Raw genomic sequence first — 56,395 nt, 5'->3', positions numbered from 1 at the left:
GACGGCAAGATGATTTACGGCAATGAAAACAGCAAGCTCGTCATCCATGTCAACGGGAGACGGGAAGCGCTGTCGTATGAACAGACGATGCTCAGCGACTTGGAAAAGTACGAGCGGAAGCAAGATATCGTCCCGGCGATTAAAGCCATTGAGACGTTGTACCGAAAAGGGCATTTGCAGCCGGGCGACCGCGTCACGAAAGTGGAGCTTGGCTATTACGGGCTTGTTCAATTTACTGCATCCCAAGTGTTGACTCCAACTTGGCATATTGTTGTCAATCGGAAGGAAGACTATTTCGTCAATGCGTTTGAAGGGCAAGTGATCAATGATCAAGGAAATGTGCTGGAGTGAAAGAACATGACGATGCGATTTAGTGTGCTGGCCAGCGGCAGCACCGGCAATGCCTTTTACATTGAGACAGACCGCCAGCGCCTGCTTGTTGACGCCGGTTTGAGCGGCAAGCAGCTTGAGGAGTTGTTTGCTGAGATCGGCCGCCATCCAAAGCAGCTTGATGCGCTGCTTGTCACCCATGAACATAGCGACCATATTAAAGGGCTCGGGGTGCTTGCCCGCAAGTATCGGCTGCCGGTGTATGCCAATGAAAAAACGTGGCGGGCGATGGAACAAACGGTCGGCGACATTCCGCCCGAGCAAAAATTTGTCTTTCCGCTCGGCGCGGTAAGGACGTTCGGCGATGTTGACGTCGAATCGTTCGGCGTCTCTCACGACGCCGCCGAGCCGATGTTTTACGTTTTCCACTATGAAGGGAAAAAGCTTGCGTTGCTCACCGATACCGGCTATGTGAGCGAGCGGATCAAAAAGACGATTGAAAACGCGGATGTGTTCGTGTTTGAAAGCAATCATGACGTCGGCATGCTGCGGATGGGGAGATATCCATGGAGCGTCAAGCGCCGCATTTTAAGCGATGTCGGCCATATTTCGAATGAGGAAGCGGGTTTGGCGCTTGCTGACGTGATCGGCGACCGGACAAAGCAAATTTATTTGGCCCATTTGAGCCAAGATAACAATATGAAAGAGCTGGCGCGCATGACCGTGACGCAAGTGTTGGAACAGAAAGGCTTAGCGGTCGGCGCCCGCTTTCGTTTGTATGATACCGATCCGCGTCGGGCGACGGCACTAGCGTATGTATAAAGCCCGTTTTGCCGAAACTGAGGGAGATACATTTGTTGGATTTTTTCTCCTGTTCATGATTTTAATGAGGGATGGAGACGAATGTGGAAAGGAGGGTGAGCATGGGATACTACGACGACCATTATGAGCCGTACGAACAAACGAGGAGGAAGCGGCGCAGCGGATCGTTTGTTTCCGCGCTTGTCGGCGCCGTGTTAGGAGGGCTGCTCGTCCTCATGTCCATTCCGGCGCTTTCCCGTTGGGATATCCTCCCGTATGATGTTGTGCCGAATCAAAGAGCAGAGGAAGAGCCAAAAACAGAGGAAAATGGAACTCCACCGATTCGGCAGAGTGTTTCCGTAGATGTGACGACGGCGGTGACAAAGGCGATCGACCAAGTGTCGGATGCGGTTGTCGGCGTTGTCAACATTCAAGAAGCCAGCTTCTGGTCGCAAGGAGGCGAGGCTGGCGTCGGATCGGGCGTCATTTACAAGAAAGCGGGAGGCCGGGCGTTTATCGTCACGAACCATCATGTTGTTGAAAACGCCAGTCAGCTCGAAGTGAGCCTCAAAGATGGGACGAGAGTGCCGGCGAAGCTGCTCGGCAGTGATGTGCTTATGGATTTAGCCGTCTTGGAAATTGACGCGAAGCATGTGAAAAAAGTCGCCCAGTTCGGCAACTCCGATACGGTGAAGCCAGGCGAGCCAGTCATTGCCATCGGCAACCCGCTCGGTTTGCAGTTTGCCGGCTCGGTGACACAAGGCATTATTTCCGGAACGAACCGGACGGTCGAAGTCGATTTGGACCAAGACGGCGCTCCAGACTGGAACGCAGAAGTATTGCAGACAGATGCGGCGATCAACCCGGGCAACAGCGGCGGCGCTCTTGTCAATATCAAAGGGCAAGTCATCGGCATCAACTCGATGAAAATCGCCCAAGAGGCGGTTGAAGGCATCGGGTTCGCGATCCCGATCAACACGGCCATTCCGATCATTTCGGACTTGGAAAAATACGGACAAGTGCGCCGTCCGTACATGGGCGTTGAACTTCGCTCGCTGAGCGACATCCCATCGTACCATTTGCAGGCGACGCTCCATTTGCCGCCGAACGTAACGGAAGGAGCGGCGGTCATTCAAGTCGTGCCGATGTCGCCGGCCGCACAGGCGGGCTTAAAACAGTTTGATGTCATCGTGGCGCTTGACGGCGAAAAAATCCGCAACGTGCTTGATTTGCGCAAATATTTGTATACGAAAAAATCGATCGGCGACCGGATGGAAGTCACGTTTTATCGTGATGGGAAAAAACGCACGGTCACGATGAAGCTGGCGCGTGAGTCGTATTAAACGAATGGAGGGAGCGAAAACGCTCCTTCTTTTTTCCACAAGGAGAGGGGCGAGAATGATGATATTCACATGTGAAGAACATGTCGACATCGCTATTGATCAATATGTAGATGAAACGGAACAGGCGCCGGATCTCCTGCCTGTGGACAACAGCGAAAAACAGTGCTATTTTTGCTCGAAACAAGCTGTATATGTCGTAGGAGGATAACAGTTTTTTCACAACATGTGGATATGTGTTGTGTATATGTGGATAAATCTTGTTGATAAGCTGTTTATAAGGCAGGGGTTGTTTGTGCATATTTCCATTGTCGCTGTGGGTAAATTGAAGGAAAAATATTTAATCGCTGGAATTAATGAATATACAAAGCGTCTGTCCGCATACGCCAAAATCGACATCATCGAAGTCGCTGATGAAAAAACGTCGGAGCGGGCGAGCGAACTTGAGGAGGAACAAATCAAAGAGCGCGAGGGAGGACGGCTGCTGGCGAAAATTCCGCATGACGCTCACGTCATCGCGCTCGCGATTGAAGGGAAGATGCAATCGTCCGAGCAATTCGCCGCCCGTCTCGATGAGCTCGCCACCTACGGCAAAAGCAAAGTGGTGTTCGTCATCGGCGGCTCGCTTGGCTTAAGCAAACAAGTGATGGCGCGCGCCGATGAGACGCTGTCGTTTTCGAAAATGACGTTTCCACACCAGCTGATGCGCCTCATTTTGCTCGAGCAAATTTACCGCGCATTTCGCATTAACCGCGGGGAACCGTATCATAAGTAAATGGGGTTTTTCCATTTCTTAGTTTCATGATGGGATGAAGACGTTCTATCGCAGATTTATCCATTACGGTTGAATATGGGGGATAAAGTATGAGACATTTGATTCAAATAGCCGTTGCCGCCAATGCAGCACAACGGCTATCCTTCATCAATCACCGTTTGTGTAATGATGAAGCGGTCTCATTATTTTATGGAAATCTTTTTCAATTAAGGAATTTTTAGGTTATTCACTCAAGGGGCGCCGCATTGGTTTGACAGATCGCGAATCTTGATTAAGGTGTTATGCCAAATGACGTTTAGGGAAATATAGCAGGAAAAGAGGGTTGCGCTAAGGAAAAGTCAGGGGAGAGCCGCCTAATTTATGCAACTCCCCCGCATTGGGCTGATACTTTATTTTTGCCGCTTTCTTTCGAACGGAGCAATAAATGGTCGGCATAAATGTACGCTTTTTCAATTGACATCGTTCCTTCTGCTTGACAAAAGTAAAGACCGAACGACGACGTATAGGCAATGGGACGTTTTGCCGCCATATAATCGACCAACACAGTGCTATGGCGCACTGCTTCTCGAATCTCCTCGACAAGCCGGACGCTCTCTTCAAATGTGCGATTACGCAAAAACATCGTAAATTCTTCACCGCCGCTGCGGAACAAAAAATCGCCCTCTTTGAGAAACTGTTTCAAGGTTGAGGCGAAATGGCGGATCACCTCGTCGCCGACGGCATGGTTATACGTGTCGTTGATCGTTTTAAAATTGTCGATATCGGCGACGACGACGCCAATCCATTCACCGGATCCGTTTAGCTTGGCGATCGTTTGATCCATGTAGGCGCGGTTATGGATGCCGGTCAAAAAGTCGGTGTAGGCCATTTTTTCGAAGTGGTCGCGTTCTAGTTTATGCTGGATGCTTTGCGATTTGGAAAAGAACGAGCGGCTGACGAAGTAATTCAGCAAAAATAAGCTCAAAAGCATATCCCACCGCTGTTCTTGCAAAAAGAGAAATAACAGACCGTTTGTCAGCGCCGTTTTTCCCATGTCCATCCAGCTTCTCGTCTTAATAAAATCCAACGCCTCGCGCTGTGTCTGAATGTCGCCGGTTATATAAAAAATGATGATCAGGCAACAGTCAGTCAAAAAGGAAACGACGATGACGAGCAGGAATAAAAGCAGCCAGAAGCCAATGAACGGAATAGACTGAAACAGCGGACCAAGGAGATTGTATAAGGCAAACGCGAGCGAATTGAACGTCACAAACGAGCCGATGTTGCACAATGTGTGCAGCCATTCATCGGGTTCCGCTGTTTTCAAATATTTTTTTGCTATATGTTCAGTCAAGCGAAACAACGCTTCAAAGATAAACAGCCCGAACGGGCCGGCAAATAAGGCGAACGATAAACTATAGTTAATGCCGTAATCAACGGGAATATTGTTTTTCGTTTTGTCTATGACGCGCAAGTGTGAATACAAGCTGGAAAACAGCCAATAAAACAGCAAAGCGATGACATAGGTGCGATCGAAGGAAGGCGGTTCTGACACAAAAACAACAACAATGGATGCGGAAAAAACAGCAAAAATCATCGGTCGTGCTCGGAGTAACATCACAGCTCTCTCTCCTATAAATCTGACCTCTGACAACTTCGGCGTTGATGAAGTGATTCCAAAAAAAAGAAAAGGAAGGCTGCTCACATGCCAGTGGCTTTCAGCAAAAATACGGATTATAGCCGGCGATGGCGAACGGTGAATTTGGAAACCGTCTTTTTTATAGAATCAAGATGTTCCCAATTGGAACAAACGAACATATGGTTACATCTATTATAGTACTATATACACAATTGTGAAAATAGACGAAATGGCATTGTTTTTCGCCTTTTTTCCACAAAATTTGACACATATTGAGTGAAAGTTGGTTCCAATCGATGCCGGTTCTTTCGTGAACTATACAGCTGGATCGTGCTTATTTCGCTGAATGAAAAGGGAAGCAGATAAAGCATAGGTGGTTCTTCCAGTACAGCTAGCGCGATTGCGGCGTTGTCGGCGACGGAAAGGCCGGAAATATCATATCGCCGAATCCGAATACGATTGCGGCGGCTGAGGTGTTTGGCGCTTCTCTTTTCCCGCTTATGACGGCTACGAGCAGCCATGGCTTGTTCGTGGCGTAAGTATGTTGGCGATTTGTTTGCGCTCAAAGGAAGCAGCGCTTCGGTTGGCGAACAACTTATAGTGGAGGCTATTGTCATCGTTTGTGCCAAGACAGCCGTTTCCGATGACTTTTCGTTTTCAAGGTTTGGATGGAGACAAAAGAGGAGGGAAAAAGAATGAAAATCGTTATTGCCCCTGATTCATTTAAAGAAAGCCTTTCTGCGCTCGAAGTCGCCGAGGCGGTCGAGCGTGGGTTTCGCACGGTGTTTCCGGAGGGGGAATACGTTAAGGTGCCGATGGCCGACGGCGGGGAAGGGACGGTGCGGTCGCTCGTTGATGCGACCGGCGGCCGCATCGTCGAAACGGAAGTGACCGGGCCGCTCGGCGAGCCGGTGCGGGCGTTTTTTGGTTTGCTTGGCGATGGGAAGACGGCGGTGATTGAGATGGCCGCCGCCTCAGGGCTGCACCTTGTCCCGCGCGACCGGCGCAACCCATTGGTGACGACGACGCGAGGGACAGGGGAGTTGATCCTTGCAGCGCTGGATGCCGGCGCCACCCACCTCATCATCGGCATTGGCGGCAGCGCGACGAACGACGGTGGGGCCGGCATGGTGCAGGCGCTCGGGGGAAGGCTTTTGGACGAAGACGGCTGCGACATCGGTCCGGGCGGCGGCGCGCTGGCCGATTTGCATGCGATTGACCTTTCCGGTCTCGACCCGCGTCTTGGGGGAGTCCGCATTGACGTGGCGTGCGACGTCGACAACCCGCTTACCGGTCCGAACGGAGCGTCGGCCATTTTCGGTCCGCAAAAGGGGGCGACACCGGACATGGTCGCCGTTCTCGACCGGAATTTGGCGCATTACGCAGATGTCATCCGACGCGATCTCGGCAAACAAGTCGGCGACATCCCGGGAGCGGGTGCGGCCGGCGGGTTGGGGGCGGGACTGCTCGCGTTTCTCCCGGCCGAGCTAAAGCGCGGCGTAGAGATTGTGATCGAGACGGTTCAGCTCGCGGAGCGCGTCAAAGACGCTGACTTGGTCATCACCGGCGAAGGGCGGATTGACGGACAGACGGTGTTCGGCAAAACGCCGATCGGCGTCGCCAAGACAGCGAAACAGTTCGGCGTCCCCGTCATCGGCATCGCCGGGTCGTTGGGCGACGACAGCGCCGTCGTGTTGGATCATGGCATCGACGCGCTGTTTACGATCGTGCCCGGCGTCGTGCCGCTTGAAAAAGCGTTGGAGCAGGCAGAACATTATGTGACACAAACGGCGCGGCATATTGCGTCCGTATACCGTCTTGGCCAAATAGGAAAACAATTCTTCCGTTAATATTTTCGACAAAAGAAGGGGCTGATCCAAAAAGGCGACGCCCCTTAAATGGAACACCATTCGGTCATTTTGTTTCTATGTACAACAGTAATGAGAACGGGTGTCCCAAAAGGATCAGGACACCCTCTTTCGTTTCTATATATACACACCGACCGCTTCTTCCGTACTATATTTTGTGTCTATCCTGAAGACAGACAGCCTTTTGGGACACCCGCGTTTATTTGCCTGTCCGCGGCCACGACGCGATCGCCTGGAGGGAGCCGCGAATGGTGAAACGGCCGAATTGATGCGGCAAAATGAAATGGTCGCCCCGGCGAAGCAAGTATGTCTGTCCTTTGCGGACAAGCTCGCCTTCGCCTTCGAGGATGCTGACGATGAGAAACGGTTTCGTCTGTTCTGACGCGAACGCGTCATGGACGTCCCATTTTTGGACGCCGAAGTAGTCTCCTTCCACGAAGGCCGTCACCGTCGCGCCGGGAAATTCGGCGACATGGGGGTGGACATCGATGTCGCGATGCGGGACGGTCGTGACGTCAATCGCTTTCTCGAGATGAAGCTCGCGCTTCCGCCCTTGGCTGTCGACGCGGTCGTAATCGTAGACGCGGTAGGTTGTATCTGAGCTTTGCTGCGTCTCAAGGACGAGCGTCCCTTCGCAAAGGGCGTGGATCGTGCCGCTTGGGACATAGAAGAAGTCGCCGGGGCGGATCGGCACTTTCCGAAGTAAACGATCCCATTCCCCCGCTTCCATCATCGCGCGCAGCTGCTCCTTCGTCTCGGCGTAATGGCCGTAAATGAGCTCAGCGCCCGGCTTGCAGTCGATGATGTACCAACACTCCGTTTTGCCGAGTTCTCCGCCTTCATGCGTTTTGGCGTATTCATCGTCCGGGTGGACTTGGACTGACAAGTCGGCGTTGGCGTCCAAAATTTTCGTCAACAGCGGGAAGCGGTCAGACGGGAAGTGGCCGAACAAATCGCGGCGTTCCTCCCATAATTGTCCGAGCGTCATCCCGGCAAACGGTCCGCGGGCGACGACCGTCTGCCCGTGCGGATGGGCGGACACCGCCCAGCATTCCCCTGTTTGCGAAGACGGAATGTCGTAGCCGAATCGTTCGGCGAGCTTCGTGCCGCCCCAAATCCGTTCTTGGAAGACAGGGGTGAGAAAAATCGGTTCAAGGTCCATGCGTCATCCCTCCCGAAAACATCATACAACATGCAGTCCACTCTAATTTTCATCTTATCATGAAATGCGCTATCGGCAAATGAAAACGATAAGGGGGTTAGGAACATACGCTCCCAACCCCCATTGGAACTCAAGGTCGACATGCCGATTGCGACGATGTTCTGCACGCGCCGCCGTCCTGCGTCAGCGCGTCACTTCGCGTCATCAAGTTCAATGCGCGCGAGCGGCTGTTTCGCCGGTCCTTCGATCACATCGCCATCGATCGAGAAGCGCGAGCCATGACATGGGCAGTCCCATGTCCGGTCGCCGCTGTTCCACTCCAGCTCGCAACCCATATGGGTGCACGTCGTGTCGACGACATGGAGCACCCCGGCTTCGTCCTTATAGGCGCCAGCCCGCTTTCCGTTGACCGAGACAACCGCCCCTTCGCCATGCGTCAAATCTTGCGGCCGGCGGACAACCGGTTCGATCTTTCCCTCCAGCAAATGTTTGGCGACGTCAAGGTTTGTCGTGAAAAACTGCTTCATGCTTGGATCAGCGTAAAAGCGCGACGGGGAGTACAAGTCGCGGTATCGGTTGTCGCGGTCGAGGATGAGGTCAGACAAAAGCATCCCGGCGACCGTCCCGTTCGTCATCCCCCACTTCCGGTACCCTGTCGCGACATAAATGTTTGGCGTCCCTGCCGTCATCGGGCCGATGTACGGCACTTTGTCCAGCGTCGTCAAATCTTGGGCGGACCAACGGTAACGGATGTCGTTCACCGTAAACAGCTGCGAAGCGAACGAGGACAGCGCCTCGTAATGACGCATCGTCGGCACGCCTTGGCCGGTTTTATGGTTTTCGCCGCCAATTAGGATAAGCGTCTCGCTGCCTGCCGCTGCGGAGCGGATCGAGCGTTTCGGTTCATCGGCGCTTAAATACATGCCGCCCGGGTACGGTTCAGTGATCGTCACTCCCAATACGTACGACCGTTCAGCGTACATGCGCGAAAAGTAAAACCCGCCGTCGTAAAACGGAAAGTGAGAACAGACGGCGACATGGTCGCACTCAACCCGTTTTTTGTCTCGCGTAATGACTGTCATCCTTTTTCCTTGTTCAATATCCGCCGCTGGTGTGTGTTCGTAAATGGCGCTGCCAGCCTGTGTGATCGAATCGACGAGTTTGGCCAAATATTTGAGCGGATGAAATTGCGCCTGCCTCTTCATCACGACCGCTGCCGCCACCGGCAGCGGGAGCGGGATCGACTCAACGAAGGCGCCGTCAATGCCGAGCCGTTCGTACGCTTCCCATTCTTTCACTAGTTTTTGGAAAGAAGAGGAAGACATCGTATAAATATAGGCATCTTGCTCGCAAAAGTCGCAGTCTATTTGTTGTTCTTCGATCGTGCGGCGGATAAACTGGAGTGCGTCCATGCAGGCGTCATAATAGAGTCGCGCCTTTTCTGCACCGAAATGGTTGAGAAATTCATCATAGACGAGATCGTGCTGGGCGGTGATTTTCGCTGTCGTATGGCCGGTCGTGCCGTTCAGGAGCCGGTCGGCTTCCAGAAGGGCGACGCGCGCCCCTTGCGCCGACAACAAATACGCTGTTGTAATCCCGGAAATGCCGCCGCCGATGACTGCGACGTCGGCGGAAATGTCCGCATCGAGCTTCGGAAACGACGGAAGCGAAACGGAGTCGCGCCAGTAAGGCTCTACGGTGGAAGGAAGGGACGACATGATTACCTCCTCCTTGCATGTCAATGTTGTCTTCTGTAGTTTTCCTTTTATCGGGCGAACTATTCCACATATCCACAACCGTTTTCTTTTTTTGGCAACTATCCGCAAGGAGAAGGAAAGATGGTACAATAGAAAAAGAGAATCAAACTGTTTTGCAAAAATAACGTCAAAGGAAGATCGGGAGTGAATAAATATACAAATTCGTTTCATGAACGCCCCCATGCGCTGGCAGACAGCCTGATTTTAGAGCATTACAGCTTAAGTGAGCTCAATTTCGAGACCGTCAGCCATTACCGCGAGCGGTTTGCTCGGGTGAAACCGGGCCATCCGTGGAACGGGCTCGAGACAAAAGAATTTTTATACAAAATCGGCGCGTGGGGCAAGCTGCGCGACAGCAGCAAAGAAGGGCTGACGCTCGCGGGATTGTTGATGTTCAGTGAGGAGCGGATCATCACCGAGGTGCTGCCGCAATACTTTTTGGAATATCGAGAGCACACTGACGGTGAAGCGGCAGGATGGACGAAGCGGTTCACATCACAAGACGGCACATGGTCGGGCAACATTTACGATTTTTATTTTCGCGTGTTGGCTGAGCTGGAGCGTCACGTTTGGTCGGATGAAGGGCGCGCTCTGCTTGGCGAGGCGCTCGTCAATGCGCTCGTTCATGCCGATTATGGGGAGGAAGGCGGCATCACCGTCGAAAAAGAGGATCGTTCATTTCGCTTTGCCAACCCGGGACGGTTTCGCATCCCGATTGAAGCGGCAATGGCGGGGCATACGAGCAATTTGCGCAACCCGAATATTTTTAAAATGTTTTTGCTGATCGACGTATGCAAACGCGCGGGATCGGGCCTCAAGCGAATGTGCGATATGCAGGAACAGGCGCTTGCTTGCCCGATCGATATCTCGCAGCAAACGAATCCAGACCGTACAATCGTTGTGTTGTGTCCGCTGCAATTTCCAGCTGAAATTAGCGCAACAATGGAAACAGAACCGGCTGGACAGCTGGAACAGCCGGAACCCGAATGGCTGGATGCGGGCAGCGGACAGGAAACCGAGAGCTTTATAACTAACGAACTAAACTTCGTAAGTATAGACACAAACTCCGTTAACAATGAAGAAAACTCCGTAAATATAACCAAAAACTCCGTAAACAGCGGGTCGAACTCCATAAAAAACGAGTCTGACTCCGTAAATATAACGTTGAACTCTATAAATAATGGACTGGAGTTCGTAAATAGCTTGCTTAGCTCCATAAACAACGACATCAGTATGCATGACAGCAACGAAAAAGGGGAAACGATCGACGAACGGCTATGGAAGATGGCAGAATTGGCACGGCGAAAAAAACGGTTGGCTCCAGCGGTCATGGAACAATTGATCATTCGGTTATGCCGCGAGCGGCCGCTGCGCCTGAAAGAGCTGGCTGAGCTGCTCGAACGAACGCCGGATGGATTGCGCAACAATTATTTAGGAAAGCTGTTGGAGGAAGGGAAAATCCGCTTAAAATACCCGGATCAGCCGAATCATCCGCGCCAAGCCTACATAGCGGTTGATGAATGAAAGGATTGGAGGGTGAAAGCGAGTCATGATCCAAACGGAAATAGACCGATCGGAAGGATGGGGTCTGCGATTGCACATTTCCTGCTTTTTGTTTTAGAAAGAGGGTGTCCCGCAAGGATGGGGACACCCTCTCTTTTGATCGGACTTGTCATCCAGCTTGCTTTTCTTCGGCTTGGCCATGCTGGCGACGATGCATTCCTTTGGCGAAGTATACGGCCGTCAAAAGCAGCAGCCAGGCTGGGCCGATGATCAAAGCGATGCGCGTATCCGGGAAATACGCCATTAGGGCGGCAACGCCGATCAAAAAGGCAAGCGACACGTATGAGCTGTATGGATAAAGCGGAAGTTTGAACGTGAGACGTTGTGCTTGTTCCGCGCTCAACTGTTTGCGGAATTTCAGCTGGGACAGCAAAATGACCGCCCACGTCCAAATGGCGCCGAATGTGGCGATGCTTGTCACCCATTGGAACACTTTTTCAGATACGTAGTTCAAATATACGCCGACAAGCATGACAAGCGCAGTGGCGATCAAGGCCGCGCCCGGAATGCCGCGCTTTGTCAGCCGGCCGAATGCGCTCGGCGCTTCTTGCTGTTCAGCAAGGTTAAACAGCTTGATAATAAATAATATTTTTTGAAAAAGTATTTTTGAAGCGCTTACATTATAATACTAACCGATAGATAAAGAGGTTGTAAATGAGCAATGTTTTCAAGTTATTATATATTTAATAATCTGAATAGTATTTAAAAATACATGAATTGCCTTGGCATCCTGTCATTTTGTACAATGGGAAACACAGAATACGCTAGGCTTGGAAAGGGGGATGCGTTGTGGAAGAACGGGAAGAGACATCATTTTTGGAACAGCTGCGGCAAGAAGGGCTGATCACCGAATCGACGCGTCCGGTTTGGGAAATGATTTTGCCAAGGCGGCTTCGGCGGATGTATGAGGTTTTGAATGAGCGCACCCGCTATATTACCGTCTTGATCGAAGCGGTCGATGACCCGCATAACCAAGCGGCGGTGCTGCGGACGGCTGAAGCGTTTGGCGTTCAAGACGTTCATATCGTGACGGGAAAGGCGCCGTTTTCGCCGAACCGGCTTGTGACGCGCTATGCCGATCAGTGGCTGACGCTCCACCATAAGCCAGATATCAAAACGGCCATTGCCGATTTGAAAAGTCAAGGGTATCAAGTGTATGCAAGCTATCTTGGTGAGGGGACGATTCCGGTTTCCGACATCGATCTGTCCCAACCGACAGCGCTGTTGTTTGGCAACGAGCATAGCGGCGTGTCGGAAGAGGCGCTCCGCTTGGCGGACGGAACGTTTGTCATTCCGATGTACGGCTTTGTGCAAAGCTTTAACATTTCCGTCGCCGCTGCGTTAGCGCTCTATGATGTCACCGAGCGGGCGCGCCGCCAGGCCGGCCGACACTACTATTTATTGCCTGGAGAGAAAAAGGCGTTGTATGAACAATGGATGTGGCAAACGTTAAACCCACGCATTCGTAAACAGTTGCAGCAACAAGGATATGCCATTCAAACGAACGAAGGACAGCTGGGTTCTTTTTCATAAAGAATTCAGCTGTCTTGTTTTATGGCGGGCTTTTCCGCAACTCTCCTTTCTCATCAATATTTCCCTAAACGAGGAAAACAAGTGGCGATTTGTTGAACAATGATTGAACAGTTTGTGACAAATGTTTTGCTGATTTATGAACTTTTTCGCTCATTCGTTTCAAACATTTTCAATTTTGATATGGTAGAGACAAAAGAAAATGCATGGAAGGCCCCGAAATGGTTGGGGCGGAAGAGGGAGGACCGATAGCGATGAAACGGGCGAGATGGCGCGCGGTGCTGGTTTTGCCGTTTTTGTTTTTGCTTGGGGGCTGCGTGGAGCGCACGGCCGTGCTCAATCCGCAAGGGCCGGTGGCGCGCATGCAGTATGATTTGATCATGTGGTCTGTCGGCTTTATGTTGTTCATTATTGTTGTTGTATTTACGTTATTTGCCGTTTTTCTCATTCGTTATCGCGAGAAGCCGGAAAATGCCGGCTATGAGCCGCCGGATGAGGAAGGGAACACGTTGCTTGAAGTCGTCTGGACGGCCATTCCAATTTTGATTGTCGCTGCGCTCGCTGTTCCAACAGTGAAGGCGACGTTTGCGTTGGAAAAGCCGCCGACCGAGAAAGTGAAACCGATCACGATCCATGTGACGGCGGCGAACTGGAAATGGATTTTCAGCTATCCGGAAGAAAACATTGAAACGGTCAACTACGTCCATATTCCAGCCGGTGTGCCGGTCAAGTTTAAGCTGACTTCGGTCGGGCCGATGAACTCGTTTTGGGTGCCGGAATTAGGTGGGCAAAAATATGCGATGGACGGCATGGAGACAGAGCTGATTTTGCAAGCCGATAAGCCCGGTTCCTACATGGGGCGGAGCGCCAACTTTTCCGGGGAAAAGTTCGCCCATATGGAGTTTGAGGTCGTCGCACAAACGGGAACGGACTTCCGCAAATGGGTAAATGAAGTGAAACAAACCGCCCCGAAGCTCGATGAGAAAAAATATACACAAATTTTAAAACCGGGGCTTGTTGGGCGAATGACGTTTTCGAACACCCACTTACAATGGATTGACCATGCGAAACAAAACAGCCATCATGCAAATGGAAAGCCAATGAAAAACGACGATCAAAGCGATGAAGCGATGACAAACAGTCACCATCATGGGGAGTAGGAAAGGAGGAGCGAAAGATGAAATGGAGCGAGTTTTTTGTCACGGGTGAGCCGCTCATTTATGCCGCCGATGTCGCCATCGTCTTGACGATGGTCGGCATTGTGTTTGTGTTGACATATTTTAAAAAATGGAAATGGCTGTGGAACGAATGGCTCACGACGGTGGATCATAAAAAGATTGGCGTCATGTACATTATTTGCGCAGTTTTGATGCTCTTCCGCGGCGGCGTCGATGCGCTTTTGATGCGGGCGCAGCTGACCGCGCCGAACATGAAGTTTCTTGACGCGCAACATTACAATGAAATATTTACGACGCACGGGACGATTATGATCTTGTTTATGGCGATGCCGTTCATCATCGGTTTGATGAACATTGTCGTTCCGCTGCAAATCGGGGCGCGCGATGTCGCGTTTCCATATTTGAATGCGTTAAGCTTTTGGCTCTTTTTCTTCGGGGCCATGCTGTTTAACATTTCCTTTGTCATCGGCGGATCGCCGGACGCCGGCTGGACGGCGTATTTCCCGCTCGCGGGGAATGAGTTCAGCCATGGCGTCGGCAACAACTATTACGCTGTCGCTTTACAAATTTCCGGGATCGGAACATTGATGACCGGGATCAACTTCCTTGTCACGATTTTAAAAATGCGCGCGCCGGGCATGACATTGATGCGCATGCCGATGTTTACGTGGACGATTCTCATCACATGCGTGCTCATTATTTTCGCCTTCCCGGTGTTGACGGTCGCCTTGGCGCTCATGACGTTTGACCGGCTGTTTGATACGCAGTTTTTCACGATGGCCAACGGCGGCATGTCGATGCTCTGGGCGAACTTGTTCTGGATTTGGGGCCATCCGGAAGTGTATATCGTCATTTTGCCGGCGTTCGGCATTTTCTCGGAAGTGGTCAGCACGTTTGCGCAGAAACGGCTGTTCGGTTATAAGGCGATGGTCGGTTCGATCGTGGGCATTGCGTTTTTAAGCTTTATCGTCTGGGTGCACCACTTCTTTACGATGGGCGCAGGGCCGGCCGTGAACTCTGCCTTCTCGATCACGACGATGGCGATCGCCATTCCGACCGGGGTGAAAATTTTTAACTGGCTGTTTACGCTCCGAAAAGGGAAGATCCGCTTTACGACGGCGATGCTTTGGTCGCTGGCGTTCATTCCGAACTTCGTCATCGGCGGCGTGACGGGGGTTATGTTGGCGATGGCGGCGGCCGATTATCAATACCATAACAGCTATTTTCTGATTGCCCATTTCCATTACGTGTTGATCGCGGGTACGGTGTTCGCCTGCTTTGCCGGTTTGCATTATTGGTATCCGAAAATGTTCGGCCATATCTTGAATGAACGGCTTGGCAAGTGGACGTTTTGGCTGTTTATGATCGGCTTTAACATCTGCTTCTTCCCGATGTATTTCCTAGGGTTGATGGGGATGACGCGCCGCATGTACACGTACTCGGCTGGTCTCGGCTGGACGCCGCTCAACGTCGTCGCGACGGTCGGGGCGGTGTTGATGGGCATCGGGTTTATCGTGCTTTGTTACAACATTTATTACAGCGCCCGCTACGGCGAGCGCGACATGACCGGCGACCCGTGGAACGGACGGACGCTTGAGTGGGCGACCGCGTCGCCGCCGGTGCATTACAATTTCCCGGTGACGCCGGTTGTCGAAGATGTGGACGCGTATTGGGTGATGAAGAAAAAGTATGGCGGCTTCCACGTGAAAGAAGAAGACTTGAAGCCGATCCATATGCCAAGCAACTCAGGACGCCCGTTTTGGATGTCGGTGGCGTTTTTCGTCGCCGGGTTCGGCCTTGTGTTCAAGTGGTTTGCGTTGGCTATCGTTGGTGCGTTGTTCATTGTGCTTGGATTGATTCTCCGCTCATTTGAAGACGATGATGGCTACCATATTCCGGTTGACGAAATCAAACGGATGGAACGAGCGGCGCGGAAGGGGGCGTGACGAATGGGAGAAGCTGCACATCGCTATGAGGAAACGCTGCCGTTGGAGTATCGGACACAAGAGAGTCGGTTGAACATATTGGGCTTTTGGATTTTCCTCGGGGCGGAAGTCGCGTTGTTTGCGACGCTGTTTGCGACGTATCTCGTCTTGTTCCAACGGACCGGCTCGGGGCCGACGGCAGGGGAGCTGTTTGAGGTAAAAGACGTTCTGATTGAAACGCTGTTGCTTTTAACGAGCAGTTTTACGTGCGGGTTGGCCATTTTTGAAATGCGCCGCGGCCGCATAAGCGGGCTCATCGCTTGGCTGCTAGTCACGTTGCTGCTTGGTGTAGGGTTCATCACATTTGAAATTCGCGAGTTCATTCATTATGTCCATGAAGGAGCGACGATGCAGACGAGCGCATTTTTATCAAGCTTTTTCGTGCTCGTCGGCACGCACGGCGCCCACGTCAGTTTAGGAATTGGCTGGATGATTTTGATCATCATCCAGCTCCTCCAGCGCGGCTTTACGCCGAAAACAGCACGGAAAGTGTTTATTGTCAGCTTGTACTGGCACTTTTTGGACGTCGTTTGGATTTTCATCTTCACGCTCGTCTATTTGTTAGGGATGGTGATCTAACATGGGCGCGAACGGCCATCACGAATCATTTCCGTGGAAACATATCATTGGGTTTTTGTTGTCGCTCGTCTTGACGTTTGCGGCTCTTTGGGTGGCGCTCTCGTCTGGGCTGCCGCTTAAAGCCGTGATCGTCATCATCGTCTTGTTCGCGATCATCCAAGCGAGCTTGCAGCTGTTTCTATTCATGCACGTCAACGAAAGCGACAGCGGCAAAGTGCAAACGTTCAACATGGTATACAGCTTCTTTATTGCTGTTGTCGTTGTCGCCGGTTCGATTTGGGTGATGCAGTTTGTGTTGTAAAGCGAGGCTGGCCGGGGTTCGGCCGGCTTTTTATGTTCAGAAGAGCTTTTGTGGTGTCATAGATGCCTGAAATGGGGGAGCCGTTGACGGAACATTGAAGAGATGGAGAGGCAACGTGGTTGCATTATAGGGGGCATGATATGTGCCTAAAAAAGTCGTCTTGCCTCAAACAGGCAAGACGACGTTTTACAGCACTTTTGATAAAAACGCTTTCGTCCGCTCATGCTGCGGGTGGTCGAACAAGTCTTCCGGCTTCCCTTCCTCGACAATGTAGCCGCCGTCCATAAACAGGACGCGGTCGCCGACTTCACGGGCAAAGCCCATCTCGTGGGTGACGACGACCATCGTCATCCCTTCATTGGCCAGCTGCTTCATGACCGAGAGCACTTCCCCGACCATTTCCGGGTCAAGCGCTGACGTCGGCTCGTCAAACAGCATGATTTTCGGTTCCATGGCCAATGCCCGGGCGATGGCGACGCGCTGCGCCTGCCCACCGGAGAGGGAGTCCGGGTAGACGTGCGCTTTGTCTTGCAGCCCGACTTTGGCGAGCAGCTCCATCGCCTTCGCTTCCGCTTTTTCACGCGGCCATTTCCGCACTTTCATCGGTGCCAGCGTGATATTGTTCAGCACCGTCATATGCGGAAACAAGTTAAAGCGCTGGAACACCATTCCGACTTCTTCCCGCACTTTATTTAAGTTCGTGTCTTTCGCCTTTAAATTAATGCCGTCAATAATAATTTCACCTTCATCGAAATCCTCAAGCAAGTTTAAACAGCGTAAAAACGTCGATTTTCCCGACCCCGATGGGCCGATGACGACCACGACTTCTCCTTCGCGAATATGGACATCGATTCCTTTTAAAACTTGGAGCGAACCGAACGATTTTTTCAGCTGGCGTACGTCAATCATTGGGTCGAATACTTCCTTTCAAGATAGTGTGACAGTTTGCTTAACGAAAGCGTTAAGAGCAAATAGATGAACGCCACTGTTAAATACGGCTCCCAAACGCGGTAATACTCACCCGCGGCCGCTTTCCCCCAATACATGATTTCCGGGGCGGCGATGACCATCCCAAGCGACGAATCTTTAATTAAGACGATAAACTCGTTCGCAAACGGCGGAATCATTCGCTTTAACGCCTGCGGCAAAATAATGTAGCGCATCGCCTGCGCATGCGTCATCCCAAGCGAGCGGGCCGCTTCCATTTGCCCTTTGTCGATCGACTGGATGCCGGCGCGGAAAATCTCGGCCACATACGCGGCCGAGTTGAGCGACAGCGAGACGGCCAGGGAAGCGACGGCATTTGGCTGGGCGAAAAAGAGCGGCATGGCGCCGAAATGGACGAGCAAAATTTGCACGACAAGCGGCGTACCGCGGAAAAAGTTAATGTACCACGAAAACGGCAAACGAATAATCGGGTTGGACGACATTTTGCCAAGGCCGATGAACAGGCCGAGAATGAGGCCGAACACGATGCCGGCTAATGATACGCCGATCGTTACGAGCAGCCCTTGCCAAAAGTAAGGGGCGTATTCAACAATAATATCAAAACGAAAATCCATCGATCTCACCTTTCTCTAAGAAAAATGCGTAACTTGCTAGTAGTTACGCATTTTTCTATGTTCGTGCGCTTATTGTTGTTGTTTTAAGCCTTCCATATTCGGTTCTTTGCCAAACCATTTTTTGTAAATCTCTGCATATTTGCCGCTGTCGATCACTTTTTGCAATGCTTCGTCCACTTTGGCTTTCAATTCGCTGTCTTTCGGGAAGATCATGCCGTAGTATTCCGAAGCGAAGTTTTGTGGATCTTCAATGACTTGCAATTTTTTGTCCGGATTGTTTTTCACGTATTCGTTTGCCACCGCGTTGTCCGTGATGACAGCATCAACACCGCCGTTTAGCAGTTCCATAATGGCAACAACACTCGTTTCGAATTTTTTAATATGATCGCCTTTGCCAAATAGCTTCTCCGCAGCTTCTTGACCGGTTGTCGCGTTTTGAACGCCGATCGTTTTCCCTTTTAAGTCAAGGGCGTTTTTCACCGGGCTGCCTTGTTTGACTAAGATGACTTGTGTTGCTTCAAAGTACGGAGCTGAGAAATCATAAGATTGTTTCCGCTCGTCCGTAATCGTAATGCCGGAAATGCCCATGTCGATTTCTTTGCTTTGCAGCGAAGCGAACAGCGGATCCCAGCCGATGTTTTTTAATTCATAATCCAAGCCGGCTTCTTTCATCACCGCATCCAAAAGGTCGGCGTCAAACCCAACAATTTTTCCTTTTTGCATATATTCAAATGGCGCAAACGCCGCGTCCGTCCCGACGGTGATTTTTTGCTTCCCTTCTTTTTCAGCGCCTGACGGAGAGCTTGTTTCTGTCGACTTGCCACAAGCGGCGAGCGCCATAAACAACGCAGCAACGACCGCTACGATCAAACCTTTCTTCATTTTTAACATCCTATAAAATCCCCCTTTGGAATCATTGTCGATGAACGATTATCATACTATCAATATTTTTGTTATTATGCAATAGGTTTTATAAAAATAATTGTTTGAACATTTTGGTACTGCCGTATAAATGGGGAAAAGGCGCATTTTTCAATGTTTTTCGCCACATTAACTGAAGGGCATATGGCTAATATCATTTCGTGTGCATTTTTATAAAATAATTTTTTATGTATAAAAAGACATAAACGATTGATTTTGAATTTACAGAATATTATACCAGAAAGAGGGTAGAGTTGGCAAAGGTTTTGTCAATTTGTTTATTATAGCGGTATGGAAAAATAAATACTATTGTGTAAATACTATCAATTTCGTTATGATGAAAGTGGTGACAAGACAGTAGAGGAAGGAGAGTCCATATGGTTTTATTTTCCGTCATTGTGTATTTAGTCGGCATGCTTTGGATTGGCTATTGGGCGTATAAACGGACGTCGAATTTGTCCGATTATATGCTTGGCGGCCGGACGCTCGGGCCGGCGGTGACCGCGCTTAGCGCCGGGGCTTCCGACATGAGCGGTTGGTTGCTCATGGGGCTGCCGGGGGCGATGTATATCGATGGAGTGAGCGCCGCCTGGATCGTCATCGGCTTGACGCTTGGCGCTTATGCAAACTGGCTGTTCGTTGCGCCGCGCTTGCGCGTCTATACAGAAGTGGCGAACGATTCGATTACGATTCCAGAGTTTTTAGAAAACCGATTCGGGGATGCCACGAAATTGTTGCGCATGGTGTCTGGCATTGTCATTATGGTCTTTTTTACGTTTTATGTATCGTCCGGTCTTGTTTCGGGCGGCGTGTTGTTTGAAAACTCGTTTGGTGTCAGCTACCATACGGGCTTGTGGATCGTTGGCGGCGTTGTCGTCGCTTACACGCTGTTTGGCGGCTTTTTGGCCGTCAGCTGGACGGACTTTGTGCAAGGGACGATTATGTTCATTGCGTTGATTCTGGTGCCGGTGGTGACGCTGTTCCATACAGGCGGGCCAGTAGATACGATTGAGACGATCCGCGACATCGATCCCAACTTGTTGAACTTATGGAAAGGAACGAGTGTTCTTGGCATCATTTCGTTATTCGCCTGGGGGCTCGGCTATTTTGGCCAGCCGCACATTATCGTCCGCTTTATGGCGATCAAGTCGGTCAAAGAAATGAAAAGCGCCCGGCGCATCGGCATGGGTTGGATGATTTTCTCGGTTGTCGGAGCGATGTTGACGGGTCTTTTTGGAATCGCTTACTTTTCGCAGCGCGGCATGAAGCTCGACGACCCGGAAACCGTGTTTATTCAGCTCGGTCAAATTTTGTTCCATCCGATTATTACCGGGTTTTTGCTGGCGGCGATTTTAGCCGCGATTATGAGCACCATTTCATCCCAGCTGCTCGTCACCTCGAGCTCGCTGACCGAAGACTTGTATAAAGTCGTGTTCCGCCGCGCGGCTTCGGATAAGGAGCTTGTCTTCGTCGGGCGTTTGTCGGTGCTCCTTGTCGCCATTGTCGCAACGGCGCTGGCGTACACGAAAAACGACACGATTTTAAACTTGGTCGGCTATGCGTGGGCTGGATTTGGCGCATCGTTTGGCCCAGTTATTCTGTTGAGCTTATGCTGGCGGCGGATGACGAAATGGGGGGCGCTCGCCGGCATGGTCGCCGGGGCGGCAACGGTCATTTTGTGGACGCAGTCGGAGTATTTGAAAGGGCTGTTGTATGAGATGATTCCGGGCTTCGCCGCGAGCCTCGCCGCTATTGTCGTCGTGAGCCTGTTGACAAAAGCGCCGGAAGGGAAAGTGGCGGAACAGTTTGATCAGTTTAAGAAGTCGCTGTCATAAGCGAAATGAACAGGGTGTTCCTCGGTGGGGACACCCTGTTGTCATGATCGGCATTTTGTCCTTCATCATATAGGCGTTGTTGCGGCCTCGCAATTCGCCCGACCGCCTTACCGTGTCGCCGCGTCGCTATGCTGTTTCGGCTGGGCGATGGCAGTGTTGAGGCGGTGTCGCCATGATCAGCTTTAAGACGAGGCAAAGGGGTGCCGCACCCTGCTTTGGTTCGGATGCCAACACATGTCGCGGCGCCGCACCCTTTTAGTCCGGCCGCAGCCCCCCCTTGGCACCTCCGCCCGGAGGCGGGGCGAAGGGCCGCCGCTGTTACGCCATCGTGTTCCAGTCTGGATACAGATCAGTGCGCCGGTCGCGCCATGTCGCGACCGATCCTTTTTCCCGCACTTTGCGAAGGAGCGACAAGTCAAGGTCAGCGGTAATGACCATGTCGCTGTTGATCTCGCCCGCCGCAAGGACGCCGCTCTGCGGGAACGGGATGTCGTTTGGCGTGATGACGGCCGCTTGGCCGAAATTGGCGCGCATAAAGTCGACCGTCGGAAGCGACCCGACCGTGCCGGTCGTGACGACATACACTTCGTTTTCGATGGCCCGCGCGTGGCAGCAATACCGTACACGGTAAAACCCGTGCCGGTCATCGGTGCACGACGGACAGAAGATGACATCTGCCCCTTTGGCGCGCGCCATACGAACGATTTCCGGAAACTCGATGTCATAGCACGTCAAAATGGCGATCGTCGCTTTGTCCGTTTCAAACACATGCACGCCGTCGCCTGGAGCGATATTCCACTCGTTCACTTCCGTCGGGGTGATGTGCAATTTCGCCTGCTGATGGATGTGCCCATCCGGCGTGAATAAATGAGCGACATTGTACAGCTTGCCGTTTTGGCGGATGACATGCGTGCCGCCGATCAAATACATGCCGGTGTCTTTGGCGAGCGACACAAACAGTTCAGTGTATTTTTCGGTATAATTCGGCAAGTCATCAATCGTCGCTTGCCGTCCGTCATCAAGTGGAATGGAAAGCAATTGGGTCGTGAAAAATTCTGGGAACAAGACGAACTCGGCGTCAAACTCTTGCGCCGTTTTGACGTAATGCGTCACTTGCGCGGCAAACTCGTCAAACGAACGGATGGTGTGAAGATGATATTGGACAGCCGAGACGCGCAATGGCGGCACCTTCCTTTCTATTTCCATATGGCATCTATCTTAGCACCATGCAAACCGTTTCGAGGCATTTGATTTTTCAATATGCGCAGGCCCCGCTCCCTTCCTATTTCAAGGAGGGGAGTTGCGGAAAAAGACAAGGACGAGGTCTTGTCTATTATTGTTCGCCGTAGCGGCGGTACGCACCGTGATGTGTGGGCCCGACGTATTCGTTGAGCGGGAACGAGTGGCGGATGGCGGCGGTGATGAACGCTTTTGCCGTCGCAATGGCGTCTTTCACCGGCCGGCCTTTCGCCAGTTCGGCGGCGATGGCCGCCGAGAACGTGCAGCCTGCTCCGTGCGTATACGTCGTGTCAATCCGCTCCGATTCGAGGAGTTCAAACGTTTTGCCGTCGTAAAGGACGTCAACCGCATAGTCATGCGGAATTTTCCGACCGCCTTTGACGATGACATATTGGGCCCCGAGTTCATGAATGCGCCCGGCCGCTTCCTTCATGTCCTGGATCGTTTCAATGCGCGGCAAGCCGGAAAGCTGCGCTGCTTCGAACAAGTTTGGCGTCACGACCATCGCTTTTGGCACGAGCGTTTCCCGGTAGCACACCGTATTTTCCGGGTGGAGCGGCTCATCCGCCCCTTTGCACACCATAACTGGATCGACGACCGCATTTTTCAAACCATGCTTTTCAATCGTCCGCGCCGCTAATTCAATGATATCAGTTGTCGGAAGCATGCCTGTTTTTAAGGCATCAATCCCGACGCCGACGATGATCGTCTCAAGCTGGGCTTCGATCGTTGCTAGGTCAACGGGGAACACTTGGTGCGCCCACCGGTTGTGCGGGTCCATGGCGACGATGGTCGTGATCGCCGTCATGCCGTAAACGCCAAGCTCTTGGAACGTTTTTAAGTCCGCCTGCAGCCCGGCGCCGCCGCTGCTGTCCGACCCGGCGATCGTTAATGCTTTTGGCATTGTCATCGTCATCACTCCTTTGTTCTACAAGATTATACCATGAAGCCGCCCTCAAGGACGAAATAGTTGTTCTACATCAACAGAAAAACCGTCAAGCGCGCGCGAACATGCCATGCCGGTTTCTTTCCAGACGCCGGCTTGTTCATATTGTCCGTCGTCATTGAGCGAGTAGATTTGCACAACAGAGTGCATAGGGTTCACGATCCAGTATTCATAGACTCCGTATTGCATATACAAATTCAATTTGAACACGAGATCGTACGCCTGGTTGGAAGGGCTTAAAATCTCGATGATCAGCGTTGGGACGCCGACAAATTTTGTATCCGTTAATCCACTTCGATCACAGATCACGGTTAAATCAGGGACGACAATTTTCTTGCCTTCGATTCGTTCGTTCTTTAGTTCGATATCAAACGGGGCATGAAACACTTCATACGGCTTTCCTTCTAAAAAATGGAACAGTTGGACGTGCAGCCGTCCCGATATGCGTTGGTGCTGGGTCGAAGGGGAGGGAGACATCAACACAGCGCCATCAATGTATTCTAAAACGCGGTCGGTTGTTTCCCGCATGCGATAAAATTCTTCAAGCGATACCGCCTGTTTTCCCGGAACGTTCACGAAATCACCTTCTTTCCAGCTTTCTATTTTCATTATACACTGGCCGCTTTGCTGAACGAAAATGATTTGGCATAACGCAACAGGGGGCATACTCCCACCGCCTGCGCTCACTTGCCGAAATGGCGGCCTTGTCGGGTTAGGACGATAAAAAAAGCCGCCCGCTATGAGTGGGCGGTCATGGGAATGGACAATGATGAACAGGCGGCCGGCAGCGCGCGTTGTCGGCCGCGTCCATCATGGTTAGTTGGCGGCCAACGTTTTCCCGAGCGCTTCGCGGGCCGGGACGTAGCGATAGCCGAGGTCGCGGGCGACGGCTTCGTACGTGATTTCGCCGTTGGCGACGTTGACGCCAAGCTCGAGCGCCGGGTTGTCCGTAATGGCTTGCATGACGCCTTTATTGGCGATTTGCAAGGCGTATGGGATCGTGACGTTCGTCAAGGCGATCGTCGAGGTGCGCGGGACAGCACCCGGCATGTTGGCGACCGCATAATGGACGACGCCGTGTTTGACGTACGTCGGGTCGTCGTGCGTCGTGACGTGGTCGCTTGTCTCAACGATGCCACCTTGGTCGATGGCGACATCGACGATGACCGACCCCGGTTTCATCGCTTTCACCATGTCCTCGGTGACGAGCTTCGGCGCCCGCGCTCCCGGGATGAGGACGGCGCCGATGACAAGGTCGGCCTCTGCGACCGCTTCGGCGATGTTCATCGGGTTGGACATGAGCGTCGTAATTTGGTTGCCGAAAATGTCGTCAAGCTCGCGCAGGCGATCCGCGTTCAAGTCGATGATCGTGACATCTGCCCCGAGGCCGACCGCGACTTTTGCCGCATTCGTGCCGACGACCCCGCCGCCGATGATGACTACTTTGCCGCGGGCGACGCCAGGGACGCCGCCAAGCAAAATGCCTTTGCCGCCGTACGGCTTTTCCAAAAATTGCGCCCCGATTTGCGCCGCCATCCGCCCGGCGACTTCGCTCATCGGCGTCAACAGCGGCAGCGTGCGGCCGACTTGCACAGTTTCATAGGCGATGGCGATAACGCCGCTTTCTTTTAACGCGCGCGTCAACTCTGGGTCGGCGGCCAAATGCAAGTAGGTGAACAGCACAAGCCCCGGACGGAAGAAGCGGTATTCGCTTGGCAGCGGCTCTTTCACTTTCATCACCATATCTGCTTGCGCCCACACATCTTCCGCTCGCTCGATGATTTGTGCTCCGGCACGGGCGTAATCATTGTCGCTGAAACCGCTTCCAACCCCTGCCTCTTTCTCAATGAGCACCGTATGTCCTGCCTGAACGAACGACAATACGCCAGCCGGCGTAATGGCGACACGGTTTTCGTTATTTTTAATTTCCTTTGGCACTCCAATAATCATGAATATGGTTCCTCCTCATCAAAAGTGGCCTTACTTATAGTATAAAAGAGACGGAACGGGCCGGGCATTGTTCAAAAAAGAGAAAGAAGCGCGTGGGTTTTGTGGATTTCCACAAATTCAACCGCGCGCTTCGTATTTCGCTAATTTAATATCGATGTATAATTTGATTTTTTGATTCATGTCATTGAGATCAAGCTCGGCGATGTCGGCAATCCGCTTGAGCCGATAAGCAAGCGTGTTCGGGTGAACGTTGAGGACGTCGGCGGTTTCTTGCACATTTTCGTTATGGTCAAAAAATGTTTCAAACGTTTTCACCAAGTCGCTGTGATGTTTGCGGTCATAGACTTGCAATTTCTCAAGCGCCGGGTTGGTCCAGCCTCCTTGCCGTTTTTTTTCAAGCAAAAAGTCAAAAAATTGGTAAATACCGAGTTGGGCGTAGCCGTAGACGCCGTTGATGTCATCCCCAAGCTTCTCCTTCAGCGCTAGCACGGCGAGCGCTTCGCGGTAGCTTTTTTCAATGAGGCGATAGACGCTGTACACGCCGCCAAATCCGCACTGCACATCGTGGATGTGAAATCGTTCTTTCATTTTGGCGGCGAACGATTCGATGAATGCACTCAGCTCTTTCAGCGGCTGGTCAGTTTTGGGCGCCCCAAGCAAAATCACATCGCGGCCGTCGGTCGTATAAAGAAGGAGCGGGAGTTGCTGGGTTGTTTGCAATAAGTAGGAAATTTGCCGCTCCATTTCGGCGGTCAAATCGGCGGCAAAGCGGAAAACGACAATGGCAAACTGCGGTGCGGTCGGGATTTGCATCGCGGCGAGATGAGCGCGGATGTCATCTTCACGCGCAATGTGGCCGGTGAGCAGCTTCCAAAACAGCTCTTGCACCCGCTCTTCTTTTTTGTTTTTGCGCATATACAGCTGCAGCACTTTGTTTTTCGCCGCTTTTGCCGCCAGCTTCAGCCATTCCATCTCCTCGGGCGAAAGCGTCCGGTTTGTTTCGAGCACCCAGATGAAGCCGATCACCTCATCGTTTTTCCAGATCGAGACAGCGACGCGGCTGCCGAGGCCCACGTCTGGAATCGGCGGCACGCGCACCGGTTCGCGGCTTTTGAGCAGCGCCGGGATGGCGCCTTGTTTCCATAAGCTGTTGATCACTTTTTCCGGAACGCGCCGGCTGATGATCGTCGCCGTCCGCGCCGGGTCGGTGTAATCATCATGGGCGCTGTAGGCGATGAGCCGATGGCTCGCGTCTTCGATCGTCACCGGGCATTTCAGCACGTCGCTGACGCGGTCGGCAAACTCTTCAAGGCTGTCAAATTCGCCGCGGAACGGGTCGGTATCATAAGACATATTGACTCCCTCGCATCGTCCATATGATTTGTAGTTTCATTTTATCATAAATGTGAATCCACCACCGTTATTGTATGATGAAAGAAAGGAATGGCTGCGCTTTCTGTCCAAGGAAGGAAAGAAGGAATTCTCCCAAGAATGAAAAAATGGGACATTGCCGTCATTCCCAGCGACGGAATTGGCAAGAAAGCCGTTCCCGTGGCGAACACGAACGTCAACGGCAAATATCCGTCGATGTTTGAACCGGTGCACGGTTCGGCGCCGGATATTTACGGCAAAGGTATCGCCGATCCGATCGGGTAAATTTAGACGGCGAAGTTGATGTCTGACCATTTCGTTGAAGAAGAGCTCGGCGCCCTCTTGTTGCAAGAGATCGAGGATGTCACCTCTGACGGCATCAAAACGCCGGATCTTGGCGGCACGGCGACGACGAAGGAAGTGGTGGAAGAAATTTGCCGGCGTCTGCGTGAGCAAGCCTGACCTGTTCAAAAGGGCAAGCGGCACCGTTTGCAGTTTCCTTCTGTTCAGGTATACTTGTTGTCAGACGAACTGAACAGAAAGGATGACGCCCATTGTTCAAAAAATGGTTTGGCAAGCAACAGCCGAAGGAAGAGACGATCACCGCGCCGCTTGACGGGACGATCATGCGGCTTGAAGACGTGCCGGATCCGGTGTTTGCGCAAAACATGATGGGCGATGGTGAAATCATCCAGCTCTTTCCGACGAAACACGCCATCGGCTTGCGTTCGGAAGCGGGTGTGGAGCTGCTCATCCATGTCGGCATCGACACCGTGTCAATGAACGGGGAAGGATTCACTGCCTATGTCAGAGCCGGCGACCGAGTGAAACGGGGCGATCGGCTTCTTTCTGTCGACTTGCCGCTTGTGCGCGAGAAAGCGAAAAGCGCGGTGACGCCGATCATCATCACGAACGGCGACGCCCTCGAAAGCCTCGAGAGAGAGGCCGAGGCATCAGCCAAAAAAGGCGAGACGGTCTTATTTCATGTCAACATGAAATAAGGGCGGTGAGGGGGATGTATGTTTACAAAACGACAAAAAGAGATCTTATCATTTTTAGCTCACAGCAAGGATCTCATTCCAGATGAGTGGATGGCAAAGCAATTAGGAATAAGCGATCGGACAGTTCGTCATGATGGTGGTGAAAAAAATCTCTCTGTTAAAAAATACGGATGTTTTAAATCATAACATATTACCTATATATTTAAGGAGATCATTAATGAAGAGGGTGTCCCAAAAGGATCGAGACACCCCCTTTCGTTTCTATATATGCACGATGACTATTTCTTCCACACTATATTTTGTGTCTATCCTGAAAACACCATTTAAGACAAAAAACGGAGCCCACCTAGCCTTCGGAATCGGATTCCAAAGGAAGGTATTTCAGTATATATATGGTTAATAAGTGCTATGCACTCGTTTTTTCTAGTTTCACTTCGTACCCTAACCCCTCTAATCGTTTCACCGTTTGACGCACGATGCGCGCTTCTTGCTGCCGATCCCAGTAGTCGGCTCCCAACTCTCTATACGGTTCCTTTCGAGTTAAGATATAATAGATCATTTCTAAAATCGTTCTCCCGACCGCGACACTCGCTCGATTCGCTCCTCTTCGTTTGGCGATCCGATGATACTTGGCCGATAGGTACGTGTTCTTCGTTCGGGCGGCGGCACGGGCACATTCCACGAGGCACGACCTTAGCTTCTTGTTCCCTTTCCTCGTTCGACCTGACAACCGTTTCCCTGCACTCTCATGATTCCCGGGAGCCATTCCGGCCCATGAGGCCAAGTGCGCGGCGGTAGGGAACCGGCTCATGTCCGTCCCGATTTCCGCTACAATTTGTTCCGCGCTTTGCCGCCCCACTCCCGGGATCGTATCGATGAGCTCCAGCGCTTCATGAAAAGGGCTCGTTCGTTCCTCGATTTCTCGATCCAACCGGGCAATCGCTTCATCTAAATACTCCACATGACGCCATTGCTCGGCCAGCATCATGCGTTGATGCGGCCCTATCATTCCTTTCAACGCGCGCCGGAGCTCTTCCGTTTTTTGTTTCAGCCGCCCTTTGGCGAGCTGGGCGAGGGCCGCCGGATCGTTCTTTCCTTCGATAAGGGCGCGAATGATGAGCCGGGCCGACATCCCGTTGATGTCGGATACGACCGAAGAAAGCTTGATATTGGCTCCTTCCAGCACTTTTTGGATGCGGTTGAGCTCCCGTGCCCGTTCCTCGATCAAACTGCGCCGATAACGGACCAGTTCCCGGAGCTCCCGCTGAGCCCGATGAGGGATGTAACTCCCTTTTAGCAATCCATGGCGAAGCAAGTCCGCGATCCATTCAGCATCTTTGACATCGGTCTTTCGCCCGGGAACCGCTTTGATGTGTTGGGCATTGACGACAAGCACTTCGATCGGCTCTGCTTCGAGGAGATTATACACTGGCTTCCAATATACGCCCGTCGACTCCATGGCAACGTGCGTCACCTTTTTTTCTTTCAGCCAATCCACCAACTCCTCGAGATCGTCGGTCAGCGTACCAAACGTGCGAATCTCTTTTCCTTCAGGGGTAAGGGCGCAAGCCGTAATCGATTGCTTATGCACGTCCAATCCGCAACAGCGTTCATACAAGACGCGCATCGGTCTTCCTCCCTGCTTCGTTCTCAAAAACAGCTGGTGCAGCAGCCTTTGTTCAAGCATTCTATCCTGCGTGCTTCCCTCAAGGGAGCGACATTCCGTGGTGCACCAGACTACTGGGGTCTGTCTATCCTTCGGACTTTTACGTACCATAGATACAACGACCTCATGACCCCAGCTGCAAGGAGACCATTCGACAGAAGGTTGTTTTCATCCTTCCGATGGTGACGAAATTTTTTTGTCATGGGAGTCTATCCTCAAAATACCCGAACTCCAAAATGCGTAAAGTGGCAGCGTTCAACATAGGGATATTTTCATCCCTCCGATGGTGACGAAATTTTGGGTCAAGGGAGTCTATCCTGAAGACAGACGGCCTTTTGGGTCAGCCCCTTCATTATCGCTTTTTCCGCTGGCTAAGCCATAGCGGAAAACGAATGATAAAGCTAAGGAACAGCACTAGCAACACAAGGAGGGCGGATGTTTTTTGGGCAATTTGCTGCGCATCGGCCACAAGCGCTTCAGATTGAATGTACCACAAATGGACCGGAAGAGTCGCGCCTTCGGAAAGGAGATGGAAATCCCACATCTCGCCAGATGACGATGTCCCACCGACTAGCAAAATGATGGCGGATTCGCCAAATGCTCGGCATGCGACAAGGCTGATGCCGGTCAAGATGCCTTTCATGGCGGCAGGGAGCACCGTTTTGACAATGGTCTGTGCTTTGGTTGCGCCTAAAGCGAAGGAGGCTTCCCTCCAAGCGGAGGGAACCGCCGTGATCGCTTCTTCGGAGACGCGGGCTAAAACTGGTAGATTGAGCAATGCTAATGTGATGGATGCTCCTAAAATGGTCACGCCGATTTGAAAGTATTCCACAAACAAGGCGTAACCGAATAGACCAAACACAATCGACGGGACAGATGCCAAGCTTTCAATGGCCGCCCTCACCCATTCCATGATTCGGTTGTTTGGGGCGTATTCCGCTAAAAAAATACCGGCTCCAATTCCGATGGGCAACGACAAAAGCAATGATAACACGAGAATGTAAATCGAGTTCCATAAGAACGGTCCAACTCCTCCTCCAGCGTCGATTTCTTCGGGCAGTCCAATGAGGAAATGGATGTCAATGTCCGACAACCCTTTTCGCACGATTATATAAAGAAGGGATAAGATGATAAAAAAGACGGTTGCGGAAATGATGCTGATCATACCCAGTACGAGTCGATTCATGAGACGACGGATACGGAGCCGACTCATTTTTCCATGAAGGCCAAGGGCTTGATTGTTCATGATGACGGTCCTCCTTTCAGCCGCAAGCGGCGAATAATCATAATTAAAGAAATTGAGATGAAAAGCAGCAAAAGCGCCATCATATAAAGGGCATGGTTGGTTGTTGATTGAAAATCGACGTTTAAAATTTGCATCACGATATGGCTGGTCAATACACTTGATGGCGTGACCAAATCAAATCCCCATTGCGCCACGTTGCCGATGACCATCACCACGGCCATTGTTTCGCCAATGGCGCGTGCCATACCGAGGATGACAGCAGCCGCAATCCCAGATTTGGCGGCAGGAAGCAACACTTTTGCAATCATTTCTATTTTGGTTCCTCCAAGGGCATAGTTGGCCTCCCGCCATTCGTTGGGAACCGCGCAAAGCGCATCGTCGGTGATGCGGGTGATGGTAGGCAAGATCATCATCGATAGCACGATCGCTGCCGCAAGAATTCCATCTCCCACTGGAGCACCCGTAAGCTTACGAATCCATGGAACGAGCAGGGTGGCTCCCAAATACCCGTAAACAATGGATGGAATGCCGACCAATAAATCAAGCAACGTCCGAAGCCATTGTTGAAGCCGGGGAGGGGCCATCTCCGCAATAAATATGGCTGTCAAAATGGAAATCGGTGTGGCCATCAACAGCGTCACGAACATTAAATATAGCGTTCCGGTGATAAAGACGGCAGCGCCGTATCGATGATGTTCCGGATCCCATCGGGAGGAAAAGAAAAATTCCGACGGAGATATATCTCGAAACACGAGAAGGCCTGTTTTGCTGACGAATAGAACGATGGCGCCCAATACGACAATCAGAAATACGATGCTCGTTAAGCAAAAAAAACGAAACAGGCGGTCGGACCTATATTTTGTGATCCAGCGTTGACGTTGAGCAGTCAACAAGTGGGTGGCCTCAGTCCAATCAGGAGACAGCTTTTCCATTTTCCTTTCCCCTTTCTTTCATCGAACGGAAAATCAGCCTCTCCGCCAATATAAGGAGAGGCTGAAAAGAGGTCGTTATTTCACGGGAATGAATTTTAATTTTTTCAAAGAGCCATTTTGGAACTTTTTGCTTAAAATATAATCGATAAAAGCTTTGTCCGCGCCTTTGGCTTCCCCTTTGGTCAGTAAGTATCCATAGCCGTAAAAGATGTATTTGCCGCTGGCGGCATTAGCTGTGGTTGCTTTGACACCGTTGATGCTGACGGCTTTAATTCCGCCTTTCACATACGCCAAATCAACAAATCCAATGGCGTTTGGATTCGACGCAACGGCATTCACCATATCCCCTGATTTTTGCACTTCTTTATAGTTATCTCCTGTCGTTTTGATAGTATGGCCGTCCATGATTTTGTCTTCAAAATTGACGCGTGTTCCAGATCCTTTGGCTCGGTTGATGACGACGATTTCTTCATCTTTTCCGCCTAATTGTTTCCAATTTTTGATTTTTCCTTCATAAATGTCTTGGATTTGTTCGACGGACAGGTTGCTGATGGGATTGTCTTTGTTGACAATGACAGCGAACGGAATTTTGGCAATTTTGTATGCTTTTAATCCTTTATAAGCGGGGAACCCTCCGACCGCTTTGGTGGCATCCCAGTCGCATGCTCCGATGGTGGCGACTCCTTTTGTGACAGACTGCGGACCGGCGATGGAAGAAGAGCCGGAAACCACAATTTTGACTTTTGGATGGCTCTTTTTAAATTCTTTTGCCGCTTGTTGAGTTAACGGCAACAAAGCTGTGGAGCCGGCGATCACAATTTTTCCAGATACTTCAGCGGCATCGGCGCGATGCTCGGTGGCGAAGGCTGCTCCGAGCAACAACGTGGATGAAAGAACAGCAGAAATGACTCTTTTCCATAATGTGCTGCGTTTCATAAATCTCCCTCCATCATCATGTTTAATTGTCATTTTGTAAGATTAATCCATGCACCATGGCGAAGAAGCGATACTTTTTCTCCACCGTCGGTCGCCATCGTTACCGCAATTTGATCGTCATATGGTGATGGCGCAATCGAGGTGATTTCATTTTTCGTACTTCCCATTGTTGTCCACGATTTGGTAGATGGATCGAAGCAGCGGATTGTGTAAAGGTCATTTGCTTCAACAACAACGTAAATGCGGCTTTTGACAACCGCCATGTCAATGATGTTCTGCTTATCAAGCAATGTTTGTTCTACTCCGTTTCGAATCACTTTCAATGATGGCGGACTCATTTCATCATCCGTTGCGCTTACATATACGATGTCATGGTTTGATAGAAACGCGCTGTCAACCTTATTGTCTGGCGACGAAGTTAATGGTGTCGGCTGTTTTGTTGGTGAAGACAGGTCGACAAGAATCAGCTGCGGATCGGTTCCGCTTGTATCAATGGAATCGACATCGGTTTTTTGATCGTCCGTGTAATTCGTTTTCCCTTCATTCGCTACTGTGTATAATAACTTTGTTCCATCGGAAGAAAGACGAAGATCTGTTTTGTACTTCACTTTGTCATCAATGAGCTTGGTGACGGTTCCATTGTCTAAGGCAACGACCGCGACCGCCTCATTGTTGCTGCCGTAAATGCAATAGAGTGAGCGGCCATCGCTGGACCAAACGAGATCGGTTTTGACCTCATCGTCTTCTCCGATTTGTTGGACCGTGTTGGAAACGAAGTCTATGACAAACAAATGACCGTTTTCATCGACGTAAGCAGCTTTTTTTCCATCATGTGATAACGTAAGATCCATTTCATTGATGGAACGGATGGCCGTTCGCGAGCGAATGTCCAAAAGCAGTGAAGAGGCTTCATCCGGCCGGCTGATGAGCAATGTATTTTGATCGATCCATTGTGGATTGATGCTCGTTCCTTTGATGAAACCAGACGTGGCGATAAATCGATCTTCCTCCTCGATATCTCCCCCTAGTGCATAGACGATGGCGGACAGATTGATGTACGGCACCCCGTTTTGAATGAATGGCGCGGTTGGCAAGGAGGTTTTTTTGCCGCCGGCGTTCAATACATAACTAAACGGGTGGAAGAGAATTGTCCGGTTGCCTTTTTCCACCTTAACCATGCTCGTTTTTTTGTCAACGTGCACAGTAGCGCCAAAAGCAGCGGCAACATCATTGACGGAATAAAAAGATGTTTGTCCTAACACGAGACCGTGAATCGTGGCTGTGGAGCCGTTCACTTGCCATGTCTCGCGAAATGGGCGCAAGCTGCCGGATGTCGACACGATGGAGACGCCAGCTTCTGCTTTCCATTGTCCACCTAAGAGAGCGGCGATTTGCTTGGCATCGACATACAGTTCTTGACCAAAACGCTGTGGGGCGACAGACAATGAAACGGATTTGCCGTTCACCAATGCCGCTTTTTTCCCTATCTGAAGCACGATCCGTACGTTGGGAGATGTGCGTCGAATTTCATAATATTGGTGTTTTTGATCATACCGATAATCGGCTGAAAACAGCTTGGCCATATCGCTCCCCGCCAATAAAACAGTTCCCGAACGATGGAGCGAACGGACCGTCATCAATTTGCCGTTGACATTGACAATATAGTGAGATGCGGATGTATTCTTCTCCACTGCGGCATAGGCATGTCCATCGAGCGTTGTCCATGATGAGGTGGAAGCCGCTAGCAAAGCTGTTGCCATGACAGTTCCGGCAATGATTTTTTTCACGAGAGCCTCTCCTTTCTATTTTTCCTTTTGCATGAGAAGTTGGTTTCATTGTTCGATGGAAGGCGATCCTCCTTTCCATTCAAAGGATTTAAGAAATTTTTCCTAAGCATAAACGATTATATGAGAAAAGTGTAAAATGAATATTTTGTTTTATTTAAAGTGTATTAATATTTTGTGCCTTTTGTGTTAATTTCGCTATGCAACGCATTTCTAGTTCCAATATGATGAGGAATGAATGGAAGCTCCAGCCCTTTTAAGCAAAGCGATTGTTATAGGCTAAAATGAACAACATCACGGAAAAGTTCCATGGGCAACACGATCTGCCCTCCACCCGGGGATGAAAATCACCGCTGGCTGACGGGATTTTCACGGAAAAGTTCCATGGGCAACACGATCTGCCCTCCACCCGGGGATGAAAATCACCGCTGGCTGACGGGATTTTCACGGAAAAGGAAAGAAGAACAGATTTGAGGTTGGCCAAAAGATGCACTAGCGCCTGTCAAACAAAGTGCGGCTGTTGTGTGTTTGGTTGTACTCGTCATGCTGCTACTGGAGCCGGATCAACCGGAAAAAATGTAGTCATTTTTTCATCTCGACAATTTTTTCAGCCTCGCGCACAACTTATGCTGCCACCCAACGTCGCCGGTCATGCCGGCCAGCAGCGACAGTTTTTTGAGTTTCGCGATCTCCCCATACTCTCTTGACATTGACAGAATCGTTTGGTGAAGATTTGGATGTTTTGAAGAAAAATAAACCCGCCTTCGTGATATTATCCCTCTAGTGTAGACAGTTGGGAAAAAGCCCATACTGTAAACAAAAACACTGGAGGGATTATTTTTATGTTCGAAATGAAAAAAACACGAAAAGGAAAAACCACGTATTCACCGGAATTTAAGCTAAAGGCTGTCAAGATGTACATAGAAGAGGGATACGGATATAAGCGTGTATGCAAAGAATTAGGAATTCCTAGCACCAAAACTATCAGGCTTTGGGTGAAAAATTACGATGAGACAGGTCTTGACGGACTGGAAGAACGGCGCGGAAAATCCAAGTCCCCGCTAAAGGGAGGACCAAGAAAAAAGAAGTTACGTCTGGAAGAAGAAAATCGGAGACTGAAAGCAGAGAATGAATATTTAAAAAAGTTGCGATCCCTCGCAAGGAGGTGAAACCGGAAGAACGATTTCAGATCATCCAAGAGTTATCCGTGACATACCCCATTTCCTTACTATGTGAAATGGCAGGAGTCACAAGGGGTGGTTACTATAAATGGTTAAACCGACGGGGAATGATGACGGAGAAGCAAAAAGAAGATGAGATGGTAAAGCGAATGATCTTGGAATGCCATCAAGAGGTCAACGGGATCTACGGGTATTATCGTGTGAAAGCGTGGCTTCAACGGAAATATGGGAAGGTAGTGAATCATAAAAGAGTCTACCGACTAATGAAAGAATTGGGGATTAGAGCAAAAATCCGGCAAAAAAAGAGAAAGTATAAAAAAGCACGGAGAATATCGTTGTTTCGAACGTGTTGAACCGCGATTTTACAGTGACCGAGGCCAATCAAAAATGGGTGACGGATATTACGTATTTGCCGTTTCAAGGAAAATATTTATATCTTTCGGCCATTAAAGATTTGTACAACAATGAAATCATTGCGTATCGCATCAGTCATTCTAATAATTTGGAATTAGTGATTGATACCGTAAAAGAGGCCATAAAAAAACGAGATGTGCGAGGAGTCATTCTCCACAGTGACCAAGGCTCGCCATACACATCTCGTCAATACCATAAACTGCTTAAGGATCATCCACATTATCCCTAGTATGTCCAGAAAAGGGAATTGTTTAGACAATGCTGCATGGAAAACTTTTTTGGACATTTGAAATCTGAAGTGATGGACCTTCGCACCTTTCGAACGGACGAGGAAGTGATTCTGGCCATAGACCGGTATATGCATTTTTATAATCATGAGCGTTTTCAAAAAAATTAGGCTACCTCAGTCCTGTCGAATATCGAACCACCAAGGTAGCTTAGCAGACGAACGGATGATATGGACTCCTTCTTCAGCTTACCAACCGTTAAAGTTGAATGAAGGGGAAGTTGTCAAGTGCTTTCCTTGACAGCTTCCCCTCATTCAACTATCCTGCAAGCAGCTGAAGAAGGTGGGCGTTTTTCATACTGTCTACTTGACAGGGATATGTTCATCGACATGGGCGGGTTTTTTCTGTCAATCCAAATACTTCTCGCATAACGATACGAACTTTCCATCTGACTTTAGCCCTTCCAAAATGCTTCTCAACATTGCACTTCTTTTGGGAAGCTGCTTCTCGAACTCTGCGACAAATGTGTCCTTGTCCCACTGTGATTTGCCAGCGTGATAAAACAGCTTTTCCAGGCGTTCCAACTCGTCGGCAGTAAAGCCAGTGGCTAAGGCCAGAATCGCAAAGCTTTTGTGCTCCTTGTTCACCATATCTAAGAGTAACGTAATTGCGTCGGTGGCTATATAGGTGCAATTTGAATCTTTAACATTTGTAGTTTTTACAGAGCGATTGGATCGACTGTCGGGCGAGCGAACAATGCCGCTTCCGGAACCATGCATGGGGCTGCGAAGCGGGTGATTGTTCGGTCACCGCCAGTCGAAAAGTGGATAAGCGACTTTTCCGTCAATGATATGTTAAACTTTTTCGTTGCATGTATATAGACTCAATTTTGCTTCAAGATCCTTGATTCTTTCCTCGTTCATAGCACCCTCCTTGTACTATAGTAATACCCAGTCTACGAATTTTGAAATGACCCAACCAACCTGTCTCGCTGTACTCAGTGGTACTCCCAGATCATATAACGCCCGCTAACTTGATCTTGAATGATTTGGATAGAAAGGTCTTTCCAAGAAGCTATAGTCCGCAAGGTATCAGTAATATTATCGGTATATTCCCTGATAGTATCTGCTACCTTTTTACTGCCGTAGTCCTCAACAAAGTCGAGCAATTTTTTAATGGCTTGCGATTCCAGCATGTCTGCTAACGTCAATACCGCTTTCTTGAGAGCTGCAGTTTTGATACCCTGTGTTTCTACCTTTGGCGACACTGTGTTGACCTTCGCCACAGAAGGGGTGAGTTGTGACACCGTGTTTGTCTCTGCGGCAAAAACAGAAGGTAGGTACTGCTACCGCCAAAACAGACAGAGCTAAAACAGGAGATAAAATTCTTTTGAACAACTTCATAGACAGCTTCATAAATTCCCCCTCCCTTTTATCGGCGAATCCGGCCCTCCGCATGCCCCACGATGCTCAATGGGATGATCTGTGTGGAGTTTTCATAGAACTTTTGACGCTACCTTTATCGGTTTATTTATTTCAATGAATACTATAAAAGGTTAAAAAAGTAAAAGTATGTCGCAATTTGTCGTTCACAAAAAGTTCATATAACCTATATTAGTACTCACATTTCGTACCCTAACAGGGTTGAAAGAAAGGATTTTTTGTTTCGTTTTTTAGAACAACTTTCCGACCAACACAACGAGTGATGAAAATCTTTTTTTACAATCTATGGTCATTTCGTATCACGTTATACGTAAATGCTCTCATCCATGCTCAATCCCTGCAGAATACTTCCTTGTGTGTCAAGGATTTATTCGACATTTGAACGAAAAAATCCTCCCGATTTTTGTCGGAAGGGTGCGAAATGTGAGGTCGAAATCAACATCATGAATAAGGGAACGAAGAAAGGATTTGATGCTTTATCAAAAGGTTGTACTGGCGTCTATCATGAAAAGCATGGCAGCTGATTTTAGCCGAACTTTTTGTTCCAGCCATGGAACGATGGCTGGATCGCGATGTTGGTGTTTGATCCTGTTATTCAAGGCTTCGAGCTGATTTTTCGCAAAAATTATCAACCGTATAGTGCACAGGCCAACGGTTTTCTTTTATAATGAATATGTCTTGACATTAATAATGACAGGAGGATACACATGAACGAACCGACGATTTCCCAGCGCAAGCTGTTAAGCATTGCCGGTCTCGGTTGGCTGTTTGACGCGATGGATGTCGGCATGTTGTCGTTTTTGATGGCCGCCTTGCAAAAAGATTGGAACTTGACGGCCGGGCAAGTCGGCTGGATCGGCAGCGTCAACTCGATCGGCATGGCGGTCGGGGCGCTCGTGTTCGGGCTGCTCGCCGACCGGATCGGCCGGAAAAACGTTTTTATTTTCACATTGTTGCTGTTCTCGCTTGGCAGCGGGCTGTCGGCGCTCACGACGACGTTGGCGGCGTTTTTGGCGTTCCGCTTTTTGATCGGCATGGGGCTTGGCGGTGAGCTGCCGGTCGCGTCGACGCTCGTTTCGGAGGCGGTGCCGGCTAAAGACCGCGGACGGGTTGTCGTGCTGCTCGAGAGCTTTTGGGCGGGCGGCTGGCTGTTGGCGGCGCTCATCTCGTATTTCGTCATACCGGCTTACGGCTGGCGGACGGCGTTATGGCTGGCGGCGATCCCGGCGCTGTATGCGATCTATTTGCGCCTCCGTCTGCCTGATTCGCCGCGGTTTGCGGCCGCGCAAAAAGAGGAGACGGTGTGGAGCAATATCGTCAAAGTATGGTCCGCTCCCCATCGGAAAGAGACGGTTATGCTTTGGTTGCTTTGGTTTTGCGTCGTCTTTTCGTATTACGGCATGTTTTTATGGCTGCCGAGCGTTATGGTGATGAAAGGGTTTAGTTTAATTAAAAGCTTTGAATATGTGCTCATCATGACGCTGGCGCAATTGCCCGGCTATTTCAGCGCCGCATGGCTGATCGAGCGGGCGGGGCGGAAATTTGTCTTGGTGACGTACTTGCTTGGCACAGCATTGAGCGCTTACTTTTTCGGCACGGCCGAGTCGCTCGTCGGGCTGATGGCATCCGGCATTTTCTTGTCGTTTTTCAACCTCGGCGCTTGGGGAGCGCTGTATGCGTATACGCCGGAGCAGTATCCGACGTCGATTCGTGCGACCGGCGCCGGCATGGCGGCGGCGTTTGGCCGCATCGGCGGCATTTTTGGCCCACTGTTGGTCGGCTCGCTTGTCGCCCAAGGGGTGTCGGTGACGGCCATTTTCACGCTGTTTTGTCTATCGGTCCTTGTCGCCGTTTTGGCGGTCGCGGTGTTGGGCAGCGAGACGAAGCAGCAGGAGCTTGCATGAGGAAAATCGTTGTAAGGGACATTCTCTAAGACAGATCTCTCATGAGAGTTGCGGGCTTTGGTTCGTGGCGCTCGTTAGGGGAGGCACGCCGAAATTGACAAACAAACGGCAGGGGCGGTACCTTAAGGGTAAGCCCCTTTTTTGATTGGCCAAGCTTTTGGTGGGTGTGCGCATCGACGCCCGCGGACGCCAAGGGGGAAAGCCAGTGCGAGAGGCGGTGAATCAATCTTGCGTCCGTCCGTGTCTGTCGTTATTCCGACGTACAATCGCCCGTATCCGCTTGCCGAGCTGCTCGAGTCGTTAAGCCGGCAGACGTACAAGCCGTTTGAGGTCATCATTGTCAATGACGGCGGCGTTCCGGTTCATGATGTCGTCGTCTTGTACCCGGAGCTTGACATCCGTCTCATCGACCGCCGCGACAACGAAGGACATGTCGCGGCCCGCAACGCAGGCGTCCAAGCGGCGCGCGGCGAATTCATCATGCTTTGCGACGACGATGACTTAGTGTTGCCGTGCCATCTCGAGCGGATGGTCGCAGCGCTCGAGCATGCGGACTTCGCCTATGCCGATGCGGAAATTGTCCAGTATCGGGTGGAAAACGATCAGCGCGTCCCATCCGCCCGTTTTTTATTTGCCTATGAGTATGATTTGGAAGCGATGCGGACGTTTTCGACGTACGTCCCGTCTGGAAGCGTGTATCGAAAATCGCTCCATGACGAGATCGGCTGCTTTGACCCGTCTGTCCACCATTATTGGGATTGGGACTTCTTTTTGCGCGCGGCGGTCGTCTGTCGCGTCGCCCGTGTCGCGGCGGCGACGGTCTTGTATGCATTCAGCCCGGACGGCGACAACGTGTCGCGACAGGTAGGCGGCAAGCGGCGCCAATATTTGCGGCGGCTTTGCGAGAAGCATGGGCTCGGCGACTTGCCGGTGAAAAACTTTTGGCTCTTGCTTGACGAGCCGGAAGTCGCGAAGCGCCGGGCGGACACCGAAGTCATTTGGAACGGTCAGCCGATCGTGTCGCGGTTTTGGATGCAAAAAAAGGCAGGATGGCGTTGACAAAAGGTTTTGGGGTTTGTTATGATAGTGGACAAAATCATATATGGATCGCGATGACGGATCAATAGTAGTTAACCCTCTCTTCCCAAGCGAGCCGGGGACGGTGGAAGCCCGGCGAAGATGGTTAATGAAACGGCAGTCCGGAGCGGAAATGGCAAAAAGGGGATGCGTGATTTGCGCATCAACTAGGGTGGAACCGCGGGAGCTACGCTCTCGTCCCTAGGCGTCAGGCCTAGGGGCGAGGGCGTTTTTGATTGGTGGACATCACATTGAAGGAGGATGAACACGATGGCTGTCACAATGGAAGAAATCGTCGCACATGCCAAGCATCGCGGCTTCGTTTTTCCGGGGTCGGAAATTTACGGAGGGCTGGCGAACACATGGGATTACGGCCCGCTTGGCGTTGAGCTGAAAAACAACATTAAACGGGCGTGGTGGAAAAAATTCGTTCAAGAGTCGCCGTACAACGTCGGGCTCGACGCCGCCATTTTAATGAACCCGAGAACGTGGGAAGCGTCCGGCCACTTAGGCAACTTCAACGATCCGATGGTCGACTGCAAACAGTGCAAAGCGCGTCATCGCGCCGATAAGTTGATTGAGAAGGCGCTCGAGGAAAAAGGGATCGAGATGATCGTCGACGGTTTGCCGCTTGCCAAGATGGATGAACTCATCAAGGAATACGACATCGCCTGTCCGGAATGCGGCAGCCGCGATTTCACGAACGTTCGCCAGTTCAACTTAATGTTCAAAACGTACCAAGGCGTCACCGAGTCGAGCGCCAACGAAATTTATTTGCGCCCAGAGACAGCGCAAGGCATTTTCGTCAACTTCAAAAACGTCCAGCGCACGATGCGCAAAAAATTGCCGTTTGGCATCGCGCAAATCGGCAAAAGTTTTCGCAATGAAATTACGCCGGGCAACTTTACGTTCCGCACGCGCGAATTTGAACAGATGGAGCTCGAGTTTTTCTGCAAACCGGGCGAAGAGCTGCAATGGCTTGAGTATTGGAAGCAGTTTTGCAAGGAGTGGCTGCTGTCGCTTGGCATGAAGGAGGACAACATCCGCCTGCGCGACCATGCGAAGGAAGAATTGTCCCACTACAGCAACGCCACGACTGACATCGAGTACCATTTCCCGTTCGGCTGGGGCGAGCTGTGGGGCATCGCGTCGCGCACGGATTACGACTTAAAGCGGCATATGGAATACTCGGGCGAGGACTTCCATTATCTCGACCAAGAAACGAATGAACGCTACATCCCGTACTGCATTGAGCCGTCGCTTGGCGCTGACCGCGTCACGTTGGCGTTTATGATCGACGCCTATGACGAAGAAGAGCTGGAAGACGGCACGACCCGGACGGTGATGCATTTGCATCCGGCGCTTGCACCGTACAAAGCGGCTGTCTTGCCGTTGTCGAAAAAGCTCGCTGATGGGGCGCGCCGCATTTACGAAGAGCTGGCGAAACATTTCATGGTCGACTATGATGAAACCGGCTCGATCGGCAAGCGGTATCGCCGCCAAGATGAAATCGGCACGCCGTTTTGCATCACATACGATTTCGAGTCTGAACAAGACGGCCAAGTGACCGTGCGCGACCGCGACACGATGGAACAAGTGCGGTTGCCGATTGGGGAGCTCAAAGCCTTTTTGGATGAAAAAATCGCTTTTTGATGACGGGAACGCCGGGGCATTCGTGAGGCCCCGGTTTTTTATCGGCTTTTTTGCCAAACAAGGAAGCAGGCGATTGAAAAAAGTCTGGAAACGGAACCGCTTTTATAGTTAAAATTTCAAAAAACCATCGAATTTCCGCCGCATAAATGGTAAAATAGAAGCATAGACTAGTTCCTGCATCCTGCACGAATCAAGGGGGTTAGCCATCATGGAAGGAAAACCGATCTATTACGATGGCAGTGGCCATCAGCCTAGTGACGCCGGCGAAAACGCCGCGAAAAACGAACCGTTTACGTTGACGGATGAAATAAGAAAACAAATTAGCGGCAATCCGTTTGCTGTTGAACAAAGCGAATAACCGATCCGCACGCCAATTGCCTCAAGGGCAATTTTTTTTTGGGCAAATGATTTGCCAAATTCGCATCATCTTTCTATAATTATCTCTTGTTCGAGATATTTGAAGTAGAGGTAAAATGCATGTCATGTTTAAAAATGGCAAACACTAAAATGCTCAGATCATCAAGAAAGGGAGTATGCATCATGACGAAAGTATTGTACATCACCGCCCATCCTCACGACGACACGCAATCGTACAGCATGGCGGTTGGAAAGGCGTTCATTGAGACGTACAAACAAGTGCATCCGGACCATGAGGTGATCCATCTCGATTTATATAAAGAATACATTCCGGAAATCGATGTTGACGTATTCAGCGGTTGGGGCAAACTTCGCTCCGGGAAATCGTTTGAAGAGCTGTCTGATGAAGAAAAAGCGAAAGTCGGGCGGATGAACGAACTGTGCGAACAGTTTATTTCCGCCGATAAATATGTCTTTGTGACGCCAATGTGGAACTTTTCTTTCCCGCCCGTATTGAAAGCGTACATTGACGCCGTGGCGGTGGCCGGAAAAACGTTCAAGTATACAGAACAAGGGCCGATCGGGCTGCTCACCGATAAAAAAGCGCTCCATATTCAGGCGCGCGGCGGATTTTATTCGGAAGGCCCGGCGGCACAAATGGAGATGGGACATCGGTATTTAAGTGTCATTATGCAGTTTTTCGGCGTGCCGTCGTTTGAAGGACTGTTTGTCGAAGGGCATGCGGCGATGCCGGAAAAGGCGGAAGAAATAAAAGCGAACGCCATCGCCCGAGCGAAAGACTTGGCTCACACGTTCTAATGAGACGCTTTGAATAGGTTGGCGATTTCGAAATGTCATGAGAAATGACGCTTCACCGTCTCCGCCGGCGCGGCCGGCCTCATGATGTCGATTTCAAAATTGCATGGGAAATGACCGCGGTTGAGGACGCTCTCTGTTTAGAGAGCGTTCTTTTTGTTGTTCCGGCGGCGGAAGCGAAAATGAGGAGGCGGCGACGTTCGTATGCGATTGATGTCCAACGTATGGTATAATAAGCCATATAGCCGTGAGGAGTGGAGGTTCACCATTTGTGAACAAGGATCAACGATATCAGCCAGCGCGTTGGCACGGCATGGCGGCAACGCTGGCGGCCGGGCTGTTTGGCGTGCTTCTGTTCGCTGGCGGTCAGCTGCTGCTTTTACCCGAATTCTATCATCCTATTCATCTTTCTTTAGGGTTTGCCGCTGTCGTCGTCTGTTGGCTTGTCGCCTTGCAAGGATGGGCTGTATTTCCGCATACGCTGTCAACCGAGCGGCTCATGATGGGGGCGTTGTTTTTTTCTGCGGGGGCGCTCTTTTCTGTTCATTTTGTCCTTTCCTTCACAGAGGATGACGTTTTGGCGGCGCTATTTTCGCTCGCTGCCCGCTTTACGCTTGCTTGGGGGCTGCTCTTTCTCTTTTCACGGCCCGATGAGGTGATGGAACGGCAAAGCGGGCAACGCTGGCAGGCGTTTTTGGCCGCGTTTTTGTATACGGCGGCTGTTAGTTTGTTCATCCATATCACGTCCCTGTTTTGGCCGGCGCATGGGACGAGCCGCTGGCCGTTTTGGTGGCGCGCAGGGGAAGGAGCGGTCGGTTTGCTTGATGCAGCGGCGGCCGTGTTCGCATGGCGGCGTTTTCGGCAAGGGAGGGCTCCCGCTTCCCTATACTGGTCTATGGCGCTTCTATTATTTGCCCTCGGTCAATGGTTGCTCATGCTTGGCAGCGGGTACGGGCTATGGGGGCAGCTTTATGAAATGGCTGGATTTTTGTATGTCGTGCGTGCCATGTATATGGAAACGGTGGAAAAGCCGTACGTGGAGCTGAAGCACCGTGAACAACAGCTCGAGATGATGGCGAATGCCCTTGGAGAAGGATTGCTGATGGTGAATCGCGACGGGCAAATCGTTTGGATGAATCCGGAGGCGAGCCGGTTGATCGGCGCCACTTTGGAAGAGGCGAAAGGCAAGCCACTGTTTTCGTTTGTCTCGCTCGCGGGGCCAGACGGCGACAAGTGGGATTGGAAGCAGCTGCGCCGCGTCGTCAAACGGCTGAAAAGCGGCGAGGTGATTCGCGTCGAGGAGGAGCCGTTTCGCCGCCGCGACGGCGTCTGCCTGCCAGTCGGTTATACGCTGGCGCCGGTGTTGGAAAACGGTGCGCTGGCGGGGCTTGTCGCCGTCTTGCGCGACATGACGGAGAAAAAAGAGAAAGAGCGGCTTGAGCGTGAACGCGAACAACTCGACTTTGAACTGTCGCTTGCCGCAAATATGCAGCGGTCGCTTTTGCAGACATCTTCGAAAGTGAACTTGCCTTCGTACATCGACATCGGTGTCCTCAGCGTCCCTGCCCGAGTGTTGAGCGGCGATTTTTATCACTTTGCTGTCCATCAAACATCGGTGTCCGTCGGCATTGCCGATGTATCGGGAAAAGGCATTCCAGCGGCGATGCTCATGACGCTGATGAAATTTATTCTGGACCGGACCGTCCATTACGGAACACAGCCGCACGTATATCTTGACCTGCTGAACCGATTCGCCTACGACTACACGGAGCCGTCGATGTTTGTCACGATGTTTGTCGGCAATTACAACGAAAAAACACATACGTTCTCGTACGCGTGCGCTGGACACGAACCGGCGCTTTGGTATCGGGCGAAAACGAAGCAATGCGTGCCGCTAGGCGCCAAAGGCTGCGCGCTCGGCTTGTTTCCGCAATTTTCATTTGAGACCAAATCGGTTGTGCTCGAACCAGGCGATTTTGTGCTGCTGTACACCGACGGGGTGACGGAAAAGCGTACCGAAGAGGCGGACGATGACTTTTCCGTTCTCGCCGCGATGGTCGCCCGCGTCAACCTTGATCAGCCGGCGCCGGAGATCGTGCGCGAGTTGTACGAGCATATTCAAGCGTATCATCAATACGAACAAAAAGATGACCAGACGTTGTTGCTGCTGCGCCGCCGCTAGCATGGGCAGTTCGACCGCTTGATGCGTAAGGCGGCGCGATGTTTGACCGTTATGGCGAATAGGCGGCGAGCTGCCGCTTCAATTTCGCGATGGCCCGCTTTTGAATGCGGCTGATTGTCATTTGCGAGACGCCGAGCCTCTCGGCTAACGAGCGCTGCGTTTCCCCGCGCCGGAAGATGGCGTCGATGACGATTTGTTCTTGCTCGCTCAGTTTGCCGATCGCCTGCTCTAAATCCATTCGCTCGATCAGTGACTCGATTTCGTTCGCTTCATCAGCGACGAATTCACCGATCGTCGTCGCATCCTTTTCCCCATCTTGCACCGGGGCATCGAGCGAAACGGCTTGGTAATGGTCCCGTCCGGCCAAAATTTCGATCGTTTCTTCGACCGATAAGCCTAAGTGGCCGGCGATCTCATCGAGCGTCGGCGAACGCTCGAGCTTGACGGTCAGCTCATCGATCGCCTGCTGCACTTTGCTTCCTTTTTCTTTCACCTTGCGCGGTACTTGGATGTACCATGCTTTGTCGCGCAAATAGTTTTTCATATAGCCGATCAAGCTTTTCATGGCGTATGACTCAAAGCTTGCACCTTGGCTCGGGTCATAATGATCGAGGAGGCGCAAAAACGACAGCCGTCCGATCTGAAACAAGTCTTCGTAAAAGTCAGGGCGGCTGCGCGCCATTTTTTTCGCTGCGGCCGCAATGAGCGGCTCGAAGCGCACGAGCAAGGCGGTCGCCGCTTCTTCCGTTTTTGTTTGTTGATAGGCGGAAATGAGGGCGTCAAGCTTGCTCTTGGACAGAGGAGGGGGATATACAGTCATGGGCATGCTCTCCTTCGCCGCGATGGCGGAATTTCGTCAGGCGGACTTCCGTTCCGCCCTTTGTGGTGACGGTGACATCGTCCATGAGCGCTTCCATCAAAAACAGGCCGAGGCCGCCAGCTTTGACGTCTTCAAGCGGCTTCGCGGACAGGGGCGCTGCTTGCTTGGCCACCCGTTTGTAATCAAACCCTTTGCCCTCGTCTTTAATGATGATTGAAAGTGCATCGGCGCGCATCTCAAAGCGAAGATGAATGACGCCGCCCCTTCCGTTGTACGCATGCAAAACAGCGTTGTTGCACGCTTCTGAGATGGCCACTTTCATATCTTCAATCTCTTCATAGGAAAATCCCATCTTGGCGGCCAGCCCGTATAGCGTCAAACGAGCGACATCGATAAACTGCGCATCAGCAGGAATCGACAGCTGTACGACGGTTTCATGCTCTTTCATGATTGCCCCTCGATCCTTTCTGTCGTGTCATTCATTGTCGAAAACAAGTAGGATACGCCGGTTAAATCAAACAAGCGTTGGACTTTCGGCGGCACGTTCTCAATCATAAACGGCGCTTCTTGTTTTTTGCGTGTTTTCAGCAGTGCGACAAACATCCCGATGCCGGTGCTGTCGATATACGACAACTCTTCAAGGCGGATGACGAGCGGCTTCGACGCATCGCCAGCGAGCGGCTCGACGGCGCGTTGAAACTGTTCGGCCGTCGCTAGATCAAGCTCCCCTTTTATGTATACAACATGCCGATCCGGCTGTTCATCATGCACGATATGAAATCGTTTCCTGTCCATAGCCGTTCACCTCACATAATCAATGAGTTAGCTGGATGATGGTGCGGGAAGGTTGTCCACCTTGCAATGTTTACACTCCTATACCCATATTTTATACTATATGAAACAGGAAAGGGCAGGGGAACGCGATGTTCACAAAGTGGAAAGAATGGGCAAGGGCGCTGAAACGGGAAATTTTTGTCTTGTATTCGGCCAGCCGCGATCGGCGCATCTCTGTCTGGCTGCGGCTCTTTATGCTTGGCGTTGCGGCGTATGCGTTCAGCCCGATCGATTTGATTCCCGATTTCGTTCCGGTTCTTGGGTATATCGATGATTTGTTGCTTGTGCCGCTAGGCATTTACTTGGCGCTGAAATGGCTGCCGAAAGACATCGTCGCCGAACACCGGGCGCGGGCGGAAGAGCTCGCCAAGCAAGGCAAACCGACGAATTGGGCCGCTGGGGCGCTGATCATTTTTTTATACGTGTTGCTTGGCGTCTGGCTGCTCCGCTGGTTGATTTCGTGGATATTTTGATCTTTCCCTCAATTTTTGATGGCTGAGGCAGGGGATTGGCGCATTTCCTGTTGGGGAAACAGGTTTCGCTGTGGTTGCCTCAATCTGAACATTCACTTCGCTTTGACGCTGGGGTCTTTTTGGTTACAATGATAAAAGGAAAAAGCCGATGGCAAAGGAGTTGCTCGCAATGCCGATTCTCAAAAACGACTGGGCTCCGCTGCTTGAAGAGGAGTTTCAAAAACCATACTACTTGAAGCTGCGCGAATTTTTAAAAGTGGAGTACCGAACGCGGACGATTTATCCGGATATGCACGATATTTTCAACGCCCTTCATTATACACCGTATGCAAACGTCAAAGTCGTGCTGCTCGGGCAAGATCCGTACCACGGCCCGGGGCAGGCGCACGGGTTGAGTTTTTCCGTCAAGCCCGGCGTACCGGTGCCGCCGTCATTAGTCAACATCTTCAAAGAGCTGCATGATGACCTTGGCTGCTACATACCAGATAACGGCTATCTCGTGAAATGGGCCGAGCAAGGGGTGTTATTGTTAAACACGGTGCTGACCGTCCGCCGCGGCCAGGCGAACTCCCACCGCGGCAAAGGGTGGGAACAATTCACCGACCGCGTCATTGAACTCGTCAATGAAAAAGACGATCCGGTCGTCTTTTTGCTTTGGGGCCGGAACGCTCAGGAGAAAAAAGAACGGATTACGAATCCGCGCCATCTGATTATTGAAGCGCCGCACCCGAGCCCGTTTTCCGCCGCGCGCGGCTTTTTCGGCCATCGCCCGTTTTCGCGGACGAACGCGTTTTTGATGAAATGCGGACGCGAACCGATCGACTGGCAAATCGAAAACATCGGCGTCCGTGCTGAATAAGGAGGAGAGAATGATGTCCATCTCGTTTGCGGCCGTTATCGCCAAGATGGAAGATGAGCTGCGGAAAGCGAGGTCCACGAACGACCTGCAGCGGGTGCGTGAACACGTCGCCGCCATTCGCGTTTTATGCGATTTGATGTTGGAGGCAACAAGCCATCCGCAGCCGTCCGCTTCGTCTGCCGCAGCCGGGCCGCTTGTCGTCGGCGGGCCGATTTCGGTTGCTGGCGGGCTTTCGCTTGGAGCCGTTTCTGTCGGGGGACGCTCCCCTGACATTGACGATGAGGCGAACGGAGAGTCGTTGCTGGATTTCTGAGAGTGGGACAGCGAATCCCCGTGGAACGGCCTTCTCCACAGGGATTCTTGATCAACAGAACTCCTTTAAACCGCTTGTCCTTGTTTGCGCCAAAGAACAAGAAGCGGTTCTCCGGCTTGGATGCGGGTCTTGTCGGTAGCGCTCCCCATTGACCGGTTCTGTCGAGTGAAGTGGCTGACATACATTAGTAATTTGTTGTCGGGGAACATTCCCATTATTATTAATGAATGAGGGAAAACAATCTTTCATTAGAAAGGCGGAACAGCTATGAAAACATTCATCCTTCTCGGCGCGCTCAATGCGTTTTTAGCCGTCGCATTGGGAGCGTTTGGCGCGCACGGGCTGGAAGGGAAGATTCCGGATCGTTATTTGGAGATTTGGAAAACGGCGGTCCAATACCAGATGTTCCACGCATTAGGGCTGCTTGTTGTCGGATTGCTCGCTGGCAAGGCGCCGAATGTCGGGCTGATCGGTGCGGCGGGCTGGGTGATGCTGGCGGGGATTGTGCTGTTTTCCGGCAGTTTGTACGTATTAAGTGTTACGCAAATCAAGCCGCTTGGCGCCATCACCCCGTTTGGCGGCGTCGCCTTTTTAATCGCTTGGGTGATGATCGGATATGCGGCATTAAAATGGTTGTAAACGGAGCGCAGGAGCGGAGCGCTCCGTTTTTTTGCCGCCGTCCCTCTCCGCTCTATAGCGAAAGCCATAGACTCAACGTCAACAACAGTCCAACGGCCCAATGATGGCGGGCGGCCCATTTCATGCCGCTTCTTTCCTCGGTTCGACTAGCGCCGGGGCGGAAACAGAGACGAAGCCGGATGGCAAGCGGCATCGCGAGCCCTGTGACCGCGGCAAGCAAAGGAACGATATGCCAAACGATCAAAGCAGCAATGGACAAGTAGGCGGAGACGAGAAGAAGCCCGAGAAGGCGCACGGCGTTGTTCCGTCCGAGCCGGATGGCTAATGTGCGGCGAAACGGCCGGTCTTTTTCGATGTCGCGGATGTTGTTTGTCAAAATCATCGAGGCGATCAGCAAGGCGAACGGGATGGACAAGGCAAACAGAGCGGTGTCTGGAACATGCCCTTGTACGGCATAAGCGAGTGCGGTCACGACCGGCCCCATGCAAACGGCGGCGGTCAACTCACCTAAACCGAGCGAGGCGAGCGGACGCGGCCCGGCTGAGTAGGCGATCCCGCAGATGATCGCTGCGGCGCCGATCCACGCGATGGCTGGATCGCTTTGCCACGCCAAGTACGCGCCTAACGCAACCGCGACGGCCAGCATGGCGCCAGCAACGGCAGGGATCGAGCGATGGGCAGGTCCATGGCCATGCCCGTTCGTCCATTTGTCATCGTCTTGGCCGCGCAACCGATCAAAATAGTCATTCAGCATGTTGACGGCTGACTGAATCAGCACAGAGGCGGCTAACATCGCCAGCAGCACCTCGATCCGAACGGCGCCCTTTTTCGCCGCCAGCGCGGTGGCGGCCAGCACAGGGCTGATCGTTCCGCTCCATGTCGGCGGGCGCATTAAGTGAAGCCATGAAAAACGGTAAACCCAATGCCGATCTTCTTCACGATGTTCATATCGCAATGCGAACCCCTCGTTTCCGTTAGGAGAGTAAAAGCATGCATACGATGAGCACGACAAATCCGGCCGCTTCGACCGACTGAACGGCAATGATCGAGGTCATCGCTTTTTTTAACGGCGCATCGTCACCGCCATTGGCTTGGCGCCAAAGGTCTTCATTGGAAAACACCGTCATCGCCTTGCGGTAGCCGACGAACATCCCCCAAGCGAGCGTTGCGATGCCTGTGAGAAGGGCGGTCAGCCATACACGGCCATAGGCGGTCTGCCATACATCTGCCCAACGGTTGATCGGTCCGGCGGCTGTGCCAAGCCATATGCCAGTGGCGATGACGACGGCACTTGCCGCGGCGAGCGGCCGATGCGACCACTGCATGAGCGAGCGGAAAAATTGCCGGCGCTCAAGAGGCGGCATGAATTGGGAGGCTGGATACACTGCCCAGCCGATGAATGCCACGCCCCCCACCCACATGATCGCCGCGATAAGATGTACCCCCAGCAGGAAATCACGCGACGTCCAAACCATCAGTAGACACCTCTTTTGTGTCATTTACCACCATTATATAAGGCCGTGTAGTAGCAGCTTGTGATGGCCATCACGTCAACCAAAAAAAGAAGGTTGCCATCGGCAACCTTCTTGTCAAAAGACAGTTTTTCCGTTTAGCGTGGAGAATACGTAGCAAGCGGTGTTGCGGCTGTAGCGCCGGCAAACGGATATTCGTAGGCGATTTCTCCTTCAAACGTGACATAATCGAGGTAAATCATCGGGATCAAATAGCGTGTGCCTGTTTGTGGGTCGCTTAAAATGACATGGTCACGTCCAGCCGCTTCAATGACGCCGCGAAACACCTTGGCATTCCACTCACGGTTGTTTTCAAACGTCGCATAGATGGTAGCGACTTTCCCTTTGTTTAACCGCAAAATGTTTTCAATGTACGACTCTTCGAGCGGCAGCATCCCCGGGATCGCCGCTCCTGCCGCCGCAGGCGCAGCGGCGGTGGTCGGCGTCGGTGTCGGGGCCGTGAACGTCGGCGCCTGCAAACCGAACGTCGGAGCGGCGGCTGTCGCCGGCGTCACGGTTGGAGCGGCAGCCGCTTGCGGATAGTAATAATACGGGTACGCCGCCGGATAGTACGGCTGCGGATACGGATAGCCGTATGGATAGGATGCATACGGTTGTTGCCGTTCTTGACCGAACGGCGAATAATAAAATGATTGTTGCTCCTCATCAGGTGGATAAAATTGATTTTCTGGATTGTTCGGCATAAAGAACCCTCCTCAATATTAAGAATAGACGCGTGGGCAGTCGGATGGAGTCGGTGCAAAAAAGCAATGCGATTTGTAGCGGCCGACGTTCCACTGGCCAAACCATTGCGGTGGGCACGGTTGGCCTTCAGGTGGTTTAAAAAACCAAAGGGCGTTTGTCGCTGGGTGGTAGCGCCAACCGCGGAGCACTTGGCGGGCTAGGCCGATGTCCACTTCGCGCGCCCGTTGGTAAAAGTACCCTTTTTGCACCGCCTCAAAACCGCCCGGGCTTTGAAACACCATTTGCCGGATAGAGCGGATGCCGCGGAAGTCAAGGCAGTCGGCGATGACGCGGTTGACGCCGACGTTGCCGACCATGAGCATCCCAAGCCGCCCGTCTCCTTCCGCTTCAGCTCGCATGAGCCGAGCCAACAACTTTACTTCCTCTTCTGTGTGGGCTACAATGGAGGGAGCGATCTGACCCATATCGTCACCTCAGTCGTTGTGAATTTCGACAGTAATAGGCTATTGGTGGAACAAGAAAATGGTGACACACGAATAGAATGTTTCTGAAGAGATTTTCTGTTTTTATGTGTATGGAGCGGTCAGGCCGCATATGACAGAAAAGCGGGATGATTGTCCAAAAAGCAGCGAAAACGAAGCAAAGCCCCGTATCGTTCGGGGCTTTGCTTCATACATGGAGGAAAGAAGGCACCTTTTCCACCGGCAGCCGGGTGCCGACGAAAAATGAGCCAAATTCGCCAAAGCGGGCGCTCACTTCGTCAAAGCGCATTTCATATACGAGCTTTTTGAACTGGAGTGCATCATCCGAAAACAAGGTGACGCCCCATTCAAAATCATCCAAGCCGACGGAGCCGGTGATGATTTGCGTCACTTTGCCGGCGTACTTTCGGCCGGTCATGCCGTGGGCGCGCATGAGTTCGCGCCGCTGTTCCATCGATAACATGTACCAGTTGTCGTTGCCTTGGCGCCGCTTGTCCATCGGGTAGAAGCAAATGTAGTTCGTTTTCGGCAAAATCGGATACAAACGGCGGCGCACCTCTGGAATTTGGTACGGATCTTCGCTGCCGGACGCCAAGTAGTTGCTCAACTCCACGACCGAAACGTACGAATACGCAGGTAATAAATAGTCGGCGAGTTTCGTTTTGTTAAGCGCTGTTTCGATTTCATGCAGCTCATCCAGCGTCGGCCGCAAAATCATGAACAAAATATCGGCTTTTTGCCCGACGATCGTGTAGACGGCATGGCTTCCTTGCTTCTCGCTTTCAGTCGTCTCCCATTGGTCGACAAGCGCTAAAAACTCACTGATCGCTGCCTCGCGCTCTTCGTTCGGCAGTGTTTTCCACGCGCTCCAGTCGATCGTGCGGAAATCGTGCAAACAATACCAACCGTCCAACGTTTGGGCCGCTTCGCTCATCATCGTCACTCCTTATCAACAAATTGTACAGTATCACTATATCACAGTTTGCCCAAAAAAGCGGCTATCAGCGTATCAAAGTGGAAGTAGACTGAATTGTGGCAAAAGGTGAATTATTTGTTGTAAAGGCTTACCTGCGTTGCGTTTCTGGCGAGAAGCGGTATGCTTAATAGTGGAAATGGCTTGTGGATGCCGAAATGAGCCGGGTGCGCTTTAACCGGGGCAGGCTGGCCTAGCATAAGGAGGATTGGATCGTGACAACCGATTTATTTACGGCATTAAAAGCGAAAGTAACCGGTACGGGTCGAAAAATCGTGTTTCCCGAGGGAACCGATGACCGCATCTTAACGGCGGCGAGCCGTTTGGCGACGGAGCAAGTGCTGCAGCCGATCGTCCTTGGCGATGAGCAAGCTGTGCGGGTGAAAGCCGCGGCGCTTGGCTTGCCGCTTGAAGGGGTGGAGATTGTCACCCCGCGCCGCTATGGCGGGTTTGATGAGCTGGTTTCGGCGTTTGTGGAGCGGCGCAAAGGGAAAGTGACAGAAGAAACGGCGCGCGAGTTGCTTTTCGATGAAAACTATTTCGGTACGATGCTCGTTTATACGGGAGCGGCCGACGGCCTCGTCAGCGGGGCGGCACATTCGACGGCGGATACGGTCCGACCAGCCTTGCAAATCATTAAAACGAAGCCAGGCGTTCGCAAAACGTCCGGCGTGTTCATCATGGTGCGCGGCGACGAAAAATATGTGTTTGCCGATTGCGCCATCAACATTGCTCCTAACAGCCAAGATTTGGCTGAAATTGCGGTCGAGAGCGCGCAGACGGCGAAAATGTTCGGCCTTAAGCCGCGCGTGGCGCTGTTAAGCTTTTCCACGAAAGGGTCGGCCTCGTCGCCGGAGACGGAAAAAGTCGTTGAGGCGGTGCGGTTGGCGAAGGAAATGGCGCCGGATCTGATCCTTGACGGTGAGTTTCAATTTGACGCCGCGTTTGTGCCAGAGGTGGCGAAAAAGAAAGCGCCGGACTCGGTCATTCAAGGGGACGCAAATGTCTTTATTTTCCCGAGCCTTGAGGCAGGCAACATCGGCTACAAAATCGCCCAGCGCCTCGGCGGTTTTGAAGCGGTCGGCCCGATTTTGCAAGGGCTGAACAAACCGGTGAACGACCTATCGCGCGGCTGCAGCGCCGAAGACGCCTACAAGCTCGCGCTCATCACCGCTGCCCAGTCGCTTGGGGAGTGACGGGGCTGCCGCTCGATAAAAACGAGGGAGGCATGCGCCCCTTGTCCTTTTTGCGCCATTTGCTAATGGCGATTATGTTATAATGAATAGAGTTGGAATGATCTATGCAAGGGGTTGCTCGCGATGGGCCATGAATTGCTGCGGCAGCCGAAATGGCGGGTCATCGACCAGTCGCATTTCGGTCCGCTGTTTGATGCGAAACAATCGTTTGCCATCGATGATGCATTATGCACCGCGGTTGGTGCGGGACAGTCGGATGCGGTCGTCCGCACGTGGGTGCATGAGAATACCGTCGTCTTAGGCGCCGCTGATACGAAGCTTCCGTACATCGATGAGGCCATTTCGTTTTTGCGCCAGGAAGGGTATCGCGTCGTCGTCCGCAATTCCGGCGGGTTGGCCGTTGTCCTTGACAGCGGGGTGTTGAATATTTCGCTCATTTTTCCGGAAACGAAAAACACGATTGCCATCGAGCAAGGGTATGAGGCGATGTACGCGCTCATGGCCGCCATGCTTGCCTCATACGGCGCCCGCGTTGAGGCGGGGGAAATCGTCGGTTCGTATTGCCCGGGGAGCTATGACTTGAGCATTGGCGGCAAAAAATTTGCCGGCATTTCGCAACGTCGGGTGCGCGGCGGCGTTGCCGTGCAAATCTACCTTTGCGTCAACGGGAGCGGAGCCGCGCGGGCTGAGCTGATTCGCCGCTTTTATGAGCTCGGCCGCCAAGGAGAGAAAACGAAATTCGCCTACCCCGATGTTGTCCCAGCTGTCATGGCGTCGCTGTCTGAGCTTCTCGGCTGCGAGTTGTCGATCGATGAGCTGCTTGTCGCCCTTTGGCGCACGCTGCAGTCGTTTGGCGGCGAGCTATATTCGTCTGCCCTCGAGAACGGCGAATGGAATTGGTATGAGCAGTATTGGGCGCGCATCGTCGAACGAAATGCCAACGTATCTTCAGGAGAGCCGATGAGAGAAGTCGAGCCGTAAAGCCCTTTTCGCTTCGATAAGGCGCTTCGTCGCTGCTGACCGCGACCCATGCCCTGCCCAACCTTGGCGCGAATGATGGACGTTCGCCAACAAAAAAGGGGCTGATCCCAAAACGCGAGTGCGTTTTGGGATCAGCCCGGCTTTTCACCCGGCATCCTTTTTCGTTACTCGGCGATTTTCTCTAAGTTTCCGTTCGGGTCCATACGGAAGGTCAGCCCCCGCTCTTCTTCCTCTTTTAACACCATTTTGCGCGCTCGGTTGATGATTTTCACGAGCGTCTCAAAATCTTCTTGGACGGTCGACGAATTTTCTTCTAATTTAGCAACCTTTTCTTCAAGTTCTTTATTTTTTTGCTTTAGTTCGTCAATTTCGCGGCGCAGCCGCTCGTTTTCTTTGATCAGCGCCTCCCGTTTCCGCTCATGGGATTGGAACGTTTTTAAAAAAGCGATCACTTGATCAAGCGTCACTTGTTGCGGCGGAGAGGATGGGACGACAGCTGGCAGCTGCATCACATCGCCCAACTCCTCCAATGACGGCATCGGTGGTTCATACAGGCGCCGCTTTTTCGCGCCGCCTTGTTTGGCCAGCAGCCGCAGCCGCTCTTTTCGCTGCTTTTTCGCCAGCTGCAGCGCTTCTTCGTACTGATGGCGGACGACGGCATTCCAGCGAAAGCCACAGGCGGCCGATGTCCGATTTAGCTTGTCGCCGACTTCTTCAAACGCGTTCAGCTGGGTGCTCCCTTCACGCACATGGCGCAATACGGTCTCTGCCAACAATAAATCGTCTTCTTCCGTCCAAGCGTCTTGCCGTTGTTTCATTGTTCTCCACTCCTTTTTCCCATGCTAGTAAAAGGGTGGACCAAAAGGAAAAAAATTATACGTTGCAAGTTTATGGGATTGGCAAATTACAAGGGTGAAAGCATGCCAACTTGCAATTTTCTCACGAAAGCGGTAGAATACACAAAGCAAACGCTGCGGAAAGGGATGACGAGTGATGGCGAATGAGTTTCGCGTTTGCGACGACTGCAAGGCGCCGAATTTAAAAACATTGATTCCGCGCCTCAAAAAGCTGGATCCGGATGCGGTCATCAAAATCGGCTGCCAGTCGTATTGCGGCCCAGGGCGGAAAAAGACGTTTGCTTTCGTCAACAACCGTCCGGTGGCGGCGCTGACGGAAGACG

The 56,395-nt window shown here is 51.7% G+C and carries 55 protein-coding genes and 2 pseudogenes (2 of these 57 only partly in view); 30 read left to right on the top strand and 27 right to left on the bottom strand.

What is annotated here, in order from left to right:
• From DI44_RS15930 to rlmH, 5 genes are all read left to right on the top strand, one after another.
• Positions 1–351 carry the 3' portion of a two-component system regulatory protein YycI gene (locus DI44_RS15930; RefSeq protein WP_011232935.1) on the top strand. The gene continues 432 nt to the left of window position 1, outside the view, so 351 of the gene's 783 nt are visible here — the last part of the coding sequence; its start codon lies beyond the left edge, outside the window; the stop codon is at positions 349–351.
• Positions 352–357: 6 nt separating this feature from the next.
• The gene (locus tag DI44_RS15935; protein WP_011232934.1) at positions 358–1,152 is read left to right on the top strand and encodes an MBL fold metallo-hydrolase; all 795 of its coding nucleotides are present in this window, start codon (positions 358–360) and stop codon (positions 1,150–1,152) included.
• A gap of 101 nt (positions 1,153–1,253) precedes the next feature.
• Positions 1,254–2,474: a trypsin-like peptidase domain-containing protein gene (locus DI44_RS15940; protein WP_011232933.1), complete on the top strand. Its 1,221-nt coding sequence runs from the start codon at positions 1,254–1,256 to the stop codon at positions 2,472–2,474.
• A 55-nt stretch (positions 2,475–2,529) separates the two neighbouring features.
• Positions 2,530–2,682 carry a CxxH/CxxC protein gene (locus tag DI44_RS17645; RefSeq protein ID WP_011232932.1) on the top strand — a complete coding sequence of 51 codons (153 nt, stop codon included), beginning with the start codon at positions 2,530–2,532 and terminating at the stop codon, positions 2,680–2,682.
• 84 nt (positions 2,683–2,766) lie between these two features.
• On the top strand, positions 2,767–3,246 hold the full coding sequence (gene rlmH, locus DI44_RS15945) for a 23S rRNA (pseudouridine(1915)-N(3))-methyltransferase RlmH (protein ID WP_021321295.1): 480 nt from the start codon (positions 2,767–2,769) through the stop codon (positions 3,244–3,246).
• A gap of 358 nt (positions 3,247–3,604) precedes the next feature.
• Here rlmH and DI44_RS15950 read toward each other — a convergent pair whose 3' ends face one another.
• Positions 3,605–4,843: a GGDEF domain-containing protein gene (locus DI44_RS15950; RefSeq protein ID WP_031205532.1), complete on the bottom strand. Its 1,239-nt coding sequence runs from the start codon at positions 4,841–4,843 to the stop codon at positions 3,605–3,607.
• 716 nt (positions 4,844–5,559) lie between these two features.
• Between DI44_RS15950 and DI44_RS15955 the strand changes: the two genes are divergently transcribed.
• On the top strand, positions 5,560–6,714 hold the full coding sequence (locus DI44_RS15955) for a glycerate kinase (RefSeq protein WP_011232929.1): 1,155 nt from the start codon (positions 5,560–5,562) through the stop codon (positions 6,712–6,714).
• Positions 6,715–6,931: 217 nt separating this feature from the next.
• On the opposite strand, the gene manA is transcribed toward DI44_RS15955, so the two are convergent.
• Complete coding sequence (gene manA / locus DI44_RS15960) at positions 6,932–7,894, bottom strand: mannose-6-phosphate isomerase, class I (RefSeq protein ID WP_021321297.1); 963 nt, start codon at positions 7,892–7,894, stop codon at positions 6,932–6,934.
• Positions 7,895–8,085: 191 nt separating this feature from the next.
• Positions 8,086–9,612, bottom strand: a complete 1,527-nt coding sequence (locus tag DI44_RS15965; protein ID WP_021321298.1) for an FAD-dependent oxidoreductase — start codon at positions 9,610–9,612, stop codon at positions 8,086–8,088.
• Between the two features lie 183 nt (positions 9,613–9,795).
• Between DI44_RS15965 and DI44_RS15975 the strand changes: the two genes are divergently transcribed.
• Positions 9,796–11,175: an ATP-binding protein gene (locus DI44_RS15975; RefSeq protein ID WP_021321300.1), complete on the top strand. Its 1,380-nt coding sequence runs from the start codon at positions 9,796–9,798 to the stop codon at positions 11,173–11,175.
• Positions 11,176–11,323: 148 nt separating this feature from the next.
• Here DI44_RS15975 and DI44_RS15980 read toward each other — a convergent pair.
• A pseudogene (locus DI44_RS15980) lies at positions 11,324–11,785 on the bottom strand (amino acid permease); the annotation flags it as partial.
• Between the two features lie 218 nt (positions 11,786–12,003).
• Here DI44_RS15980 and DI44_RS15985 point away from each other — a divergent pair.
• The 5 genes from DI44_RS15985 (at position 12,004) to qoxD (ending at position 16,787) form a co-directional block, all read left to right on the top strand.
• Positions 12,004–12,747: an RNA methyltransferase gene (locus DI44_RS15985; protein ID WP_021321301.1), complete on the top strand. Its 744-nt coding sequence runs from the start codon at positions 12,004–12,006 to the stop codon at positions 12,745–12,747.
• 251 nt (positions 12,748–12,998) lie between these two features.
• The gene (qoxA, locus tag DI44_RS15990) at positions 12,999–13,904 is read left to right on the top strand and encodes a cytochrome aa3 quinol oxidase subunit II (RefSeq protein ID WP_021321303.1); all 906 of its coding nucleotides are present in this window, start codon (positions 12,999–13,001) and stop codon (positions 13,902–13,904) included.
• 17 nt (positions 13,905–13,921) lie between these two features.
• Positions 13,922–15,868: a cytochrome aa3 quinol oxidase subunit I gene (gene qoxB / locus DI44_RS15995; protein ID WP_021321304.1), complete on the top strand. Its 1,947-nt coding sequence runs from the start codon at positions 13,922–13,924 to the stop codon at positions 15,866–15,868.
• 3 nt (positions 15,869–15,871) lie between these two features.
• Positions 15,872–16,486, top strand: a complete 615-nt coding sequence (gene qoxC, locus DI44_RS16000) for a cytochrome aa3 quinol oxidase subunit III (protein ID WP_033024480.1) — start codon at positions 15,872–15,874, stop codon at positions 16,484–16,486.
• 1 nt (position 16,487) lies between these two features.
• A complete protein-coding gene (gene qoxD, locus DI44_RS16005; protein ID WP_033024479.1) occupies positions 16,488–16,787 on the top strand; it encodes a cytochrome aa3 quinol oxidase subunit IV in 300 nt (99 codons plus the stop codon).
• 186 nt (positions 16,788–16,973) lie between these two features.
• On the opposite strand, the gene DI44_RS16010 is transcribed toward qoxD, so the two are convergent.
• The 3 genes from DI44_RS16010 to DI44_RS16020 form a co-directional block, all read right to left on the bottom strand.
• Entirely contained in the window at positions 16,974–17,696 is a 723-nt protein-coding gene (locus DI44_RS16010; protein WP_011232919.1) for an amino acid ABC transporter ATP-binding protein, read from the bottom strand.
• Positions 17,693–18,349, bottom strand: coding sequence for an amino acid ABC transporter permease (locus tag DI44_RS16015; RefSeq protein WP_011232918.1), 657 nt, complete (start codon positions 18,347–18,349; stop codon positions 17,693–17,695). Before DI44_RS16015 ends, DI44_RS16010 begins: the two co-directional genes overlap by 4 nt.
• A 69-nt stretch (positions 18,350–18,418) precedes the next feature.
• Positions 18,419–19,240: a basic amino acid ABC transporter substrate-binding protein gene (locus DI44_RS16020; RefSeq protein WP_011232917.1), complete on the bottom strand. Its 822-nt coding sequence runs from the start codon at positions 19,238–19,240 to the stop codon at positions 18,419–18,421.
• 407 nt (positions 19,241–19,647) lie between these two features.
• Here DI44_RS16020 and putP point away from each other — a divergent pair, with 407 nt between their 5' ends.
• The gene (gene putP / locus DI44_RS16025) at positions 19,648–21,105 is read left to right on the top strand and encodes a sodium/proline symporter PutP (RefSeq protein WP_020278680.1); all 1,458 of its coding nucleotides are present in this window, start codon (positions 19,648–19,650) and stop codon (positions 21,103–21,105) included.
• Between the two features lie 318 nt (positions 21,106–21,423).
• On the opposite strand, the gene DI44_RS16030 is transcribed toward putP, so the two are convergent.
• From DI44_RS16030 to DI44_RS16050, 5 genes are all read right to left on the bottom strand, one after another.
• Positions 21,424–22,311, bottom strand: coding sequence for a carbon-nitrogen hydrolase family protein (locus DI44_RS16030; RefSeq protein ID WP_031205544.1), 888 nt, complete (start codon positions 22,309–22,311; stop codon positions 21,424–21,426).
• Between the two features lie 127 nt (positions 22,312–22,438).
• Complete coding sequence (gene pdxK / locus DI44_RS16035) at positions 22,439–23,254, bottom strand: pyridoxine/pyridoxal/pyridoxamine kinase (protein ID WP_021321306.1); 816 nt, start codon at positions 23,252–23,254, stop codon at positions 22,439–22,441.
• Between the two features lie 45 nt (positions 23,255–23,299).
• Positions 23,300–23,899 carry a Uma2 family endonuclease gene (locus DI44_RS16040; RefSeq protein WP_020278677.1) on the bottom strand — a complete coding sequence of 200 codons (600 nt, stop codon included), beginning with the start codon at positions 23,897–23,899 and terminating at the stop codon, positions 23,300–23,302.
• A gap of 207 nt (positions 23,900–24,106) precedes the next feature.
• Positions 24,107–25,240 carry an alanine dehydrogenase gene (ald, locus tag DI44_RS16045; RefSeq protein WP_020278676.1) on the bottom strand — a complete coding sequence of 378 codons (1,134 nt, stop codon included), beginning with the start codon at positions 25,238–25,240 and terminating at the stop codon, positions 24,107–24,109.
• Positions 25,241–25,357: 117 nt separating this feature from the next.
• Positions 25,358–26,593, bottom strand: a complete 1,236-nt coding sequence (locus DI44_RS16050; protein WP_020278675.1) for a PucR family transcriptional regulator — start codon at positions 26,591–26,593, stop codon at positions 25,358–25,360.
• A gap of 195 nt (positions 26,594–26,788) precedes the next feature.
• Between DI44_RS16050 and DI44_RS19325 the strand changes: the two are divergent.
• The 3 genes and pseudogenes from DI44_RS19325 to DI44_RS18550 form a co-directional block, all read left to right on the top strand.
• Positions 26,789–27,073: pseudogene (locus tag DI44_RS19325) on the top strand (isocitrate/isopropylmalate family dehydrogenase); the annotation flags it as partial.
• 92 nt (positions 27,074–27,165) lie between these two features.
• A complete protein-coding gene (locus DI44_RS16060; RefSeq protein ID WP_020278672.1) occupies positions 27,166–27,612 on the top strand; it encodes a PTS glucose transporter subunit IIA in 447 nt (148 codons plus the stop codon).
• An 18-nt stretch (positions 27,613–27,630) separates the two neighbouring features.
• Entirely contained in the window at positions 27,631–27,798 is a 168-nt protein-coding gene (locus DI44_RS18550; protein ID WP_110107477.1) for an HTH domain-containing protein, read from the top strand.
• Positions 27,799–28,018: 220 nt separating this feature from the next.
• Here DI44_RS18550 and DI44_RS16070 read toward each other — a convergent pair whose 3' ends face one another.
• From DI44_RS16070 to DI44_RS16090, 5 genes are all read right to left on the bottom strand, one after another.
• Positions 28,019–29,239 carry an IS110 family transposase gene (locus tag DI44_RS16070; protein ID WP_033024478.1) on the bottom strand — a complete coding sequence of 407 codons (1,221 nt, stop codon included), beginning with the start codon at positions 29,237–29,239 and terminating at the stop codon, positions 28,019–28,021.
• A 391-nt stretch (positions 29,240–29,630) separates the two neighbouring features.
• Positions 29,631–30,524, bottom strand: coding sequence for a phosphate ABC transporter permease PstA (pstA, locus tag DI44_RS16075; protein ID WP_021321312.1), 894 nt, complete (start codon positions 30,522–30,524; stop codon positions 29,631–29,633).
• Positions 30,521–31,456 carry a phosphate ABC transporter permease subunit PstC gene (gene pstC / locus DI44_RS16080; RefSeq protein WP_020278669.1) on the bottom strand — a complete coding sequence of 312 codons (936 nt, stop codon included), beginning with the start codon at positions 31,454–31,456 and terminating at the stop codon, positions 30,521–30,523. Before pstC ends, pstA begins: the two co-directional genes overlap by 4 nt.
• 75 nt (positions 31,457–31,531) lie before the next feature.
• Positions 31,532–32,392: a phosphate ABC transporter substrate-binding protein gene (locus DI44_RS16085; protein WP_021321313.1), complete on the bottom strand. Its 861-nt coding sequence runs from the start codon at positions 32,390–32,392 to the stop codon at positions 31,532–31,534.
• Positions 32,393–32,421: 29 nt separating this feature from the next.
• Positions 32,422–34,179 (bottom strand): stalk domain-containing protein, encoded by a 1,758-nt coding sequence (locus DI44_RS16090; RefSeq protein ID WP_021321314.1) that lies wholly within the window; start codon positions 34,177–34,179, stop codon positions 32,422–32,424.
• 839 nt (positions 34,180–35,018) lie between these two features.
• Here DI44_RS16090 and DI44_RS16095 point away from each other — a divergent pair.
• The gene (locus tag DI44_RS16095; RefSeq protein ID WP_021321315.1) at positions 35,019–35,345 is read left to right on the top strand and encodes a transposase; all 327 of its coding nucleotides are present in this window, start codon (positions 35,019–35,021) and stop codon (positions 35,343–35,345) included.
• 1,650 nt (positions 35,346–36,995) lie between these two features.
• Here DI44_RS16095 and DI44_RS16100 read toward each other — a convergent pair.
• Complete coding sequence (locus DI44_RS16100) at positions 36,996–37,304, bottom strand: hypothetical protein (protein ID WP_123961348.1); 309 nt, start codon at positions 37,302–37,304, stop codon at positions 36,996–36,998.
• Between the two features lie 843 nt (positions 37,305–38,147).
• On the opposite strand from DI44_RS16100, the gene DI44_RS16110 reads away from it, so the two are divergent.
• From DI44_RS16110 to DI44_RS16130, 6 genes are all read left to right on the top strand, one after another.
• Entirely contained in the window at positions 38,148–39,344 is a 1,197-nt protein-coding gene (locus DI44_RS16110; RefSeq protein ID WP_014197005.1) for an MFS transporter, read from the top strand.
• 228 nt (positions 39,345–39,572) lie between these two features.
• A complete protein-coding gene (locus DI44_RS16115) occupies positions 39,573–40,403 on the top strand; it encodes a glycosyltransferase family 2 protein (protein WP_014197004.1) in 831 nt (276 codons plus the stop codon).
• A gap of 288 nt (positions 40,404–40,691) precedes the next feature.
• Positions 40,692–42,074, top strand: a complete 1,383-nt coding sequence (locus DI44_RS16120) for a glycine--tRNA ligase (protein ID WP_014197003.1) — start codon at positions 40,692–40,694, stop codon at positions 42,072–42,074.
• Between the two features lie 208 nt (positions 42,075–42,282).
• Positions 42,283–42,432, top strand: coding sequence for a hypothetical protein (locus tag DI44_RS19045; RefSeq protein ID WP_014197001.1), 150 nt, complete (start codon positions 42,283–42,285; stop codon positions 42,430–42,432).
• Between the two features lie 182 nt (positions 42,433–42,614).
• Complete coding sequence (locus tag DI44_RS16125) at positions 42,615–43,250, top strand: FMN-dependent NADH-azoreductase (RefSeq protein ID WP_021321322.1); 636 nt, start codon at positions 42,615–42,617, stop codon at positions 43,248–43,250.
• Positions 43,251–43,560: 310 nt separating this feature from the next.
• Positions 43,561–45,429, top strand: a complete 1,869-nt coding sequence (locus DI44_RS16130; protein ID WP_110107803.1) for a SpoIIE family protein phosphatase — start codon at positions 43,561–43,563, stop codon at positions 45,427–45,429.
• Between the two features lie 49 nt (positions 45,430–45,478).
• Here DI44_RS16130 and DI44_RS16135 read toward each other — a convergent pair whose 3' ends face one another.
• Genes DI44_RS16135 through DI44_RS16145 form a run of 3 tightly spaced genes read right to left on the bottom strand, consistent with a single transcriptional unit; the run spans position 45,479 to position 47,044 of the window.
• Positions 45,479–46,249 (bottom strand): sigma-70 family RNA polymerase sigma factor, encoded by a 771-nt coding sequence (locus DI44_RS16135; protein WP_014196998.1) that lies wholly within the window; start codon positions 46,247–46,249, stop codon positions 45,479–45,481.
• Positions 46,209–46,697, bottom strand: coding sequence for an anti-sigma B factor RsbW (gene rsbW / locus DI44_RS16140; RefSeq protein WP_014196997.1), 489 nt, complete (start codon positions 46,695–46,697; stop codon positions 46,209–46,211). The genes DI44_RS16135 and rsbW overlap by 41 nt, the downstream gene beginning before the upstream one ends.
• Positions 46,694–47,044 carry an STAS domain-containing protein gene (locus tag DI44_RS16145; protein ID WP_014196996.1) on the bottom strand — a complete coding sequence of 117 codons (351 nt, stop codon included), beginning with the start codon at positions 47,042–47,044 and terminating at the stop codon, positions 46,694–46,696. Before DI44_RS16145 ends, rsbW begins: the two co-directional genes overlap by 4 nt.
• A gap of 128 nt (positions 47,045–47,172) precedes the next feature.
• On the opposite strand from DI44_RS16145, the gene DI44_RS16150 reads away from it, so the two are divergent.
• The 4 genes from DI44_RS16150 (at position 47,173) to DI44_RS16165 (ending at position 49,367) form a co-directional block, all read left to right on the top strand.
• A complete protein-coding gene (locus DI44_RS16150) occupies positions 47,173–47,556 on the top strand; it encodes a YkvA family protein (RefSeq protein WP_014196995.1) in 384 nt (127 codons plus the stop codon).
• 169 nt (positions 47,557–47,725) lie between these two features.
• Positions 47,726–48,415 carry a uracil-DNA glycosylase gene (locus DI44_RS16155; protein ID WP_013524842.1) on the top strand — a complete coding sequence of 230 codons (690 nt, stop codon included), beginning with the start codon at positions 47,726–47,728 and terminating at the stop codon, positions 48,413–48,415.
• 13 nt (positions 48,416–48,428) lie between these two features.
• On the top strand, positions 48,429–48,728 hold the full coding sequence (locus tag DI44_RS16160) for a YwdI family protein (RefSeq protein WP_025039370.1): 300 nt from the start codon (positions 48,429–48,431) through the stop codon (positions 48,726–48,728).
• Between the two features lie 267 nt (positions 48,729–48,995).
• Positions 48,996–49,367 (top strand): DUF423 domain-containing protein, encoded by a 372-nt coding sequence (locus DI44_RS16165; protein ID WP_014196993.1) that lies wholly within the window; start codon positions 48,996–48,998, stop codon positions 49,365–49,367.
• A 52-nt stretch (positions 49,368–49,419) separates the two neighbouring features.
• Here the strand turns inward: DI44_RS16165 and DI44_RS16170 are convergent, their stop codons facing one another.
• The 5 genes from DI44_RS16170 to hemQ all read right to left on the bottom strand — a co-directional run bounded on the left by DI44_RS16170 (position 49,420) and on the right by hemQ (position 52,999).
• A complete protein-coding gene (locus DI44_RS16170; protein ID WP_014196992.1) occupies positions 49,420–50,322 on the bottom strand; it encodes a prenyltransferase in 903 nt (300 codons plus the stop codon).
• Between the two features lie 19 nt (positions 50,323–50,341).
• Positions 50,342–50,842: a hypothetical protein gene (locus DI44_RS16175; RefSeq protein ID WP_014196991.1), complete on the bottom strand. Its 501-nt coding sequence runs from the start codon at positions 50,840–50,842 to the stop codon at positions 50,342–50,344.
• A gap of 134 nt (positions 50,843–50,976) precedes the next feature.
• On the bottom strand, positions 50,977–51,582 hold the full coding sequence (gerQ, locus tag DI44_RS16180; protein WP_014196990.1) for a spore coat protein GerQ: 606 nt from the start codon (positions 51,580–51,582) through the stop codon (positions 50,977–50,979).
• A gap of 18 nt (positions 51,583–51,600) precedes the next feature.
• Positions 51,601–52,047 (bottom strand): cell wall hydrolase, encoded by a 447-nt coding sequence (locus DI44_RS16185; RefSeq protein ID WP_011232884.1) that lies wholly within the window; start codon positions 52,045–52,047, stop codon positions 51,601–51,603.
• Between the two features lie 205 nt (positions 52,048–52,252).
• Positions 52,253–52,999, bottom strand: coding sequence for a hydrogen peroxide-dependent heme synthase (gene hemQ / locus DI44_RS16190; protein ID WP_021321327.1), 747 nt, complete (start codon positions 52,997–52,999; stop codon positions 52,253–52,255).
• Positions 53,000–53,253: 254 nt separating this feature from the next.
• On the opposite strand from hemQ, the gene pta reads away from it, so the two are divergent.
• Both pta and DI44_RS16200 read left to right on the top strand, forming a co-directional pair.
• Entirely contained in the window at positions 53,254–54,234 is a 981-nt protein-coding gene (gene pta / locus DI44_RS16195; protein ID WP_021321328.1) for a phosphate acetyltransferase, read from the top strand.
• Between the two features lie 123 nt (positions 54,235–54,357).
• Positions 54,358–55,215, top strand: a complete 858-nt coding sequence (locus DI44_RS16200; RefSeq protein ID WP_021321329.1) for a lipoate--protein ligase family protein — start codon at positions 54,358–54,360, stop codon at positions 55,213–55,215.
• A 164-nt stretch (positions 55,216–55,379) separates the two neighbouring features.
• On the opposite strand, the gene DI44_RS16205 is transcribed toward DI44_RS16200, so the two are convergent.
• Positions 55,380–56,033, bottom strand: a complete 654-nt coding sequence (locus tag DI44_RS16205) for an RsfA family transcriptional regulator (RefSeq protein ID WP_014196985.1) — start codon at positions 56,031–56,033, stop codon at positions 55,380–55,382.
• A gap of 175 nt (positions 56,034–56,208) precedes the next feature.
• On the opposite strand from DI44_RS16205, the gene DI44_RS16210 reads away from it, so the two are divergent.
• On the top strand, positions 56,209–56,395 hold the 5' portion of the coding sequence (locus tag DI44_RS16210) for a DUF1450 domain-containing protein (RefSeq protein WP_011232879.1). The gene runs 41 nt beyond the window's last position; only the first 187 of its 228 coding nucleotides appear in the window; it begins with the start codon at positions 56,209–56,211; its stop codon lies off the right edge, out of view.

Source organism: Geobacillus sp. CAMR5420, assembly GCF_000691465.1.
In the GTDB taxonomy this organism is placed as follows: Bacteria; Bacillota; Bacilli; order Bacillales; family Anoxybacillaceae; genus Geobacillus; species Geobacillus thermoleovorans.
Note: the sequence above shows the minus strand (reverse complement) of the source record. Positions and strands in the feature narration are given on the sequence as shown.

What these genes read in the sequence shown, in the direction of transcription:
- DI44_RS17645 (WP_011232932.1), top strand. Translation starts at nt 2,530, where the DNA reads ATGATGATATTCACATGTGAAGAACATGTCGACATCGCTATTGATCAA.
- qoxB (WP_021321304.1), top strand. Translation starts at nt 13,922, where the DNA reads ATGAAATGGAGCGAGTTTTTTGTCACGGGTGAGCCGCTCATTTATGCC.
- DI44_RS16145 (WP_014196996.1), bottom strand. Translation starts at nt 47,044, where the DNA reads ATGGACAGGAAACGATTTCATATCGTGCATGATGAACAGCCGGATCGG.
- DI44_RS15935 (WP_011232934.1), top strand. Translation starts at nt 358, where the DNA reads ATGACGATGCGATTTAGTGTGCTGGCCAGCGGCAGCACCGGCAATGCC.
- DI44_RS19045 (WP_014197001.1), top strand. Translation starts at nt 42,283, where the DNA reads ATGGAAGGAAAACCGATCTATTACGATGGCAGTGGCCATCAGCCTAGT.
- DI44_RS16070 (WP_033024478.1), bottom strand. Translation starts at nt 29,239, where the DNA reads ATGCGCGTCTTGTATGAACGCTGTTGCGGATTGGACGTGCATAAGCAA.
- DI44_RS16120 (WP_014197003.1), top strand. Translation starts at nt 40,692, where the DNA reads ATGGCTGTCACAATGGAAGAAATCGTCGCACATGCCAAGCATCGCGGC.
- pdxK (WP_021321306.1), bottom strand. Translation starts at nt 23,254, where the DNA reads ATGACAATGCCAAAAGCATTAACGATCGCCGGGTCGGACAGCAGCGGC.
- DI44_RS16185 (WP_011232884.1), bottom strand. Translation starts at nt 52,047, where the DNA reads ATGGGTCAGATCGCTCCCTCCATTGTAGCCCACACAGAAGAGGAAGTA.
- DI44_RS15965 (WP_021321298.1), bottom strand. Translation starts at nt 9,612, where the DNA reads ATGTCGTCCCTTCCTTCCACCGTAGAGCCTTACTGGCGCGACTCCGTT.
- DI44_RS15940 (WP_011232933.1), top strand. Translation starts at nt 1,254, where the DNA reads ATGGGATACTACGACGACCATTATGAGCCGTACGAACAAACGAGGAGG.
- gerQ (WP_014196990.1), bottom strand. Translation starts at nt 51,582, where the DNA reads ATGCCGAACAATCCAGAAAATCAATTTTATCCACCTGATGAGGAGCAA.
- qoxA (WP_021321303.1), top strand. Translation starts at nt 12,999, where the DNA reads ATGAAACGGGCGAGATGGCGCGCGGTGCTGGTTTTGCCGTTTTTGTTT.
- DI44_RS16175 (WP_014196991.1), bottom strand. Translation starts at nt 50,842, where the DNA reads ATGGTTTGGACGTCGCGTGATTTCCTGCTGGGGGTACATCTTATCGCG.
- qoxD (WP_033024479.1), top strand. Translation starts at nt 16,488, where the DNA reads ATGGGCGCGAACGGCCATCACGAATCATTTCCGTGGAAACATATCATT.
- DI44_RS16150 (WP_014196995.1), top strand. Translation starts at nt 47,173, where the DNA reads ATGTTCACAAAGTGGAAAGAATGGGCAAGGGCGCTGAAACGGGAAATT.
- DI44_RS16095 (WP_021321315.1), top strand. Translation starts at nt 35,019, where the DNA reads ATGTTCGAAATGAAAAAAACACGAAAAGGAAAAACCACGTATTCACCG.
- pstC (WP_020278669.1), bottom strand. Translation starts at nt 31,456, where the DNA reads ATGGAAAAGCTGTCTCCTGATTGGACTGAGGCCACCCACTTGTTGACT.
- DI44_RS16160 (WP_025039370.1), top strand. Translation starts at nt 48,429, where the DNA reads ATGTCCATCTCGTTTGCGGCCGTTATCGCCAAGATGGAAGATGAGCTG.
- DI44_RS16030 (WP_031205544.1), bottom strand. Translation starts at nt 22,311, where the DNA reads ATGGAAATAGAAAGGAAGGTGCCGCCATTGCGCGTCTCGGCTGTCCAA.
- DI44_RS16110 (WP_014197005.1), top strand. Translation starts at nt 38,148, where the DNA reads ATGAACGAACCGACGATTTCCCAGCGCAAGCTGTTAAGCATTGCCGGT.
- DI44_RS16200 (WP_021321329.1), top strand. Translation starts at nt 54,358, where the DNA reads ATGGGCCATGAATTGCTGCGGCAGCCGAAATGGCGGGTCATCGACCAG.
- pstA (WP_021321312.1), bottom strand. Translation starts at nt 30,524, where the DNA reads ATGAACAATCAAGCCCTTGGCCTTCATGGAAAAATGAGTCGGCTCCGT.
- hemQ (WP_021321327.1), bottom strand. Translation starts at nt 52,999, where the DNA reads ATGAGCGAAGCGGCCCAAACGTTGGACGGTTGGTATTGTTTGCACGAT.
- DI44_RS16085 (WP_021321313.1), bottom strand. Translation starts at nt 32,392, where the DNA reads ATGAAACGCAGCACATTATGGAAAAGAGTCATTTCTGCTGTTCTTTCA.
- ald (WP_020278676.1), bottom strand. Translation starts at nt 25,240, where the DNA reads ATGATTATTGGAGTGCCAAAGGAAATTAAAAATAACGAAAACCGTGTC.
- DI44_RS16010 (WP_011232919.1), bottom strand. Translation starts at nt 17,696, where the DNA reads ATGATTGACGTACGCCAGCTGAAAAAATCGTTCGGTTCGCTCCAAGTT.
- DI44_RS16125 (WP_021321322.1), top strand. Translation starts at nt 42,615, where the DNA reads ATGACGAAAGTATTGTACATCACCGCCCATCCTCACGACGACACGCAA.
- manA (WP_021321297.1), bottom strand. Translation starts at nt 7,894, where the DNA reads ATGGACCTTGAACCGATTTTTCTCACCCCTGTCTTCCAAGAACGGATT.
- DI44_RS16155 (WP_013524842.1), top strand. Translation starts at nt 47,726, where the DNA reads ATGCCGATTCTCAAAAACGACTGGGCTCCGCTGCTTGAAGAGGAGTTT.
- DI44_RS16130 (WP_110107803.1), top strand. Translation starts at nt 43,561, where the DNA reads ATGGCGGCAACGCTGGCGGCCGGGCTGTTTGGCGTGCTTCTGTTCGCT.
- DI44_RS16020 (WP_011232917.1), bottom strand. Translation starts at nt 19,240, where the DNA reads ATGTTAAAAATGAAGAAAGGTTTGATCGTAGCGGTCGTTGCTGCGTTG.
- DI44_RS16135 (WP_014196998.1), bottom strand. Translation starts at nt 46,249, where the DNA reads ATGACTGTATATCCCCCTCCTCTGTCCAAGAGCAAGCTTGACGCCCTC.
- qoxC (WP_033024480.1), top strand. Translation starts at nt 15,872, where the DNA reads ATGGGAGAAGCTGCACATCGCTATGAGGAAACGCTGCCGTTGGAGTAT.
- rsbW (WP_014196997.1), bottom strand. Translation starts at nt 46,697, where the DNA reads ATGAAAGAGCATGAAACCGTCGTACAGCTGTCGATTCCTGCTGATGCG.
- DI44_RS16040 (WP_020278677.1), bottom strand. Translation starts at nt 23,899, where the DNA reads ATGAAAATAGAAAGCTGGAAAGAAGGTGATTTCGTGAACGTTCCGGGA.
- DI44_RS16205 (WP_014196985.1), bottom strand. Translation starts at nt 56,033, where the DNA reads ATGAAACAACGGCAAGACGCTTGGACGGAAGAAGACGATTTATTGTTG.
- DI44_RS16050 (WP_020278675.1), bottom strand. Translation starts at nt 26,593, where the DNA reads ATGTCTTATGATACCGACCCGTTCCGCGGCGAATTTGACAGCCTTGAA.
- DI44_RS15955 (WP_011232929.1), top strand. Translation starts at nt 5,560, where the DNA reads ATGAAAATCGTTATTGCCCCTGATTCATTTAAAGAAAGCCTTTCTGCG.
- DI44_RS18550 (WP_110107477.1), top strand. Translation starts at nt 27,631, where the DNA reads ATGTTTACAAAACGACAAAAAGAGATCTTATCATTTTTAGCTCACAGC.
- putP (WP_020278680.1), top strand. Translation starts at nt 19,648, where the DNA reads ATGGTTTTATTTTCCGTCATTGTGTATTTAGTCGGCATGCTTTGGATT.
- DI44_RS16165 (WP_014196993.1), top strand. Translation starts at nt 48,996, where the DNA reads ATGAAAACATTCATCCTTCTCGGCGCGCTCAATGCGTTTTTAGCCGTC.
- DI44_RS16015 (WP_011232918.1), bottom strand. Translation starts at nt 18,349, where the DNA reads ATGGATTTTCGTTTTGATATTATTGTTGAATACGCCCCTTACTTTTGG.
- DI44_RS15950 (WP_031205532.1), bottom strand. Translation starts at nt 4,843, where the DNA reads ATGTTACTCCGAGCACGACCGATGATTTTTGCTGTTTTTTCCGCATCC.